Source organism: Raineya sp. (assembly GCF_053497555.1).
This window is the reverse complement of the sequence record NZ_JBRCWE010000066.1, coordinates 1-56,809: the sequence shown is the minus strand read 5'-3', so window position 1 is coordinate 56,809 and position 56,809 is coordinate 1. Positions and strand designations below refer to the sequence as shown.

At 38.1% G+C, this 56,809-nt stretch carries 57 protein-coding genes (1 of these 57 cut by a window edge); 19 read left to right on the top strand and 38 right to left on the bottom strand.

Annotated elements, in window-relative coordinates; genetic code table 11:
- From ACWITO_RS08895 to ACWITO_RS08840, 12 genes are all read right to left on the bottom strand, one after another.
- Positions 1-554 carry the 5' portion of a hypothetical protein gene (locus ACWITO_RS08895; RefSeq protein ID WP_448529644.1) on the bottom strand. 196 nt of this gene lie to the left of the window's left edge, so 554 of the gene's 750 nt are visible here — the first part of the coding sequence; its start codon is at positions 552-554; its stop codon lies off the left edge, out of view.
- A complete protein-coding gene (locus ACWITO_RS08890) occupies positions 554-1,192 on the bottom strand; it encodes a hypothetical protein (RefSeq protein ID WP_448529643.1) in 639 nt (212 codons plus the stop codon). Before ACWITO_RS08890 ends, ACWITO_RS08895 begins: the two co-directional genes overlap by 1 nt.
- A 4-nt stretch (positions 1,193-1,196) precedes the next feature.
- Positions 1,197-1,559 carry a hypothetical protein gene (locus ACWITO_RS08885; RefSeq protein ID WP_448529642.1) on the bottom strand — a complete coding sequence of 121 codons (363 nt, stop codon included), beginning with the start codon at positions 1,557-1,559 and terminating at the stop codon, positions 1,197-1,199.
- 1 nt (position 1,560) lies between these two features.
- On the bottom strand, positions 1,561-2,169 hold the full coding sequence (locus ACWITO_RS08880; protein ID WP_448529641.1) for a hypothetical protein: 609 nt from the start codon (positions 2,167-2,169) through the stop codon (positions 1,561-1,563).
- Positions 2,166-2,456, bottom strand: a complete 291-nt coding sequence (locus tag ACWITO_RS08875; RefSeq protein WP_448529640.1) for a hypothetical protein — start codon at positions 2,454-2,456, stop codon at positions 2,166-2,168. The genes ACWITO_RS08880 and ACWITO_RS08875 overlap by 4 nt, the downstream gene beginning before the upstream one ends.
- Before the next feature lies 1 nt (position 2,457).
- On the bottom strand, positions 2,458-2,868 hold the full coding sequence (locus tag ACWITO_RS08870) for a hypothetical protein (protein WP_448529639.1): 411 nt from the start codon (positions 2,866-2,868) through the stop codon (positions 2,458-2,460).
- A gap of 70 nt (positions 2,869-2,938) precedes the next feature.
- Positions 2,939-3,664 carry a hypothetical protein gene (locus tag ACWITO_RS08865; RefSeq protein ID WP_448529638.1) on the bottom strand — a complete coding sequence of 242 codons (726 nt, stop codon included), beginning with the start codon at positions 3,662-3,664 and terminating at the stop codon, positions 2,939-2,941.
- Between the two features lie 499 nt (positions 3,665-4,163).
- Entirely contained in the window at positions 4,164-4,961 is a 798-nt protein-coding gene (locus ACWITO_RS08860; RefSeq protein WP_448529637.1) for a hypothetical protein, read from the bottom strand.
- Complete coding sequence (locus ACWITO_RS08855; protein ID WP_448529636.1) at positions 4,940-5,341, bottom strand: hypothetical protein; 402 nt, start codon at positions 5,339-5,341, stop codon at positions 4,940-4,942. Before ACWITO_RS08855 ends, ACWITO_RS08860 begins: the two co-directional genes overlap by 22 nt.
- Positions 5,338-5,778 (bottom strand): hypothetical protein, encoded by a 441-nt coding sequence (locus ACWITO_RS08850; protein WP_448529635.1) that lies wholly within the window; start codon positions 5,776-5,778, stop codon positions 5,338-5,340. The genes ACWITO_RS08855 and ACWITO_RS08850 overlap by 4 nt, the downstream gene beginning before the upstream one ends.
- A 14-nt stretch (positions 5,779-5,792) precedes the next feature.
- Positions 5,793-6,779, bottom strand: coding sequence for a helix-turn-helix domain-containing protein (locus tag ACWITO_RS08845; protein ID WP_448529634.1), 987 nt, complete (start codon positions 6,777-6,779; stop codon positions 5,793-5,795).
- Positions 6,779-7,309 carry a hypothetical protein gene (locus tag ACWITO_RS08840; protein WP_448529633.1) on the bottom strand — a complete coding sequence of 177 codons (531 nt, stop codon included), beginning with the start codon at positions 7,307-7,309 and terminating at the stop codon, positions 6,779-6,781. The genes ACWITO_RS08845 and ACWITO_RS08840 overlap by 1 nt, the downstream gene beginning before the upstream one ends.
- 179 nt (positions 7,310-7,488) lie before the next feature.
- Here ACWITO_RS08840 and ACWITO_RS08835 point away from each other — a divergent pair, with 179 nt between their 5' ends.
- Positions 7,489-7,617 carry a hypothetical protein gene (locus ACWITO_RS08835; RefSeq protein WP_448529632.1) on the top strand — a complete coding sequence of 43 codons (129 nt, stop codon included), beginning with the start codon at positions 7,489-7,491 and terminating at the stop codon, positions 7,615-7,617.
- On the opposite strand, the gene ACWITO_RS08830 is transcribed toward ACWITO_RS08835, so the two are convergent.
- The 17 genes from ACWITO_RS08830 to ACWITO_RS08750 all read right to left on the bottom strand — a co-directional run bounded on the left by ACWITO_RS08830 (position 7,603) and on the right by ACWITO_RS08750 (position 25,390).
- A complete protein-coding gene (locus ACWITO_RS08830; RefSeq protein ID WP_448529631.1) occupies positions 7,603-7,827 on the bottom strand; it encodes a hypothetical protein in 225 nt (74 codons plus the stop codon). The two genes, ACWITO_RS08835 and ACWITO_RS08830, sit on opposite strands and share 15 nt — an antisense overlap.
- Before the next feature lies 1 nt (position 7,828).
- The gene (locus tag ACWITO_RS08825; protein WP_448529630.1) at positions 7,829-8,116 is read right to left on the bottom strand and encodes a type II toxin-antitoxin system RelE/ParE family toxin; all 288 of its coding nucleotides are present in this window, start codon (positions 8,114-8,116) and stop codon (positions 7,829-7,831) included.
- Between the two features lie 40 nt (positions 8,117-8,156).
- Complete coding sequence (locus ACWITO_RS08820; protein ID WP_448529629.1) at positions 8,157-8,420, bottom strand: hypothetical protein; 264 nt, start codon at positions 8,418-8,420, stop codon at positions 8,157-8,159.
- 35 nt (positions 8,421-8,455) lie between these two features.
- Entirely contained in the window at positions 8,456-8,617 is a 162-nt protein-coding gene (locus ACWITO_RS08815; RefSeq protein ID WP_448529628.1) for a hypothetical protein, read from the bottom strand.
- 39 nt (positions 8,618-8,656) lie between these two features.
- Positions 8,657-9,808, bottom strand: coding sequence for a protein kinase domain-containing protein (locus ACWITO_RS08810; protein ID WP_448529627.1), 1,152 nt, complete (start codon positions 9,806-9,808; stop codon positions 8,657-8,659).
- A gap of 4 nt (positions 9,809-9,812) precedes the next feature.
- Positions 9,813-10,226 (bottom strand): hypothetical protein, encoded by a 414-nt coding sequence (locus ACWITO_RS08805; RefSeq protein WP_448529626.1) that lies wholly within the window; start codon positions 10,224-10,226, stop codon positions 9,813-9,815.
- Positions 10,227-10,310: 84 nt separating this feature from the next.
- Positions 10,311-10,733 (bottom strand): hypothetical protein, encoded by a 423-nt coding sequence (locus tag ACWITO_RS08800; RefSeq protein WP_448529625.1) that lies wholly within the window; start codon positions 10,731-10,733, stop codon positions 10,311-10,313.
- 86 nt (positions 10,734-10,819) lie between these two features.
- Entirely contained in the window at positions 10,820-11,662 is an 843-nt protein-coding gene (locus ACWITO_RS08795; protein ID WP_448529624.1) for a hypothetical protein, read from the bottom strand.
- A 13-nt stretch (positions 11,663-11,675) separates the two neighbouring features.
- Positions 11,676-12,269, bottom strand: a complete 594-nt coding sequence (locus tag ACWITO_RS08790; protein ID WP_448529623.1) for a hypothetical protein — start codon at positions 12,267-12,269, stop codon at positions 11,676-11,678.
- A gap of 87 nt (positions 12,270-12,356) precedes the next feature.
- Positions 12,357-13,256, bottom strand: a complete 900-nt coding sequence (locus ACWITO_RS08785) for a hypothetical protein (protein WP_448529622.1) — start codon at positions 13,254-13,256, stop codon at positions 12,357-12,359.
- Between the two features lie 106 nt (positions 13,257-13,362).
- Positions 13,363-16,569, bottom strand: coding sequence for an ATP-binding cassette domain-containing protein (locus ACWITO_RS08780; RefSeq protein WP_448529621.1), 3,207 nt, complete (start codon positions 16,567-16,569; stop codon positions 13,363-13,365).
- 111 nt (positions 16,570-16,680) lie between these two features.
- Entirely contained in the window at positions 16,681-17,046 is a 366-nt protein-coding gene (locus tag ACWITO_RS08775) for a DUF1987 domain-containing protein (RefSeq protein WP_101357520.1), read from the bottom strand.
- A 47-nt stretch (positions 17,047-17,093) separates the two neighbouring features.
- Positions 17,094-17,645: a SiaB family protein kinase gene (locus ACWITO_RS08770; RefSeq protein WP_101357519.1), complete on the bottom strand. Its 552-nt coding sequence runs from the start codon at positions 17,643-17,645 to the stop codon at positions 17,094-17,096.
- Positions 17,646-17,870: 225 nt separating this feature from the next.
- The gene (locus tag ACWITO_RS08765) at positions 17,871-21,545 is read right to left on the bottom strand and encodes a PAS domain S-box protein (RefSeq protein ID WP_101357518.1); all 3,675 of its coding nucleotides are present in this window, start codon (positions 21,543-21,545) and stop codon (positions 17,871-17,873) included.
- A gap of 26 nt (positions 21,546-21,571) precedes the next feature.
- Positions 21,572-22,399 (bottom strand): GAF domain-containing protein, encoded by an 828-nt coding sequence (locus ACWITO_RS08760; RefSeq protein ID WP_448529620.1) that lies wholly within the window; start codon positions 22,397-22,399, stop codon positions 21,572-21,574.
- 249 nt (positions 22,400-22,648) lie between these two features.
- Positions 22,649-24,037, bottom strand: a complete 1,389-nt coding sequence (locus ACWITO_RS08755; protein ID WP_448529619.1) for an arginine decarboxylase — start codon at positions 24,035-24,037, stop codon at positions 22,649-22,651.
- Between the two features lie 84 nt (positions 24,038-24,121).
- Complete coding sequence (locus ACWITO_RS08750; RefSeq protein WP_448529618.1) at positions 24,122-25,390, bottom strand: dihydroorotase; 1,269 nt, start codon at positions 25,388-25,390, stop codon at positions 24,122-24,124.
- 151 nt (positions 25,391-25,541) lie between these two features.
- Here ACWITO_RS08750 and ACWITO_RS08745 point away from each other — a divergent pair, with 151 nt between their 5' ends.
- The 6 genes from ACWITO_RS08745 to ACWITO_RS08720 all read left to right on the top strand — a co-directional run bounded on the left by ACWITO_RS08745 (position 25,542) and on the right by ACWITO_RS08720 (position 36,430).
- On the top strand, positions 25,542-25,952 hold the full coding sequence (locus ACWITO_RS08745; RefSeq protein ID WP_448529617.1) for a hypothetical protein: 411 nt from the start codon (positions 25,542-25,544) through the stop codon (positions 25,950-25,952).
- A 129-nt stretch (positions 25,953-26,081) separates the two neighbouring features.
- Complete coding sequence (locus tag ACWITO_RS08740; protein ID WP_448529616.1) at positions 26,082-27,170, top strand: efflux RND transporter periplasmic adaptor subunit; 1,089 nt, start codon at positions 26,082-26,084, stop codon at positions 27,168-27,170.
- An 18-nt stretch (positions 27,171-27,188) separates the two neighbouring features.
- Entirely contained in the window at positions 27,189-30,434 is a 3,246-nt protein-coding gene (locus tag ACWITO_RS08735; protein WP_448529615.1) for an efflux RND transporter permease subunit, read from the top strand.
- Positions 30,418-31,839, top strand: a complete 1,422-nt coding sequence (locus ACWITO_RS08730) for a TolC family protein (protein WP_448529614.1) — start codon at positions 30,418-30,420, stop codon at positions 31,837-31,839. Before ACWITO_RS08735 ends, ACWITO_RS08730 begins: the two co-directional genes overlap by 17 nt.
- Before the next feature lie 190 nt (positions 31,840-32,029).
- On the top strand, positions 32,030-34,549 hold the full coding sequence (locus tag ACWITO_RS08725; protein WP_448529613.1) for a YbcC family protein: 2,520 nt from the start codon (positions 32,030-32,032) through the stop codon (positions 34,547-34,549).
- A gap of 9 nt (positions 34,550-34,558) precedes the next feature.
- On the top strand, positions 34,559-36,430 hold the full coding sequence (locus ACWITO_RS08720) for a proton-conducting transporter transmembrane domain-containing protein (RefSeq protein ID WP_448529612.1): 1,872 nt from the start codon (positions 34,559-34,561) through the stop codon (positions 36,428-36,430).
- Positions 36,431-36,592: 162 nt separating this feature from the next.
- Here the strand turns inward: ACWITO_RS08720 and ACWITO_RS08715 are convergent, their stop codons facing one another.
- Entirely contained in the window at positions 36,593-39,211 is a 2,619-nt protein-coding gene (locus ACWITO_RS08715; RefSeq protein ID WP_448529611.1) for a cation-translocating P-type ATPase, read from the bottom strand.
- Between the two features lie 150 nt (positions 39,212-39,361).
- Here ACWITO_RS08715 and ACWITO_RS08710 point away from each other — a divergent pair, with 150 nt between their 5' ends.
- From ACWITO_RS08710 to ACWITO_RS08690, 5 genes are all read left to right on the top strand, one after another.
- Positions 39,362-40,222 (top strand): sterol desaturase family protein, encoded by an 861-nt coding sequence (locus ACWITO_RS08710; RefSeq protein ID WP_448529610.1) that lies wholly within the window; start codon positions 39,362-39,364, stop codon positions 40,220-40,222.
- 152 nt (positions 40,223-40,374) lie between these two features.
- Complete coding sequence (locus ACWITO_RS08705) at positions 40,375-40,758, top strand: hypothetical protein (RefSeq protein WP_448529609.1); 384 nt, start codon at positions 40,375-40,377, stop codon at positions 40,756-40,758.
- The gene (locus tag ACWITO_RS08700; RefSeq protein WP_448529608.1) at positions 40,755-41,009 is read left to right on the top strand and encodes a Txe/YoeB family addiction module toxin; all 255 of its coding nucleotides are present in this window, start codon (positions 40,755-40,757) and stop codon (positions 41,007-41,009) included. Before ACWITO_RS08705 ends, ACWITO_RS08700 begins: the two co-directional genes overlap by 4 nt.
- 212 nt (positions 41,010-41,221) lie before the next feature.
- Positions 41,222-41,824 (top strand): 50S ribosomal protein L25/general stress protein Ctc, encoded by a 603-nt coding sequence (locus ACWITO_RS08695; protein ID WP_448529607.1) that lies wholly within the window; start codon positions 41,222-41,224, stop codon positions 41,822-41,824.
- 81 nt (positions 41,825-41,905) lie between these two features.
- Complete coding sequence (locus ACWITO_RS08690; RefSeq protein WP_448529606.1) at positions 41,906-43,084, top strand: glycosyltransferase family 4 protein; 1,179 nt, start codon at positions 41,906-41,908, stop codon at positions 43,082-43,084.
- On the opposite strand, the gene ACWITO_RS08685 is transcribed toward ACWITO_RS08690, so the two are convergent.
- The 3 genes from ACWITO_RS08685 to rplU form a co-directional block, all read right to left on the bottom strand.
- Complete coding sequence (locus tag ACWITO_RS08685) at positions 43,032-43,658, bottom strand: DUF1684 domain-containing protein (protein ID WP_448529605.1); 627 nt, start codon at positions 43,656-43,658, stop codon at positions 43,032-43,034. The genes ACWITO_RS08690 and ACWITO_RS08685 overlap by 53 nt on opposite strands.
- Positions 43,659-43,757: 99 nt before the next feature.
- Positions 43,758-44,021 (bottom strand): 50S ribosomal protein L27, encoded by a 264-nt coding sequence (rpmA, locus tag ACWITO_RS08680; protein WP_448529604.1) that lies wholly within the window; start codon positions 44,019-44,021, stop codon positions 43,758-43,760.
- Between the two features lie 63 nt (positions 44,022-44,084).
- Entirely contained in the window at positions 44,085-44,396 is a 312-nt protein-coding gene (gene rplU / locus ACWITO_RS08675) for a 50S ribosomal protein L21 (RefSeq protein WP_448529603.1), read from the bottom strand.
- Between the two features lie 164 nt (positions 44,397-44,560).
- Here rplU and ACWITO_RS08670 point away from each other — a divergent pair, with 164 nt between their 5' ends.
- The 4 genes from ACWITO_RS08670 to prmC are packed head-to-tail and all read left to right on the top strand — an operon-like array spanning position 44,561 to position 48,817.
- Positions 44,561-45,976, top strand: coding sequence for an MBOAT family O-acyltransferase (locus ACWITO_RS08670; RefSeq protein ID WP_448529602.1), 1,416 nt, complete (start codon positions 44,561-44,563; stop codon positions 45,974-45,976).
- A gap of 34 nt (positions 45,977-46,010) precedes the next feature.
- Positions 46,011-46,886, top strand: coding sequence for a YicC family protein (locus ACWITO_RS08665; protein ID WP_448529601.1), 876 nt, complete (start codon positions 46,011-46,013; stop codon positions 46,884-46,886).
- Positions 46,887-46,923: 37 nt separating this feature from the next.
- On the top strand, positions 46,924-48,000 hold the full coding sequence (locus ACWITO_RS08660) for an RluA family pseudouridine synthase (protein WP_448529600.1): 1,077 nt from the start codon (positions 46,924-46,926) through the stop codon (positions 47,998-48,000).
- Positions 47,975-48,817: a peptide chain release factor N(5)-glutamine methyltransferase gene (gene prmC, locus ACWITO_RS08655; RefSeq protein ID WP_448529599.1), complete on the top strand. Its 843-nt coding sequence runs from the start codon at positions 47,975-47,977 to the stop codon at positions 48,815-48,817. Before ACWITO_RS08660 ends, prmC begins: the two co-directional genes overlap by 26 nt.
- A 5-nt stretch (positions 48,818-48,822) precedes the next feature.
- Here the strand turns inward: prmC and ACWITO_RS08650 are convergent, their stop codons facing one another.
- Positions 48,823-49,224 (bottom strand): hypothetical protein, encoded by a 402-nt coding sequence (locus tag ACWITO_RS08650; RefSeq protein WP_448529598.1) that lies wholly within the window; start codon positions 49,222-49,224, stop codon positions 48,823-48,825.
- Between the two features lie 105 nt (positions 49,225-49,329).
- On the opposite strand from ACWITO_RS08650, the gene ggt reads away from it, so the two are divergent.
- Together ggt and ACWITO_RS08640 are read left to right on the top strand one after the other, a co-directional pair.
- Entirely contained in the window at positions 49,330-51,024 is a 1,695-nt protein-coding gene (ggt, locus tag ACWITO_RS08645; RefSeq protein WP_448529597.1) for a gamma-glutamyltransferase, read from the top strand.
- A gap of 249 nt (positions 51,025-51,273) precedes the next feature.
- On the top strand, positions 51,274-51,987 hold the full coding sequence (locus tag ACWITO_RS08640; protein WP_448529596.1) for a hypothetical protein: 714 nt from the start codon (positions 51,274-51,276) through the stop codon (positions 51,985-51,987).
- 64 nt (positions 51,988-52,051) lie between these two features.
- Here the strand turns inward: ACWITO_RS08640 and ACWITO_RS08635 are convergent, their stop codons facing one another.
- Positions 52,052-53,329, bottom strand: a complete 1,278-nt coding sequence (locus ACWITO_RS08635) for an NAD(P)-binding domain-containing protein (RefSeq protein WP_448529595.1) — start codon at positions 53,327-53,329, stop codon at positions 52,052-52,054.
- A gap of 146 nt (positions 53,330-53,475) precedes the next feature.
- Entirely contained in the window at positions 53,476-55,038 is a 1,563-nt protein-coding gene (locus tag ACWITO_RS08630; protein ID WP_448529594.1) for a GH3 family domain-containing protein, read from the bottom strand.
- Between the two features lie 111 nt (positions 55,039-55,149).
- Here ACWITO_RS08630 and ACWITO_RS08625 point away from each other — a divergent pair, with 111 nt between their 5' ends.
- Entirely contained in the window at positions 55,150-55,809 is a 660-nt protein-coding gene (locus ACWITO_RS08625; protein ID WP_448529593.1) for a YggS family pyridoxal phosphate-dependent enzyme, read from the top strand.
- A gap of 15 nt (positions 55,810-55,824) precedes the next feature.
- On the opposite strand, the gene ACWITO_RS08620 is transcribed toward ACWITO_RS08625, so the two are convergent.
- The gene (locus ACWITO_RS08620) at positions 55,825-56,349 is read right to left on the bottom strand and encodes a DUF7935 family protein (protein WP_448529592.1); all 525 of its coding nucleotides are present in this window, start codon (positions 56,347-56,349) and stop codon (positions 55,825-55,827) included.
- 18 nt (positions 56,350-56,367) lie between these two features.
- Positions 56,368-56,809, bottom strand: a 442-nt coding sequence (locus ACWITO_RS08615; RefSeq protein WP_448529591.1) for a DUF874 family protein, incomplete at its 5' end; no start/stop codon positions are given.

Genomic DNA, 56,809 nt, shown 5'->3' with positions numbered 1-56,809 from the left:
TCAAGCTCATTTGAGGTTTGTAACTCGTAATGGCTTCTTTCGTGCAAAAGCACAAATACACGCATTGGCACGGTGTATTTCTTGAATTTCTCTTGGCTTACTTCAATTTGCCCTGTTGCACGGCTTACACGTGCAGGGGTATTCATTACTTGTCCCGTGTCTCTATTGCGTATCTGCTTGGAAAGCACAATCGGGAAACGTCCCTTATCATCGGTATAAATACCTGTGCCAAGTGTATTGAAGTTTTTAGCAAACTCGCAAACGTGTTTGATAAAATCGTAAGTTTCTTTTTTGAGCGTAATTTTAGGCTCTGGCAAAGCGTTTTTTGTCAAATTCTTTACTTTACATTTGCCTTCAATGATAATTTCTAAAACTTTGGGAGCAATAGGCAATGGAAATTCCAAAGTTTCTACGCCGTTGATTTCTTTTTTTCGGGAAAAATAAGTCGTTTTCGTTTTAGGGCATCTGCCCACAAAACGAATATTGTCGTTACCTTGCAATGTAATAAGAATTTTACAAGGCTTATCTTCCGTTTTTACCAAAAACCTTTGCATTATTTAGCCAATTTGAAAACCAAAAGCCCAATAAATAGCAAACCTACCAAAACAATGGCAATCCAAGCCGCCGCTGGCAAACGTCTTTGCTGTTGTGGATTATTACCAAAATTGCCTTGACCAGCTTGCAAGCCACTTGCTCCAAAATCTTGTTGTCCTAAACGAAACTCTAAATCTTGATTGCGAACCACTTGGTTTTGGTTATTATTTCGCAAGTTTCCGATAGCAGAAGTCAGCTGACCAAAAAGCCCAAGTGCCTTATTAGGGTCTTTTAAGCTATCTTTCCAAGTATTTGCCGAAGCAGTAGGAGTATTTGTGCCTGATGTGTTTGTATTAGGTACTTTACCTTCTAAAATTTGTTGTAGAACCTGTGCGTTAGGTATTTCCAAAGGTAAGCCGTGATACCTCATTAAAGCCTCTGTCTTATCGCCCCAAAAATCTGTTGGCGTAATAATACGAAGTGCAGCAGGTGTATTAAATTTGGTATTTAATGCCACTTGCAAAGCTCTTACGTGTTCGCCCCGTACTCCCTTTTTCATTGGGAAAGTACCACCACCCGTATAGGCGAAAAATTGATTTTCGCCACACGTGCAACCGCTGTAATTTTGGCAGTTGCAAAAAATTTCTTCTACAAACATTGTTTTAATCTTTTTGGGTTACAAAAAATATAATTGCACCGATAACAAGCAAAAGGAGTACACCGCCTACAATCCACATAGTTTGATTTCTGTTTTGTGGATTATTTGGTAATTTGTTTTGCTCCAAACTTTGCCCTTGCCCTGAAATTTCAGCTTCGGCAAGCCGTGAAGTCATATTTACTTGGGCTTGCTTGGCTTGGTTGTCAAGTTGCTGGTTTTCTATTTGCGTTTCTAAGCGTTTCACCTTTGCTTCTTTCTTTCGCATACGTAATTCACGCCTACGCTCTCGCCGCTGGCGACGAGCCTCTCGTCTTTGCTCTCTACGCTCTTTGGCTCGTTTTCCGAAAAAACTTTCTTGAAAAACCATTTTACTCTTTGTTTTTTAGTACAAAAAATAAAACCAAAGCAATTACAAGCAAAGCAATTCCTCCACCAATCCAAAGCCATTTTTTGGATTTTTTCTTGGGTTTTTCGCCGTTATTTTCATCTGTTCCTTCATCATCTTGCGAGCTGTCTTGCCCTGTATCTTGCGAGCCTGTTTGATTGCCTGCTGATGTAGAGAAGCCCCCACCCGAATTTGCACTATTTGTTATAGCAACGCGAGGTTCGCTCAATTGGGTAGTATCTTGTCCGCTGTTGTTGCTTGCAACTGCCTCATCAATTTCTTGGGCATTTTCTTGTGCATTGGCAGACATTTGGCTATCGCTGTTTGCGGTTTGCTTTTTACGAGGCAAAATAGATTTTCCAAGTCCTAAAAGCCCCATACCTTTTTCACGGCGAAGACTTTTGGCTTTTTGTCTAAATGCCTTTCGCACTGCTTTGGCTTCTGCTCTTTTACCTTCTTTACGAAGTTGTTTAGCCTGCTTGCGAGCTTCACTTCTTTCCTTGCGTATCTGCTTACGAGTGGCTTTTCGTTCCTGTTTAGAGGCTCTTTTCTTGCCTCCAAATAATTCTACACTATCGCTATCCAAAATCATTGTTTTTTGTTTTTAAGTGCGAAAAATATAATCGTTGAAATCAAAAGCAATCCTAAAACTACCGAAATTACTATGATTGTAGTTCGGCGGGTTCTTTGCTGTTCTTGTATAAGTTGTTGCCTTTGTGCTTCACGTTGCTGGCGTAATTGCAAAAGCCTGCTTTGTGTATCTTGAAACCCTTGTTTATCTGCAAGAGTACCTTGCAGACGTGTATTTTTTGCTTCTGCAAATTTTCCCGCTACGCCTGCTATCTGTCCGATTGCTCCTGCTATTGCTTGTGCCGCCATACTAATCTCCTATTTTTGAAACTATTACAATCAATACAAAAATTACTATAACCACCACAAGTAAGCGAAACAAAGGCGTTTTGAAAAAATTAGTTTTTTCATTCTTCTCTTCTTTTACAGATACTTCTTTGCCCTCAAAGCTATTTTGCTTGCTAAAAAGCTCTAAAATAGCTTCCTTGTCTGGGTGCAAGTTGTACAGTTCCTTGATTGCTTTTCTAAAATTCCCTTTTCTTTGCTCCTTAGCTACGTAAAATGCCGTGGCGTCTATCACATCTTTGGTATCTACGCCAGTATTGACTTTCTTTTTTTCAAGAAAGTCAATCAATTCATTTTCGTTGCGTTTAGCTATGTAGCTAACCAAAGGCAATAGATGTTTGGGCTTGTGGTGATAGGATTGTGCAATGCGTTTCATACCTTGTTTTTTTAGAAAAAAAGCCAACAGCGTTTGCTGCTGCTGGCTTTAAGAGCTTTTCAAAAAGAAACTACTTTTTGCGGCGTGGTCTGCGACGACGAGCAGTGGAGGTTCGGATAACAGACTTGCCTTGTGCCACACGTGCCAAATCCACTTTGCTAACAACCGAGAAAATAAATTGTGTAGTTACGCCGTTGTGGAAAGTACTTTGCAATTCTACTTTCCCGTCAAGTGGAAACCTGATACCGGGCATTTCTACGATTGTACCTTGATTTTGCAAAGCAGAAAGGTAGCGTGCAGGTTGCAGAGGGTCTCTCTCTTCGCTTCCTGTTGCCTCTTTCTTCACAAATTGCAATGTGTAGTTGAACTGAATTGCGTTGGTAACAATCATCTTGATGCCTTTGATGTGCATAGGTGCAGACGCAATCTCATTTAGCACCTGTGCGTAAGAGCTATCAGGCACGGTAACATTGACACCCGCAGGAATACCAAAACCCGCAACAGAAAGGTTTTTGAACGCACCAAACAAATTAACGGCTGTGGGCGTTGCGTTTGTATTTTCCACGACAATAGCAAGGGTTCTATCCGATACGCCTAATTTGCCCATAGGCACACCAGCGTATTCCTCGTCATAGTCCTCGTCATAGTCATAGAGTTCATCGTCATAGTCCTCATCGTAGTCGTCAAACTCTTCGTCATAGCTATCATCATAGCCATCTCCGCCGTCATAGTTCAAAAACATTTGTTCGGCTTCTTTTTCAAGCTCTTCTAATGCTGTCTTTTTGTTAAGAAACATAGTTATAGTTGTTTATAGTTTTTTTGGAATGTTTTGAAAACGCCACTCTTATTTAGGACTTGGCTTCGTCCTTGTTTTGCTACACCCATTTTTTTTATGTGCTTGGGGATTGCACCGCAAAACTTGTCTATTCAGCTTTTTCAGATTCAGATTTTTTGGATAACAATGGTTTTATACCTTGTTCGTGAGCAACAATAGCTGCCAGTACCACCAAAAAAATCAAAAGTAAATCCTTCCAATTCATTGTTTTATTGTTTTAGCTAAAACTTTTTTGACGACTGCAAGATGTGAATAAAAAAATGTTCTTGCACAAAACAAAACAAGGGTTACAAAAAACACTTTAATTTCCAAAGTGTTTTTTTTGATAAAATAAACGCTTGTTTTTCAAACGTTTAAGTGTTCTGTATAAAATAAGCTAAAAACAAGAAAAAAGCCTTTGAAAAAACTCAAAGGCTCAAATTCTGCACGAGTTCTCAATATTGCTCATAAAATTAAAATCTTACTTCAAATACAAACTCTTCCTATCCTGAATAAAAAAATCAATAGCTTCTTGTTCGGTAGAGATGTTTTGCTCTTCTTTGATACGTTTGAGTAAAGTTCTATTTGCCCAAAGGTATTTCTGACAGGCTTGGGCAAATTGCTCTTCGCTTGCTCCAAGTATTTTGAAATCGTCTGTAAGTACGTACAAATAAAACCTTTTACCCTGTGGCGTACCTTTTCTGTACTCATTATCTACGATTAAATAAGCAAGTTTGAAAAGTTCGTATTTATCCGAAAGACGTTCTTTGAAAGTATCAGGGCTTTCCAAATCTTTATGCACACGAAAACAACGTGTATTCTGAAACATTCGGGTTGTAACGGCTCTCAAACTTTGATAATGAAAAATAATATCTAAGTTTCGGTGTCGGTTCGTAGTGATAACTCCGATAAGCTCTTGCAATTCGTTGGGATTGGTTACGTACTTGTTAAAGTCCTCTAAGACCAAAATGCCATTTCGGAAGTTTTCTAAAATGTATTTGAGTAGTTCTAATTTGCTGTCTGTGGGGAGTTCTCTGCCGTACTCATCAAGGGCAAGCACACGGCGAATTTCAGGTTTTCGGCTTTTGGCAAACTTGGAAATGTATTGCTTGGGAAGCGTTTTGTAGTTTTTAAGTTCTGGGTCCAAGGACGCATCGTAGATAAGCACTTTACGTTTGTTGTGAATAACTTGGTAGGCAATTTCTTTGCGGGTGGTGAAGGTCTTACCCACGCCTTTTGTGCCTACGGCTATCATTATCATTGGCTCTCGTTTTTGCATAAATCTGCTTCTTTTTCTATACCTTCATCATTCACGTAAAACATAAATCTGTGAAACAAATTTGTATCGGCTTCTAATTCTTTTTGGAGCTTTACAAAATTTTCAGGTTCGGTATCTTTGTTTGCCTCAACTACAAGCGTAATTACAGGCACGAGCAAGACTTTTTTCTGCTTTTTGAGATATTTGCAAAAAGTTTTGTACGCCATTGCGATAAAGGGATAGCTTAGGCTCTCCATAAAGGCTATTACACCTTTTCGGTGTGTGGCAAGTAGTAAATTGGTTTTATCTATGGGTTCTTGATTGAGTATCCTTTGAGCTTCTTCCCTGGCATCTCTGCTTTCATTCCAAAGCTCTATTTCAAGGGTGTAAAACTTTTTCATTCGTCTAACAATTCATTGCGTTTATACACATTAAAAAAATACATCATTACCTCAAAATCCGTATAAAGCAAATCTTCATTTTTGAGTTGAAGCTGTTTTATCTTTGATTTGTTTGTAATTACCCATTTTTTTACTTTTTTGTCATAGACAAAGTTTTTTCTCAAACAAACTACAACGTGTTCTACTAATTCCTCCAAAAAAAGTATATTTTCTAAAACTTTTTGGGCATATTCTACAATTACAGATTGATTTGGCACTTTTGCATTTTGTAAAAAATCAGCTAATTTATCTTGTAGTTCCATTACAATTTCCAACTCCTCGCCTTTGGCATCTGTTCTCACCAATGCCTGTAAAATGGCTCTTACTTCCTTGTAAGTCAATTCTATCCTGCAAGATAGGTTTGGCTGTTTTGGGGCGGTAATCTGCTCTATTGTCATTGCTTACTCTTTTTTCAGTTTTTCAGTTCAGTATTCATTTTTCTGAGTTTTTCCAAAAAATACTCGTTGTCTTTTCTTATGCTTCGGGCAGTCATAAACATTGAGAAAGCAAACATCAAAAAGGCAAGTACCAAAGCACTTTCAGGGCTTACCGAAACACTCCGTTTTTTGAGTACCTTTTTTAGTGGCTCTTGCAGTAGCTTTATTTTCTTGGAGGCTGTTTCCTCTAATTTGTTTCGGCTATTTTCGTTTGCTTCTTTGGTGATTTCGGTACTTTTGGGAGGTACTTCGCCGTCTCTCTCCATTTCCCTTACTTCACGCTCATTTATTTGAGCGTAATAACAAGCAAGTTCTACACTGCCAAATTCTACCAGATTCAGAATGCTATCGGTAGAAAAATTTGCCGTGTCCTCGTCCATTTGTACGGAAACCTCATCAGGATTATCGCTTCCTGTGGTCTTAAAATTTACTTCGGGAATGGTATCGGGATTTTCTCGGTCTTGCTCTAACTCAAATTGATGATAGTCGTCAAGTTCCTTGATGAAATCGGTTTCGCTCTGGGGCTGTGGTTGTGGGCGTAAAATCGTGTCTATGTTTCGTTCTATCACTGGCTCGGAGAGCGGACTTTGCTCTACGGAAATCGGTTCAGGCGTTTCATCTGCAACTGTAGTATCTACTTCATCAAGTTCTTTTGCTTTGAACTGATTTTCGTCCATTTCAAAAACATCGTTGTCTTGCATAATTTTATCTATTTTTTCCTTGAAATGATATGAATTGCTTTCATAAAAGAACTTGGCTTTGATAAATTCATTATACACATTGCCTCTGCTGTTCATTCCAACCATTTGTGCTATTTTACCATAGCTTAATTTTTGCTTTTCTCGCAGAAGGTAAATGTACGCACCACGAGCATTTAGGGCTTCAATGTTTTTGTGTGGTGCGTATATTTTCTCTTCACTTACTCCAAACTCATTACAAACACTTTCTAAAAGTTTCATCATTATTTGACAATTTGGCTTAAATCTATTTTATCGGCATTACGTACAAGTAGCTCAAAGTAATGTGCAAAAGGATTTTCTACTTCATTAGTCGGGTAAATTTCTTTGATGTAAGTAATTTTTTTGCCATTTACATCTTTGTTGTACAATACAAAACGCACCGCCCCCTTGTGCTTGTTTTCCATACCTTCAAAAATCTTGTTGAGTTCTTTTTGTATATTGATAGTGCTTAAAACGGTAGTGATGAGCAGTCGTATTTGTGCGGGAAAACTTTTTTTGTGTTCGTCTAAGATTTTTTTAATAAGCGTTTGAGCTAAAATGTTGTTGTAATCTGAAAGAGGGAAAACTTTTTCAGGTTGCTTGCAAAATATAGTTATCACTACGTTCTTTTCTGATTGGGCTTTGACTTTTATATTTTTGTAAGATACCTGCACAAACAACTGCCCTTGCGTTTCTTTTTCTTTTTGAGAAATGAAATTTTCAAGCATTGCAGGAACATCATCAGGCAAATAATTCAAAATGAGGTCTATCATAAAAGTACGCTTAAAATCTATTAAAGAGTGTTTTTTTACTTTACAAAACACTTCAAAAAACTCCTTAAAAACAAGATACCTGTCAAAAAAAACGCCCTATTTTAGGACGATTTTAGGGCGTTTTTTGTGTTTTTTTACTATATTTGAAAACCAAAGTAAAATAAAATTTCAAAATAGATATGGCAGAAGCAAAAACTTACCTTCCCCCCGAATTAAAGAAAAAAGCCAAACAGAAAGCCCAAAAAATGGGTATCTCTTTGGCGGCATACTTGCGAAAAATATTGATTAAAGATTTACAAGAGTCCTAAAATTCTTTGTAGCTTTATTTTTTCTTGTTTCTTGGCTTCTATTTTTTCTTGCAGCGGCAATAACTCTCGCAATAAAGCCTTTTCTTTGGCTACAAGCGTAGCTATTTCTTGCTCCAATTTCTTTACTTTGGAGTTTTGGTATTTCTTGTAAGTCTGTTCTATTTGTCGGTCTGTTTTTTCTGAAAAGTTTAGAGGCAATCTGGAAAGCATTTTACTTCTGTATTTCTTTTACAATACTTTGTATTTCTTCTTTTGGTACATTTTCAATTTCAGATTTATCATAAATTGAAATCAAATACACCTCTGTTTCATCTTTTTGGATATTTAGCAAATAAGTAATCACTCTAAAACCACCTCTTTTGCCTTTTCCTTTACTTTTACTTGCCAGACGTATCTTTCTGATATTATCACCTAAATCCACACCCATTGTAGGATTTTCCTCAATCTTTGAGGCAAGAGTGTTGATTTCATCTTGTAATGATTTGTATTTTTTTACCAAAGGTTTAGCCTTTTTATTAAATTAATCTGTTGGTATGACCTTAACTTTTGACATAATCATTAAAATCTTTCATTGTATTCTTTTTTCTCTTGCCTTTTTGTATTTCTTTTACTTCTTGCAAACCAGCTTTGAGGTCTTTCAAAAACTTTTCTTTTGAAACAATATCCTTTTGGGTAGCAGATTTAGTTGTTTTTTTAGTTTTTTCAACTTTACTAATCTGCATTTTTATAGGCTGTTTTTTTAGCAATTCCAAAATTTTCAAAGCATCAGAGCTATTTTTTACTTTTATCGTAATAGTTTCCATACTTTTTATGGTTTGTTTGCTCAAATATACAAAAATTAGAGCAATTTCAAAACCTTATACACCTTTTCGCTGGGGGCTTTTTCTAATTTGTAGCCTCCATACGTTGCTCCACGAACTCCAAGTCTTGAGAAAAAACCAATGTTAAAGCCCAATGCTTTGAGTTCAATCTTGGTAATGTACTCCACGCCAGGGTACATCAGACCAAAAAGCCTTCAAAACTTGAAGGCTTTTGTTTTTTATTTTTTTACGATTTTCAGACCTTTGCCTCGTAGTTTGCTTTCGCTACTATCATTGATAGGTTCATCTGTTTCAAATTTCAATTTTTTTGCTAACTCTTCAACTTTCTTCCAGGGATCTTCTTCGCTAGTTTTTTCTTTTTTCTTACTGAAAGTCATTTTGAGTTTGGAACTTTTGCTTTCGGCTTCTTTTTTCTCTTTTTCTTCCCAATAAGTTTCTACAAAAGATTTTCTTTCAGGAACTTTTATCAGTTCATCATCATCTTTCAAATCAAGATTTTTGAGAGTTTCAAAGATTTCTTCTGCGGTAGGGCGTTCGGCAGGAGAGGGGGCAAGCATTGCATTCACCATTTTTTTTAGCTTTTTGGGTAATTTGGCATCAATAAGTTTAAGCTCTTTGCCCTCATTTACGGCAAGGCAAGGGTAGGCATATTTTTTAGGGAAATCGGGCAGTTCGCCTTGCAAAAAAATGCAGTATAGCAAGCCCAAGGCAAAAATATCTGATTGTGTGCTTAAATTTTCAGGATTTTCTTTGCCCTGAATGTAGCGAGTCAGTTCGGGGGAATAGAAAACCATATCGCCAACTACCTCTTCGCTCAATTCGGGTGGCTTACCCGAAAAGTAGCTGTTATCAAAGTCAATGAGTTTGGTGGTATAATAATTCAGGCGGGTTTGCTTGATAAGTACATTTTCGGGTTTCAAATCGCCGTGTACGATACCTGCTTTGTGTAGAATATTGAGGCTGTGAGCTATAGTTTTAAGTATCAGAATTTTATTTGGTAAAGGAAGAGCGTAAATCTCTTTGGGAGAAAGGGAAGCTACATCAACTTTTTCAGTTACTTTGTAATAAGTGCTTCCTACACGAAAAAAATCAAGCGTAACTACCAAATTACCACCTATACCACAACGCTCATTGATTTGCTTCATTAGAGTTTTGTGGTGGTTTTCAAACTTTTCACATTCCAACTTTTTACGTTCTTTGGACTTGGGGCTACCCGGTGAGGTTTCAGTAGGGTACTTGGGTGAAAGAAATTCTTTGATGAAGTATTCTTTTTCTCCTTTGCGAGCAAAAGTCCATTTGCTTAGTCCGCCGCCTGCGGTTGTGAAATCTTGCAAAATTACATAGCCATTGATAACTTCTCCTTTGAGCATATTTTTACAATTTTCCCATAATCATCAAAAGTCCTATTGTACCAATAAGTAGGGCTTTGGTAGCTATATTGGATAAGTTTCTTTGAAGAATTAGAAGCAATACGCCTGCTATCAAACAAGCATAAGGGGCATATTGTAAGTTCCCAAAATTACGCCAATCCATAATTCGTGAAAGAATAAGCATTGCAGTAGCCGAAATGCTTAAGCCCGTAAAAAGCACAAAAACTTTGTTTTTTCCCTGAAAAAATAAGCCTTCAAATAGCGAAGCCAATGCCAAAGAACCCCAAGCAATTAGAGATAGTGTTTTGAAGGTTTCAGCAGATAAACTTTGAAAGTTTTTCAAAACAAAAGCTAATAGTAGCAACACAAAAGCAATGTTGGATATTGTGCCAAAGAAGTAGGATAGCTTATTACGCATACTGCAAAAATTTAGCTGTAAAAAAACAAAAGTTGTGTTTGCCGAAAGCAAAACACAACCTTTTATGTAAATTTTTTGAAAATTTTATCTTTTGAAGCCAATGACACTAGAGCCGCAGTAGTCTTTACCTTCTTTTACTTCGTAAGCCAAGTAGTATATGCCTGTACGTGAGCATTTTATATCAATAGCGGGCATATATTTTTTCTCCTTTTCTAAGTAGCTACTTGCTACGGGCTTTTTCTCTGAATCCATAAGCGTTACGAAAAGCCCTTTGTTATCGCTATTGGCAATAGTAATGCGATAGCTTGTATTGTTGCTGAATACATAAGAATAGATGATTTGTTTTTTGCTACCATTCATAAAATCCAGTTTGTAGCTTTTGAGATACTTGAAACCATCGGGTTTGAGGCGTTCAGCACATTTGTTGGTGTATTCAGTAACATCACATTGAGCATTTGCAAAATATGCAAAGCTAAAAGCGAGGAGCAAAAACAATACCTTTTTCATATATGTGTTGATTTTTTGAGAGTTCTGGTTTTGATTTCAAAAGTAATAAAAAATATGATTGCTGTCAATACATTAAGCAATAATTTTTAACTCACAATACGCCCTCTGGCTTCTTTGAGTGCTTGTGAGAGTTTTTGAAAGTCATCTTTACTCATATTTACCTTGGTAGGTTTGCCTTCTTGCGGTTCTACACTGATATTTTTATAGCTTTCACCAATTTTCTGTAAATCGTTGTAAAGACTTTCAATGTGTTTGGAAACTGATTTGTTGGGTTCTAATTCTTTCAAGATAGCTTCAACGACGAATTTTTGGTCGGCAATTTTTTCGTTTAGAGCAGGTTTATTCGCTTTTTCGGCGACTTGGGTAGCCAAGTACAGCGACTCTACCCAGCCTCCGATTACCATCAGAGTTAGCACTTCACCTCGTTTGTCTTCTTCCAATTTCTGACGCATAGCTGTAAGTCCTAAACCTGTGGTAAGAATAAGCTCGTTCATATCTTTGCTTTCTTGGGTAATTTTTTTGATTTTTTCAAAATCAAAAAATTGAGCGACCTTCAAGCCTTCTGCCATTTTACGAGTAGCATCTAAAAATCTGATAGCATCTTGGGTCTTGTTGTGTAAATTGGCATAACCCAAATCTACGCTATACACGCCCAAATTGAGGGCTATTTGGTGTTCGGCGTTGTATTTTTCAATGTTTTCAGGCTTATTTAGTAGGCTGTTGTCGTATTCTACTCCCGAACTTTTGATAAGGTCGGTCATTTCAATAGGATTTGGCATTGCATTCAGCAATTCGTAATCGGTTTTGAACTCCGTTTTGGTGTTAGTTTGCTTTTGAGTAGTGTCTTGCGTAGGCTTTTGTTCGTTGTCGCTTTTGGGGCAAGCCATCAAGATAATAGCAGACAGAGGAAGCCAAAAGATTTTTTTCATAAAATTTTTTTTTTTAACGTTTGAAACCTAAAACAGCTCCACCACAGAAATCTCTTTTATTGAAATGATGTTCAAAAGAAATTTTATACACACCTGTTTTACTGCATTGTATTTCTATGGAAGGATAAAATTTTTGCGTATTGGAGTTGAACGTAGAGGCTACTGCTCTGCCTTCGGGGTCGTAGAGTACCACTTTCAATCGGCTATCTACATAAGATTCTATTCTGATAAAATAGGTTGTTCCTTTGCTCAATGTATATTGTTGCTCTATGGGCTTATTGGAAGGACCTTCCAATTTGTAACTTCTCAAAAACTTGTACCCCGAGCTTTTCATTGCATCAGTAATATCTCTGATATAACCAATAGGATTGCAGTTTTCAATACGTGGATTTACTTCTTTTTTTTCTTCTTTCTTTACTTCTTTCTTCTCTTCTTTTTTAGTTTCCTGTTTTTTGGGGTCAGTTTGCGTTTTAGTATCTTTCTGCGTTTGCGTAGTAGTTTTTTGCTCGGTTTTGGTGTTTTGCTGAGTAGTAGTTGTTTTCTGTTGAGCTAAACTTTTTCCCAACATTCCCCCTATAAAAACAAAGGCTATCAATAGTTTTTTCATAAATTTTCAAAATTGATTGTTAAGCGTATCAAAAGGGTAAAAGGTTCAAAAGAACTGATGTTTTTGAACCTTTTGAAGTAAAAAATTTTAGCTAACGATTTTATTGCGAATGGCGGCGATTTTGGTTGTAATTTCATTAAGCGTTTCTTTGCTCATTTCGGCTTGCTCGCTACCACCTTGCTGAACGGATACAGTACCTTCTTTTTCTTCTTGTTTGGTTTCACCTTCGCTTTTGGTGAATTTGATTTTTTCAAAAGATTTTTGCAAATCTACGAGTTCATCGTGCAAATCTCTCATTTTAGATTGGCTGGCGTAATAATCCAGCAATTGAACGATTTGGTCAAGAACAATTTTTTGGTCGGCAATCATTTGCTCTAAATCCTTAACAGGTTTTTTCTGTACTACTTGGGTAGCCAAGTACATTACTTCTACCCAACCGCCAGTAATGATAAGCACGGTCAAATCGCTTCTATCTTGCTCGTACAATTTGTTATTGATGTTGATAAGGTTCTCTTCGGTGAGTTGCAGGAGTTCATCAAGTTTGTCTTTACTTTTAGAAAGTTGTTTGATTTTTTCAAATTCAAAATATTGACCGATTTTAAGATTATCAGCCATATCTTTTACCCCCACAAGCAAATTGATAGCATCTTGCGATTTTTCGTAAATATTGGCATAGCCCAAATCTGTACTGAAAACACCAAGATTGAGAGCCTGCTTAAACTCAATCACATATTTAGATTCATTATCTACCGAATTGAGTAGCGTTTGGTCGTAATCAATGCCACTATCTTTGATGATAGAAGAAATAATCATAGGGCTGGGGATTCTATCTACAAACTCCTTGATAGTCTTCTTATCAATGGCTTCTTTACCTGATTTTACTTTTTTAGTTGTATCGCTTGCTACTTTGCTGATGTCGTCGTTATTATCACAAGCAGTAATAGCTATGAAAGTAAAAGTCAGAAGGCTATAAATTACTTTTTTCATAAAATTTACACGTTTTAATTTGAGGGTATGAACTTTGCCAGAATAAGAATTTCAGTTCAAAATAAAATAGTTTTTTCTAAAATTTCAAACATTCCCTGAAAAATTTTCATTTTTTTGTTTTGTTTTTTTCTTTTTTCTTGAAAAACCCAAAAATAGATAAAGAAAGGGCTTTTTTGAAAGTTTCGTAGTATAAGGTGATATACAATACCAACGAAAACAGCCAAATTACTATAATATCAAAATAGTAGGTATTGATAAGCATACCTGCAAAATGCTTGGAAGGAGCAAGAAATTGCGTTCTGTAATCTAAGAAATGAGCAGGGAGCAGAGGCTCTTGGAAAATGGGGTCGGCTTGTTGCAAGAGTTTTTCTTTGTAAAGTAAAATTTTATCTCTTACATTGGCATTGCGAGCCAAATCGGATAGACTTTCGTTGAAATAGGTATTCTTATATTTTTCCAAAGAGTAGCCTTTCACTTTTTCCTCTAATCTATCTTCTAAATCATTTTTTTCACGGCTGAAGTAGTTTCTACGAGCCTTGTAGTATTCTGCAAGCTCTTCCAGATAGTTTTTGAGCTCCTCTTCAACTTTTTCGTTGTAAGTATTGATATTGAGTTTGGTGAGCAGATTATCAAAATCTTTGAAAGCAGGGCGATTTTGTTTGCCGTATGGGGTTTTTAGGTCAAAGGCTTTTTCTCTTTGCAACTCATAGGCAATGAGTTTGAGTTCGGCAGTTTTTACTTTGCTTAAAGAATCAGAGTTTTTATCCAAAATTTTAGAAAGTCTTACACGAGCATTGCCGAGTTCATCAAGCCACAATTGCCTAAAATCTGCCACACTTATTTCTTTTTCATACTCAAAAAATGGCTTTTGAAACTGATTATTTTTGAATTGCTCAACGGCAATGGCTTCAAAGCCCCAACGCGAAACCATAAGGTCGGCAAGGAGAGGCACTTGCCCTCTATCACTTACAAACTGATTGAGCTTATCAAAATTGAAAATCACACCGCTCAAAATCATTTGTGGAATAAGTAGCAAAGGGATAGTGATGTAAATGGTAACTACGGAATTGAAAGTAGCAGAGATGTTCAATCCGAGCATATTGGCAAAGCAAGAAACCGTGAAAAGCACTGCCCAATACATCATATTCATACCTTTCACTTCCAAAATAGCATTGCCAATGAGTACAAAAGTAAGCGTTTGAACGGCAGAAAGTCCGAAAAGGATAATGAGTTTGGAAAGTAGATAGCTGTGCCTGCTCAAATTGAGGAACGATTCTCGGCGTTGAATTTTGCGGTCTTTGATGATTTCTTCGGCACTTACGGTGAGTCCCATAAAAAGAGCTACCAACACACAAATTAGGATATAAGCGGGGATATTGTCGTTGTAACGATAGCTATACCCCAAAGTAAGTGGGTCGTTATTGAAGCGTATAATAAAAGCAAGCAAAAAGGCAAGTAGGGGAGCTTCTAAAAGGTTGATAGCCATATATTGCGTATTGCCTGCTTTTGCCAGAAAATCGCGTATCGTGAAGAGAATGGTTTGCTTTGTCCAATGGGGTAAATCTAAGGCTTTGGGCGGAACTTCCCTTTGCTCTTCTACGGGGCGAATTTTATCGCTAAAATTTTTCAAAAATAGCTCATTCCACTGAATAGGCGTTTTTTTGCGTTGGTTGGTATATTGTCCGCTTTCATCAATGGTACGGGCTTCAATAATATCAAAAATTTGTTCAGGATTTACATTACCGCAGTTGGGGCATTGCCCTTCTTCGGCTTTGAGTTGGTTATCTTGTTTTTTGAAGTAAATAACAGCATCAACAGGATTGCCGTAAAAAGCCTGATAGCCTCCTGTATCCAAAATGATAAGTTTATTGAACATTTTGAAAATATCGGAGGAAGGCTGGTGAATAACAACAAAAATGAGTTTTCCTTTGGCAGAAAGCTCTTTGAGTAAGTCAAGAACATTCTCGGAGTCTTTGGAAGATAGCCCCGAAGTGGGTTCGTCAAGGAAAAGCACCGCAGGTTCACGGATAAGTTCCAAAGCAATATTGAGGCGTTTGCGTTGCCCACCACTGATAGTTTTATTGAGAACATTCCCTACTTTCAAATCTTTGATATGAGCAAGCCCCAAGTCTTCAAGGGTTTTCATTACTCGCTCGTGCAGTTCTTTTTCGGTAAAACTTTTGAAACAAAGTTTGGTATTGTAATAAAGATTTTGATAAACAGTTAGCTCTTCAATGAGCAAATCATCTTGGGCTACATAGCCGATAACTCCTTGCACCTTATCTTTTTCTCGGTGAATATCAATGCCATTGAGTAAGACTTGCCCTCTGGAAGGAGTTTCCAGACCTGCCAGTACATTGAGTAGGGTAGTTTTCCCTGCTCCACTTGCCCCCATAATGCCAATGAGGTTACCTGCACTTTCGGCTACGCTCACGCCACGCAAACCCAAATTACCATTTTTGAACTTATATTCAATATCTATGGCATTGAAGGAAAGTTTTTGTTTTTTCTGAACATCAGTAAAATTAGCAACAATATCGCTGAAATAGAAAGAGTTACCTGCTTGTGTTCTGATGATACTGCCCGAAGTAAATTGGTAAATTTTGTTGGGCTTCATCAAGAAATCATTGAGCTTAATATTTTCACTGCCCGTATATTTCACAAAATACATATTGGCTTCGGGCATACGCAAAAATATCAGCTCGCCGTCCAATCTTTCTATTTGAATGTGCTTGATAGTATTGGTACGAGGAATATACAGCGAACTAACTGTGAGTATGTTTTCGTTACCTACCAGTTCATCAGCTTTCTTGAAAACGAAGTCGTAAATAATTTTGAAAAGCGTTTCATTTTTGAGCAGATAATCGGCAGAGGTTTGCACTACCTCCAAGCGTCTTTTGGTTACACGATTATCCGAAGCCAAAAGTTCCAACATTCGTACTACGATGAGGATTTTTTGGCTCAAAACCAAACGACTTTCTTTTTCAGGGGCGATTTCTTTGCGGAAAAGCCCGCCAAGTTTCACAGAAAATTTCTGAAAGGCTCTTTCTTCGTCAGTTACTTTTTTACTACTTGTTTCTTCTTCGCCGGGCAGAGTTTCTTTTTCATTTTCGCTTACTCTAGCTCCAAAATCATTCCACAATTTTTCGTAGTATTCTTTATATTTTTGCATATAAGCGGGAATGGAATCTTGGGCTAAAACCTCTTGGAAATATTCAGCCACAAAATTTTCTTCTTTGGGAGAAACCCCGCCGTCTTGTAAAATAGTAATAGCAAAAACTTTGGTGAGGGCATCGAGTACGGCTTCGCTCATATATGCAAAAAATTATAGCAAGATAATAATAGAATTAGGGATTTAGAAAAAGGTACAACAGATTTAATCAGAAAACCTTATAGGCTTTCAAAAGCCTATAAGGTAAGAATTTTAGTAAGTTTTGAACTCAAAAGGCAATCCATCTACAATATCCTGAAACTCTTTGCCCGCTTCTTCCATATCCTCGTCGTCATCGTGATGATACCAAATCACTTTCGCACCGCTGATGCCTTCCAGTTTGGTAAGTACATCAAGAATAACTTTGGAGGAAGCTGTATTGAAGTATTCAAGTTTGAAAGTAAATTTAGTTTCGGGATTGGGTGCGGCGGCATATTTATCAAGCCAATCTAAAACTTGCTGATAGAAAGTTCTTACGTCTTCGGGTAGAGAGCGTCCCGAAATTTCAAATATGCCGTTATCTTTATCCAAAATCACTTTGGGTGTTTCTTCGGTCCCTTCTAAATTGATGATTTCCATAACTATATCACAAATTTTTGTATGTTTAACTTTGAGAGAAAAATAATTTATTCGCTACGAGGAACAATGATTTTCAAGGCAAAAAATGAATACTCATCGTTGATAGGCTCAAAACTATACCCTAATTTTTCCCCTGATTTTCTTGCCATATCTACAAAGCCCAAACCAGCTCCGCCTTTATCAGAAATTTCAGTGTTTTTGATAATTTCTTTGTAGAGGTCTTTCAAGCCGTCTTTATCCAAAGAATTTACTCTTTCAATTTTAGCTTGTACCGAAGGAATAGCGGCATTACGAATAGGGTTACCTGACGTAACAATATATTCGTTGATTTGCTTTCCAAGCATAAAAATAGCATTGTTTTTCAAGCCATCTTCATCTTTTTCGTTGAGTTCTTCGGAGTGTTTTACAATATTTTGTAAACATTCCACCATTACACTAAAAACCTTTCTTTTTACCCCCCCAAGTTCGCCAATAGCGTCCATATTTCTTTCTGCCATTGCCAAAATGGATTTGGTAATATCTTGGGTAAATTCACCTTCATATACCAAAATCAGATTGTTGGCAATCATCGTCTTGTGCAGTTCATAAACATATTTCATATAGCTTAACTATTTTTGATGGTTACTATGCTTTGTTTTGAAAATTTTGCTGTAAGTTAAATATTTTTCTGAAAACAAAAAACTTTCCTGAAAATTGTTTGAAAAAATCAAAAATTTGAGGGTTTGGAGTTTGGAATTTGAAGTTTGGAGTTTGGAGTTTGAAGTTTAAACTCTTGAACCCTTAAACCTCAAACTTTAATCTTTTGAACTCCCCCCGCTCTTTATCTAAAAGCGTATGCCAATCACCAAAATATCATCAGTTTGTTTGGTTGCATTTTTTTCATCATCTAAACGCATCCATATTTTAAGTTCATTTTCAAGGGCATCATTGAGAGCCATCATAGGCACATTCAAATTTGCTTTGATAATATCTCTGATACGTTTGGGTGAAAACTTGCGGTTATCGGGTCCGCCGAATTGGTCGGGCAAGCCGTCCGAGAAAATGACAATCATATCACCTTCTTGGTAGGGTCTTTCGTGATTGGCGAAAGCACCTCTGTTTTTATATTGCCCACCACCCACAGGCATTTTGTCGCCTTTGATTTCTTCTAATGGGTCTTCTATTTCGGGCTTGTGGGTATCTACATAGTAAAGCGGTCTGTGAGCCCCTGCGTATTCCAAAATTTTTGTATCAAAATTGATTTTGCAAAGCGAAACGTCCATACCGTCTTTACTGATAGCATCTTCTTCGGTCTGCCTGAGCGTACGTACAACAGACTCGTCAAGAATATCCAAAATTTCACTGGGTTTGAGCTTTTTATTTTCTTCCACGCTGAAAATATTGTTCAAAAGGAAATAGCCAATCAGTGAAATCAAGGCACCGGGAACACCGTGACCTGTACAATCCACTACTGCCACAAATACACCATTATCCGTTTTGAGCATCCAGGGGAAATCACCACTTACAATATCTTTGGGCTTGAACATCACGAAAGAATCGGGGAATACACTTTGTAACCAAGTGCTATCGGGCAAAATAGAACTTTGGATACGTTTAGCGTAATTGATAGAGTCGGTAATTTTCTTATTAGCAGCGGCGATAATTTCTTTGTCTTCTTCACTTTTGGTAATATCGTGTGAAACGAGAAGGAAAGTTTCAATTTCACCCATATCATTCCTTTCAGGAATGGCATTTACGCTCATAATTTTACGTCCTTCTATGGTTTCAAAATCTACCACACCACTGGCTTTAGCTTCGCCACGAGTGATGTTTCTTACCGAGGTTTCTACAAGTTTGAACCAAGCGTTCAAAACTTTTTGAGGGATATAATCGGAAGTAATTTTTTTCTGCAAGAACTCTTCTTTGGGGTGTCCTGTAAGGCTTTCAATTACGGGGTTTACGTAATAAACCGTTCCTTCTTTGTCCATACGTAAGATAAGGTCGGCAGAGTTTTCGGAGAGAGCTTGCATCTGACCGCGAAGGCGTTGCTCACGTTCAGCTTCTTTACGAACTGTAATATCACGAGCATTGATAACAATGCCTTGAATGGCGGGTTCGTGAATTAGATTGCTACCTGTGGCTTCCATCCAAATGGTATGCCCGCTTTCAGTTTTGTACAAGTACTCAATGGCAGCGTGCCTTTCATCAGGGTATTCTAATAACTCTCGGAAAAGTCTTTCAAAAGCATCTTTTCCTTGTTCAATATTATCCCAATCATTTTTTCCTAAAAGATCGTCTGCTTCAAAGCCCAAGATTCTTCTTACGGAAGGCGAAGCGTAGCGAATGGTTTTATCGGGGTCGTAAATAATAATAACCTCCGATGAGTTTTCAAGGAGTGCTTGGGTTTTGCGTTGCTCTTGATTTACCTTTTCAATTTGTTCTTGGAGTTCTTGGTTGGCTTTTTCTACTTCTTTGTTTTTATCGGCAAGTTCTTTGGCATTTTTTTCCAATTCTTTCTGATTGGCTTGTAGCTCTTCGGTAAGTTTAGTTTGTTCTTTCAAAAGCAAATCGGTACTTTCCCTTACTTTGATGTTGAAGATAGTACGAGCAATACTATCGCTGATACGCGTAAGCAATTCATCTTCGCGTGAACCTTTGGGAATTTCTTCCAAAGCGGCAATTTCTAAAACTCCATACACTTCTCGTGTATCGGCGGTAATGAGAGGAGAAATATGTAAGAATTTAGGTTTCTTTTCACCTAAAAGCCCTGATGTAATAGTTACATAATCATCAGGAATTTCAGTACGGCGGATAGCTTCTTTTTCAATAGCGGCTTGCCCTACGAGCCCTTCGGCGTAGCGATTTTTGAAAACTTTGAAGGAAGCACTTAAATATTTTTTCTTGTTGTAGGCGTGGCTGGCAATCATTACAAGTTCTTCTGTTCCTGCTTTTTCATCTCGTTTCATTTCATAAAAAGCTCCTTGAATAGCTCCTACTTCGCGTACCACATAAGCCAAGATTTTTTCAGCCATTACTTCCAGTTTGTCGGTAGTACGCAAAATGTCGTTGATTACGTTGAGACGTTCGTTCACCCAAGCATTGATATTGGCTTCTTCGGCGGAGCGAATCAAACTATCACGGGCGTTTATCAAAGCGTTTCCGAGTACGTCTTTTTCGCTCAAAGGTTTGAAATCTACGTCAAATTTCTGCGAACCGATGTCTTGGGCAAAGTTAGCAGTTTTTTCAAGGTTTTGCACCAAAGCATTGATTTGTTCGGTCATTTCACCGATTTCATCTTGGCTATTGGTGGTAACCACAGGAGGAAGTTCTCCTTTTCCAAGCAAGGTGATAGTTCTACGCAAAACAGCCAGCGGGCGGGTGAGGAGTTGGGAGAAAAGTATCCCAATAACAACGGCAATCACGATTACCACAGCACCAGCAATGAGAAACCTTTGGAGCAAAGCCACCGCAGGAGCGTAAATTTCTGCTTTATCGTTTTTTACAACCATTCCCCACTCTACTCCCGGAATATAGCGAGAAACGGCTAAAAAGTCTGCTTCTTCAATGGCTTCGCTGTGTTTAGCATTTTTATCCAAAGCTCTACGGATAATGAAAGGCGTACCTGCATCTTCTTTTTCACCTGCTTTGTCTAATGATTTGATTTCTTTATTTTTTGCTTTGAAACTATTAAGATACACAAAACGTCCTTCTTGTTCTTGTAAGAGCCACACTTGCCCCGTTTCACCTAAACCAACTTTATCGGAAACGAGTTTTTGTACTTTATCCATATCTACTTCGTAGATAAGCTGACCAACGAGTGGATTCCCCGTCACGTTTTTATCACGGATAGGAGCAGATACCCAAAATACCGTTCTTTTTTCTTTGCCCAGTTGTTGTAAAGAAACTTTACTGAAATAAGTAGTATCTCTGCCTTTTACCACAATAGCAGGGTCTATGGGAGGTGTTTTGAATGTTTCGTTCAAGGTTTGTTCGGGGGTAGAACGGCTGATATACCTTACTTTACCTTCCTTATCCAGCAAATAAACGTTATTGAGTTCGTAAGCAAACTGAATAGCAATGACGGCATTTTCCAGTTCTACATTGATAGCAAAATCTGTAGAAGGTGTAGGATTAGCCTGAGTATCTTGTCCTGTTTGTGTGGTATCTGATTGTTGTACATCTTGCTCAAATATATTTCCAAGCTCATCATCATTAGCCTTTTTTTCTTCTTTGTTTTCTTCTGGCTTGGAGGGGGCATCTATTTTTTTGAGAAAATCCACGATAGGCTTCAAATCGCTACCTACTTTTACAGCGGCATTGATTTCGTTGATGAAAGTTTGGATTTTTTCCACTTTCAAATCAGCAACCCCATTCAAAGATTGCAAATAACGCTCTTCTATGGAGTTTTTACTTTGGTTATAGGCAAAAAAACTTACCGAAGCTACCGCTAAAAGAACTACCAGCAGTAAGATAAGTGAAATCTTTGCACCAATTTTGAACTTTTTGAATAAGTTGAGCATACGCACAAAATTTTGGAAAAACTACTTTAAGCCGTAATAATAAGACTTTCTTCCATTTGCTCGATAAGCAAGGAAGCCACTTGTTGCACATAACTTTTCTGTAATTCGGTAAAAGTTGAAAAAGAAGCAAGTTCAAAAATGCCAATTACTTCCCTGCCATTTCTTGCGAAAATAGGCACAATCAGCAAACTGCGAGGAGAGGCTTCGCCCAAACCCGAAATAACTTTCATATAGCCTTCGGGAACATTTTTGAGCAAAATCGGTACGCCATCTTTGCCTACTTGCCCCACCAAACCTTCTCCTTCTTCATATTCTAATTTCTGGCTTTCTGCTAAATAATAAGCATAGCCAACCTGAAAGTTAAAAAATTTCTTTCTACCTTCTTTGCGAAGCAAAAATACTGCTCCTTGGGCGGCTTCCAAATTTTTGCAGATAAGGCTCAGGATACGCTCCAAACGTTCTTCGCCGCTGTATTCGCTCAAAACTTTATTTACTTCGCCCAAAGCTGAAAGGCTCATACCTTTGCTTGTACTTTGAGCCTCTGTTTGCCCTCTTTTTTCGGTGTTTTGGTCATTTTTTACTTCTCCTATCACCATACCTTCAGCATAGCGAGTTGAACCTGCAATATTGGTAAGTAGAATAGCTAAAACTGCCATAAAAAAGGCTATCCCGAAAGCTACAAAGGGAATGAGAATGGTATTTGCCAAAACCCTTTTTTTAGCAATTTCTATAATTCCCAACTCTTCTACTATGCGTGCATCAAGGGTGTAAAAATCATAAAACAATTTGCCTGAAAGCAATACAAACAGAGCCGTTGCCACCCAAGCAAAAATTTTGTAGCTTTTAGATTTCATTGTGTTGTTTTTGGTTCAAAAAGTAAATAAATGCAAACGAAAAAAGCAAATTTTTCTCGCAAAATAAACAAAAAAAATCAAATTTTTGAAAATAATGAAAATTTATGTGCTTGTTTTTCAGATTACTGAGAAAAACAAAACAGGAGGTAAGAAATTAAGAAACAGCGTTTGAGCCACAAACCTGAAATCTTAAACTCTTGAACCTCAATCTACAAATCTACAATTTTTCCAAACTCAAAACTTGAACATCTATTTATAACCTAAAATTTTTAGCATAGAATCGCTATCTTGTTCGGGGGCAAATAGTTGTGTACTGATATTTCCTTTTTTATCCCGATTGATGATGACGTGCTTGGGAGCAGGCACCAAGCAATGCTGAATGCCACCGTATCCACCCACTGATTCCTGATAAGCCCCTGTATGGAAAAAGCCAACGTATTGGGTATCCCCGTTTTCAACAATGGGCAAAAATACTTCCGAAAGATTAGCTTCGGTGCTGTAATAATCCAAGCTATCGCAAGTCAGACCGCCCAAATGAACTTTCTGATAAGGTTTATCCCAGTTGTTGATAGGGAGCAGAATAAATTTCTGATTGATACCCCAAGCATCGGGGAGTTGGGTGATAAAAGAGCCGTCAATCATATACCAAAGCTCTTTATCATTTTGAAGTTTTTGCCCAATTACCGAATAAATAACGGCACCACTTTCGCCTACCGTGAAAGAGCCAAATTCGGTAAAGATATGAGGCACAGGGACATTGTTTTTTTGGCAAATCCACTGAATATTTTCAATGATTTGCTCTACCATATATTTATAGTCATACTGAAAGCTCAAAGAAAGTTGGATAGGAAACCCGCCGCCAATATCAACGGTATCCAAATCGGGACACATCTTTTTAAGTTCGCAATATTTGTACATAAAGCGGCTTAGTTCGCTCCAATAATAAGCTGTATCTTTAATACCTGTATTGATAAAAAAATGAAGCATTTTTAGCTTAAACTTGGGGTTATCGCGTATTTTTTCTTTGTAGAGTGGAACAATATCGCTATAACGAACCCCAAGCCGAGAAGTATAAAATTCAAAATTGGGTTCTTCGTCGGCGGCAATACGGATACCTACTTCTACGACTTCGGCTTTGTTGTGCTGATAGGCGTCAATTTCTTCCAAATTATCCAGTACAGGTATTATCCGAAAGCCATCGGAAAGCATTTCATTGATATACTGCAAATAGAGAGGTCTTTTGTAGCCATTGCAAATAACATATTGCTTTTTGGTAAATTTTTTCTTTTTGTAAAGAGCTTTCACAATGGGCAAATCAAAAGCCGAAGACGTTTCAATGTGAATATCATTTTTGAGAGCCTCTTCTAATACAAAACTAAAATGCGAAGATTTGGTACAATAACAATAGACGTATTCACCTTCGTATTTAAATTTTTTCATTGCATTGCTAAAAAGCTCTTTGGAATACTGGATATGCTCTGTAATTTTGGGGAGATAGGTGATTTTCATAGGTGTTCCATACTCGCGAATAATCTCCATTAGTGGCACACCATTGAACAGCAGTTCGTTGTTTTTTACCTTAAATTCGGGTGTAGGGAATTCAAAGGTTTGTTCTATGAGGTCTATGTAGCTTTTCATTGTGCTTTGGGTGGAAGGGTTAAATTTTGCAAGCGAAATTAGAAATTTTTTTTAGTTTTTTTCAAGAATTTTTTGTTAAAAAAATCAAAACACTTCATAAAACTGATTTCGGCAGATAGCTAAAATTTTACCTTTCAGCTTTTCGCCAATAAAAGGCGAATTTTGAGAAAGTGAAACAATTTGCTCGGTAGTAAAAATTTGCTCTTGCTGGCTATCAAATATGCACAAATCGGCATAATGGTTTTCTTGAATAATAGGCATAGGCAAGCCTAAAATTTCACGAGGTTTTTGGGCAAATTTTTCTACAATTTTTTCCAAAGCAATTTGCTTGTTTGCAGTATGAGTAGCTAAAAAAGCCGTTTGCAGGTTGATAGCTCCAAACTGAGCCAAATCAAATTCCAGCATTTTGCTTTCGGTATCTTGGGGCTGGTGGTCGGAAACAATGGCGTCAATGGTATCATCTGCAATGCCTTTCCATAAGGCTTCTTTATCTTTTGAGGTGCGTAGCGGTGGGTTGAGCTTGAAGTTGGTATCAAAATCTTGCAAATTTTCTTCTGTGAAATAAAGATTTAGGGCAGAAACATCGCAAGTTACTTGCATACCTTCTTGTTTGGCTTTTCGGATAAGTTCTACCGATTTTTCGCAAGAAATGCAAGAAAAATGAATTTTGCCTCCTGTATAGCGTAATATTTCCAAATCTCGCTGAATAACCAATATTTCTGCAAGGGCGGGCATACCTTTGAGCCCCAAATAGGTAGCCGTAATGCCTTCGTTCATCTGCCCAAATCGTGTCAGAAGCGTGTCTTCGGGGCGTTGTATCAGCAAGGCGTTCAAAGGTTGCAGATATAAAAGCGTTTTGAGCAAAATATCGGCATTATGGATAGCCTGCAAGCCATCGGAAAAAGCCACAGCTCCTGCGTGGTGCAAATCAATCATTTCAGCAAGGTCTTCGCCTTTGTTTTTCAGCGTAACAGCCCCAATGGGTAGGGTTTGCACTAAATTGGCTTCATTTTTTTGCAAAATGTATTGCAAGCTATCTTTGCTATCCAGAGCAGGCGACATATTCGGAAGCAGACAAGTATGTGTAAAGCCACCTCTTTCTGCCGCTTTACGAGCCGTAGAGAGCGTTTCTTTGTACTCTGAACCAAGGTCTGGTACCCAACAACGCAAATCTACAAAACCAATGCTTACAGATAGGTTAGAGCTTTCTACTATGCGAGTATTTTCAGCAACAGAGAGGCTATCGGCAATTTGTAAAATTTTGCCATCTTTGATGAAAATATCTTTTTTTTGCAAATGAAAAGGGCTATTTTTGTCAAAAATAGTAGCTTGGCGAAGCAAAAGCGAATACATTGCGAAAAAATTTTCGCCAAAAATAAGAAAAATAGCTTATTGCGAAAAGTTTGGCAAAAAATTTGTTGTATATTTTATTGGTTTTATCAAAAGCGAGAATTACAGAATTTTCTTGCTTACAATATAAAATTTTGCTACCTTTGTAGCAACTATGAGAAAAGTACAAAAACATATTGAGCAAATTTTTGGAAAACGCTTTGTCTGCTTTTCTTTCCTGCTTGTTTTTACTTATCTTTTATGCTTTACCCCCGATACTTCTTTTGACCTTTTTGCCGAAAAAACTGCTGAAACCGAAAAAGAAGGAAATAAATCCGAAAAAGAAGGAGTAGGCGAAGAGAGTGAGGAAATAGCACAACTTGGCAAGTGCAAAAAAATCAAAAAAAATCCTTCGTATTTTTCTCTGGAAGTTTTTGATATACAAGAAATTTTCTCTCCGAAATTATTTTTCCTTCGTTTTCAAAAGCTTTCCAAACATTCCTTTGTTTCAGAAAGGAACGCCTTTTTTACTCCTACCTGTCCTCTTTACATTGCTTATCATAAACTTATTTTCTACGAAATTTAGGGATACTACTTCATACCCAAGCCTCATTATTGGGTTTGGATATGCTTGCCGTATGCCATAAGGCTTGCTGTCTTATGCTTTCTCTTATTTCTTTTCACAACTCTAAATTCGTATAAAATATTTAATTTTATGAAAAATCTTGCAATTCTTTGCACTTTGCTTGCTTTGGCAATGGTGCAGACCGCCTGTCATCACGAGGCTCATCACAAAAAAGAAGAACCTACCTTTTTAGTAAGTAAGGTAGTAAAGAAAGATACCACCATCTTCAAAGAATATGTTTGCCAAATTCGCTCAATTCAGCATATAGAATTGCGTGCTTTGGAAAAAGGTTATTTGCAAAATATTTTTGTAGATGAAGGTAAGCTAGTACGCAAAGGGCAACTGCTTTTCCAAATAATGCCAATGGTCTATCAGGCTGAAACCAAAAAAGCCTTGGCAGAAGCCAATTTTGCCGAAATAGAACTCAAAAATACGCAAAATCTTGCTGATAAAAACATTGTTTCTGCCAACGAGCTTGCTCTTGCCAAAGCCAAATACGATAAAGCCAAAGCCGAACTTGCCTTAGCTCGCACCCATTTAGGTTTTACCGAAATACGGGCTCCCTTTGATGGCTATGTAGGGCGTTTTATGGTACGATTGGGCAGTTTGCTTGATGAAGGCGAATTACTCACTACACTTTCCGATAATAGCCGTATGTGGGTGTATTTCAATGTACCCGAAGCAGAATATTTAGATTTTGTAAGCCAAAGCAAAAATCAAAAATTAGACTCTGTGCAACTGATTTTGGCAAATAATCACCTTTACCCATACAAAGGTTTTGTAGAAACCATAGAAGCCGATTTCAACAACGAAACAGGTAATATTGCATTTCGGGCAACTTTTCTGAACCCTAATAGCATTCTCCGACACGGCGAAACAGGCAATATCCTGATGCCCGTAAAGCTCCAAAATGCCTTGCTCATTCCCCAAAAAGCCACTTTTGAGGTTTTGGAGAAGAAATTTGTGTATGTAGTGGATAAAAGCAATATCGTAAGAGCCAGAGAAATAAAAGTAGCCGAAGAAATGCCCCACGCTTTTGCCATAGCCGGCGGCTTGCAAGAAGGCGACAAAGTGCTGATTGAAGGTTTGCGAAAAGTAAAAGACGGTCAGCATATCAAAATCAAAGTAGTAAGCTTTGATGAGGTAATGAATGAAATGAAACATATCTACGCTGAATAAGCCTAAACCTGAAAAGCTATGTTTGCAAAGTTCATTCAAAGACCTGTATTAGCGATTGCTATTTCGCTAATCATCATATTTTTGGGGCTTATTTCTATGAAAAGCATTCCTGTTTCGCAATTTCCCGAAATAGCTCCGCCTCGTGTAATGGTATTTATGGCGTACCCCGGTGCCAGTGCCGATGTGCTCGTCAATACCACGCTTGTACCCCTCGAAAGAGCCATCAATGGCGTACAAGGTATGCAGTACATCATTTCTGATGCCACCAGTGCAGGCGAAGCCACTATCCAAGTGGTATTTGAACCCGGTACCGACCCCAACGCCGCCGTAGTGAATGTAAAAACACGCGTAGACCAAGTAATGAACAACTTACCACCGCTTGTACAACGCGAAGGGATTATTATTACGCCCATTCAGCCCAGTATGCTGATGTACGTGAATTTGTACAGCACCGACAAAAACGCCGACGAGAAGTTTCTTTACAACTACGCCAACGTGCATATCATTCCCGAACTCCAGCGTATCAAGGGTATGGGAAGGGCTCAAATCTTGGGGTCTCGCAATTATGCGATGCGTATTTGGCTCAAACCCGACCGTATGCGAGCCTACAAAGTTTCTACCGAAGAAGTAATGCACGCCATTGATGAGCAAAGTGTAATCGGCAGACCCGGACGCTTGGGACTAAGTTCGGGCAAAGAGGTGCAATCATTAGAGTATGTATTGGTGTACAAGGGGCGTTTCAATAAACCCGAAGAATACGGCAATATCATTGTGCGTGCCAATGCCGAAGGCGAAGTGCTACGCCTGAAAGATGTGGCAAAAGTAGAGCTGGGCAGTGAGTTTTTTGATATTTACTCCAATAAAGATGGCTACCCATCAGCTTCTATTGTGCTCAAGCAGAACTTTGGCACCAATGCCAGCGAGCTGATAGAACACGTAAAAGTGAAATTAGAGGAATTGAAAAAAGACTTCCCTCCGGGAATGAGTTACGAAATCAATTATGATGTTTCTAAATTTTTAGATGCTTCCATAGAGCAAGTAGTACATACTTTGGTAGAAGCCTTTATTTTGGTAGCGATTGTAGTATTCTTGTTTTTGGGCGATTTCCGCTCTACGCTCATTCCAATTATTGCTGTGCCTATTTCTTTGGTGGGGGCGTTTATTTTTATGAAGTTTTTGGGGCTTACTATCAACCTCATTACGCTTTTTGCTTTGGTACTTGCCATCGGGATTGTGGTTGATGATGCGATTGTGGTGGTAGAAGCTGTACACGCTAAAATGGCAGAGGAGCATCTCAATCCTTATCAGGCAGTAAAAAAAGTTTTGGGTGAAATCGGTGGGGCTATTATTGCCATTACTTTGGTAATGACGGCTGTATTTGTACCCATTACGTTTATGACGGGTCCTGTCGGAATGTTTTACAGGCAGTTTTCTATTACAATGGCAAGTTCTATCATTCTATCAGGGCTGATAGCTCTTACGCTTACGCCTGTGCTTTCGGCAATGATTTTGAAGCCACACAACCCGCATCATTCGCATCGCCGAAGCCCTGTACAAATCTTTTTGGATTGGTTTAATCGGAATTTTGAACGTCTTACAGGGAAATATACGAAAGTGCTATCGCTCATTGTCAATAGGCGTTTGCTTACATTTGGCATTTTGGCAGCTTTTGGATTTGGTATTTTTGCTGTCAATCAGACCTTGCCCGCAGGTTTTATACCCAACGAAGACCAAGGAATGATTTATGCCATTATCCAAACGCCGCCCGGCTCTACTTTGGAGCGTACCAATGAGGTTTCTCGCCAACTCCAAAAAATTGCCGAAGAGATTGATGGCATACAATCGGTAACTTCGCTGGCGGGCTACGAAATCCTTACCGAAGGTCGCGGCTCTAATGCAGGTACTTGCCTTATCAACCTGAAAGATTGGGCAAAACGCAAAAACTCCGTGAAAGAAATTATAGAAGAGTTGGAAGAGAAAGCCAAAGATTTGGGAGCGGTGATAGAATTTTTTGAGCCACCCGCTGTACCCGGTTACGGTTCTTCTGATGGTTTTTCTTTGCGTTTGTTGGATAAAAGTACCGAAATTGACTATCAGGAGTTTGATAAGGTGAATAAGGAATTTATGGAGGCTTTGAGCAAAAGAAAAGAACTAACAGGGCTTTTCACTTTCTACGCCGCCAATTATCCACAATACGAACTTGTGATAGACAATGCCCAAGCAATGCAGAAAGGCATTTCTATTGGCAAAGCAATGGAAAACCTCAATATCCTGATTGGTAGTACTTACGAACAGGGTTTTACACGTTTCCAAAACTTTTTCAAGGTTTATACACAAGCCTCCCCCGAGTATCGCAAAATCCCTTCGGATTTGACCAACCTTTTCATCAAAAACGAAAAAGGAGATATGGTGCCTTATTCTTCTTTTATGAAACTCGTAAAAACCCAAGGACCCAACGAAATCACACGTTTCAATCTTTATACCTCATCGGCTATCAGGGGCGTGCCTGCCGAAGGTTATACCACCGGCGATGCGATTAAGGCTATTCAGGAGGTAGCCCAAGAAACACTGCCACAAGGCTACGATATTGCTTGGGAAGGACTTTCTTACGACGAAGCAGGGCGAGGCAACGAGGCTATTTATGTGTTTGTAATTGTGCTGGTCTTTGTATATTTAGTGCTGGCTTCGCAATACGAGAGTTTCATTATTCCTTTGGCAGTGGTATTTTCCTTGCCTGTGGGGGTGTTTGGCTCTTTTGCAATGCTGAAAATGATGGGTTTGGCAAATGATATTTATGCCCAAATCGGTTTGATTATGCTGGTGGGTTTGCTGGGTAAAAATGCCGTGCTGATAGTGGAATTTGCCGTGCAAAAACGCCAAGAAGGAGCAAGCATTTTAGAGGCGGCTATTGAAGGGGCTAAAGTGCGTTTCCGTCCTATCCTGATGACTTCCTTTGCTTTTATTGCAGGGCTGATACCCTTGGTACGAGCCACAGGAGCAGGGGCTATCGGCAACCGCACCATCGGCTCTTCGGCTATGGGAGGTATGCTCTTGGGTACTATTATCGGCGTGCTGATTATCCCCGGTTTGTACTATATTTTTGGCAAAATGGCTGATGGCAAAAAACTCATCAAAGATGAAGACGAAAACCCGCTCACCGAAGATTTTATGGATAATAAGGTGCAGAAAAAATCAGTCTTGCTCAAATTCAAAAAATTATTCAGCAAAAAAGTCAAAGTACAAGAAAATGGAAGCATTGAATAAAATTTTCATCATATTTTTACTGGTGGCTCTGGGGACGGCTTGCAAAGCTCCCCAATATGCCGTAAAAACTCGCTCGCAAAATTTGCCCCAAGAGTTTGCTCAAAATGCAGATACCAATTCTTTGGCAAAAATTTCTTGGAAAGACTATTTCCAAGACCCCAACCTCACGGCTCTGATAGATACAGCCTTGCAAAACAACCAAGAAATGAGCATTTTGGAGCAAGAAATTGCCATTAGCCAAAATGAAATCAGGGCGAGGCGAGGCGAATATCTGCCCTCCGTAACGCTCAATGCAGGTGCAGGAGCCGATAGGGTAGGCAGATTTACACGATTTGGAGCTTTGGAAGAAAGCACCGAAATAGAGCCGGGCAAAGCCTTTCCCAAGGTTTTCAGCGATTTTGTGGTAGGCTTCAATGCCTCTTGGGAATTGGACGTTTGGAAAAGGCTTCGCAATGCCAAAAAAGCCGCAGTAGCTCGTTATATGGCAAGCAAGGAGGGTAAAAATTTCTTTACCACCCAGCTTGTCGCCGAAATTGCCAGTTCTTATTACGAGCTTTTGGCTTTGGATAATCTATTAGAAATTGTAAAGCAAAACATTGATATTCAGAAAAATGCTTTGGAGGTAGTAAAACAAGAGAAAAACTCGGCGAAAGTATCACAACTGGCTGTCAATCGTTTTGAAGCTCAATTGCTCAATACTACCAATTTGCAATACGAAATCAAGCAAAAAATCACCGAAACCGAAAATCGCTTGCATTTGCTTACAGGGGGCTTCCCGAAGGGCATTCCTCGCAGTATAGCCAGTTTTCATAGCATCGGGGTAGATTCTTTGCGAGTGGGTGTACCGAGCCAACTGCTACGCCATCGTCCTGATATACGCCAAGCCGAATGGGACTTGCAAGCGGCAAAATTGGATATTGCTTCTGCCCGAGCCGCTTTCAATCCTGCTTTTCGCCTGAATGGCTTTGCAGGTGTGCAGGCATTTCAGCCTCATTTGCTTTTCAATCCCGAATCGCTTATTTTTTCGCTAATGGGCGATATGATTGCCCCGCTTGTCAATAGAAATGCCCTGCAAGCCAATTATTATTCGGCTCATCATAGGCAAGCTCAAATCATATACAGGTATCAGCAAAGGGTGCTTGCGGCGTATTTGGAAGTGCAAACGCAATGGGCGGCAGTGAAAAACTATTCGCAAAGCTACCAAACTAAAAGCAAAGAAGCTGAAATTTTGAGCCAATCGGTAGATATTTCGGGTGAGCTATTCAAATATGCTCGTGCCGACTATATGGAGGTACTGCTCACCCAACGCGAAGCCCTCAATGTAAAAATGGAACTTACCGAAATTAAATTACGCCAGCTACTTGCCAAAGTGAATATCTACCGAGCTTTGGGCGGCGGGTGGTAAAAGCACTTTTGGCAAAACTATTTGTGGAATTAACATAGTAATTTAGGTTGTGCAGTTTGGTGCTTTCCATAGAAACCACTAAACTTTTTTATGAAAGCACAATAAAAAGAAGTATAATTCATTCATCTATAAAAACTTTTTGGGTAGATTTGTAGCCCTTTACGATACATAAGCCAAAAGTTGAAATACTATGGAGGAAAAAAAAGAAAGTTCTCTTTTTGAGGAAAAATCTGTATTAGAGCATATAAGACATTACTTGCCACATCAAAATCCGTTAAAAGATTTTATTCATCAAAACTCTCTTTCATCGTTTCAAGATAAGCCTTTTCATTATGCTTTGCGTCTGGCATCACAAAACTTTGGCTATAAGGTATATCTTTCTCTGAATGAATATCGAGATTTATACGAAAAGGGAAAAATCAGCCCTGATATTTTACGAACAATCATTGTAGAGAAGAAAGGTAGCCAATACTGGAAAGAATGGCAGGAAAAGTTGCTCAAAGAGCCTATTCGTGAAAACTGGAAAGGTAAAATAGGAAAGATGTATAGTTTATGGTATGAATGTTATCATATAGATATGCAAGATGAAGTGCATAGCTTTCTTTTGCGTTTGGTGAGTGCCTATACTGATCAGGGGGTTGCCTTTCAAAAATTTCCAATTGTTGAAAAAACATTTTTAGATGCAATCAAAGAGATAGAAAAAGAGGCTATTTTCAAAACTTTTTATAGCTCAAGAGTTAGAAATATTCTTTTGAATTCACACTTTACTATCAAAAAACTTCTTGATATTTTAGTTGGTGATGAAAAATACTATGAGCAATATCTCTTTGAGCAACAATTTGCTCACCCTGGTTGGTCTGGAATGATAGCTTTATTGGAAAAACACCCAGAAAGTCTTTTTGATAAAAGAAAAATCTCTTTGCACGATTTTATCTTTATAGAACTACTTTTGGAAATAGATGCTCTGGATAAAAAGTTTGGTGAAGGCAAATGGCAGTCTATGGCTCATAAATGTTCTGAAAAACTTAGTGAAGTTTCCCCTTTACTGCCATTTAGAGTAGAATTTGATGAAATGTTTGAAGTACTTGAGCTATGGCAAGAAGCCTACGAGTGGTCTTTCTACGATCAAGTGCTTAAAGGTTTGCAAATCGCCCCCCAAAAAGAAGAAAAAAAAGATAAATATAGTTTTCAAGGTATTTTTTGTATTGATGACAGGTGTTGTTCTATTCGTAGATATGTTGAAAAATTTTGCAATGCTCAAACTTTCGGCACAGCAGGATTTTTTAATTTTGAGTTTTACTTTCAGCCTGAGCATAGTCGTTTTTATACTAAATCTTGTCCTGCTCCTGTAGAGCCTAAATACCTAATCAAAGAAACAGAAACCCGCAAGCGTCATCACGATAAGGATATTCACTTTCATCGTAATACTAAAAATTTATTTGGAGGTTGGATTATTTCCCAAACACTTGGTTTTTGGTCGGCTTTGCAAATGGCTTGGAACATTCTAAAGCCATCTCAAACGCCTGCAATGGTTTCCTCTTTTAGACACTTAGACCCTAATAGCAAGCTTTCATTGCAATTTAATCCTGAACGCTCTAAAAGGATACATCATCTGCAAGTGGGGTTCAACTTAGATGAGTTAGCAGAACGCTTAGAAAGTCTCTTTATGGGTATGGGTCTGACGAAAGATTTTTGCAATTTAGTGTATATTATTGGGCACGGGTCTAGCAGTGTTAATAACACACATTACGCAGGGTACGATTGCGGAGCTTGTAGTGGTAAAGTTGGTTCGGTAAATGCCCGTGTAGCCGCTCTTGCGGCAAATAAGCCCGAAGTAAGAGCTATTCTTAAAAAGAGGGGTATAATTATTCCTGAAACAACCCAGTTTTTAGGGGCTTTACACGATACTACTCGCGACGAAATATGGTTTTATGATGAGCATATTCTTAAAGGAAAAAACAAAATTTTACACGAAGAAAATAAGAAAAACTTTCAGGTGGCTCTTGCTTACAACGCAAAAGAAAGGGCAAGAAGATTTCTAAATATTCATATCAATGAAAAAGCTGAAAAAGTACATCAAAAAGTTAAGTTACGTTCGCTTTCACTCTTTGAACCTCGTCCTGAATGGAATCACGCAACCAATGCTTTGTGTATTGTAGGTAAGAGAGAAGATAATAAGCATCTTTTTCTTGATAGACGTTCGTTCCTCAACTCTTATGATTATTCCCAAGACCTTGATGGTAAGCATTTGCTTGTTATTTTGAAAGCAGTAGCACCTGTTTGTGGAGGTATCAATTTGGAATATTATTTTTCTAAAGTAGATAGGTATCGATTGGGGGCGGGTTCTAAATTGCCGCATAACGTTATTGGACTAATTGGTGTTGGTAATGGTATAGAAGGCGATTTACGTACGGGTTTACCTGAACAGATGCTTAATATTCACGAACCGCTACGTTTGCTTGTAGTAGTAGAACACTTTCCTGATGTTGTAGATAGAGTGATTCGTCAAGATGAAAAAACCTTTGAGTGGTTTGCAAACGAATGGATACACCTTGTAGTGCTTCAGCCTGAAAATAAAAGGCTGTATCGCTTTTGTAAAAATGCTTGGCAGGAGTATGTACCTCTGACATCTTTTTTGCCTACAATAGATAACTTGGATAAACTTTTTGAAAATCAAAGAGAAACTATACCTGTTTCTTTGATAAAATAAAAAGATGCTATGAATTACGAATATTTTTTACTGGTATTTTGCTTGATACCGCTCACAGCTTTTGGTATTACTTTTTTATGGAAAGAGTCTGATGAATATAACATTTCTCGTACTACTCTCTATACAGTCACACTCAATTTGATTTTGGTATTAGTTTTCATTATTTTCTGGATTTTTCAAGGATTTACCACTTACAACATTAAAGAATTCGTTCTTTATGAAAGCGACATATATGTATTTTTAATTGATTTTTACTTTGACAAGATTACAGCAGTTTACTTGTTTGTAGGTGCAATAATTTCTTTCCTGATTGTTCGGTATAGTGGTTATTATATGCACTTGGAAAGAGGTTTTCGTAGATTTTTTTCAACAATTTCATTTTTTGTTTTTGCTTATAATTTTACAGTGTTATCGGGCAACTTAGAAACACTTTATGTAGGCTGGGAGATGTTAGGGATAGCTTCTTTTTTGCTGATAGCTTTTTATCGTGATAGATATTTACCTGTCAAGAATGCAGTTAAGGTGTTTTCTATTTATAGAATAGGAGATGTTTTTTTCTTACTTGCAATGTGGGCAAGTCATCATTTAGGCTTCAAAAATATTGATTTTGCAATACTTGCTAACAATGACAAATTGCAAGAGCATTTACTTAGTAATTATGGTGTAACGTTATTCATTGGTATTTGCTTTGGAATAGTAGCGAGTGTAAAATCAGCTCAATTTCCTTTCGTTTCTTGGGTAGCCCGTGCTATGGAAGGACCTACACCTTCAAGTGCTATTTTTTATGGTTCGCTTTCACTTCATTTAGGAGTATTTCTTCTTATGCGTACAATGCCTTTTTGGCAAGAAGCTACTTTTTTACAGGTAATTCTTATTTTGATAGGGGCAATTACAGCCTTAATTAGCTACTTTACAGCCAGTGTTCAGCCTACTATAAAAACCCAGATTGCTTATGCTTCTACGGCACAAATCGGATTGATTTTTATTGAAATTGCTTTGGGTTTTGAAAATATAGCTCTTCTTCATTTTGTTGGAAATGCTTTCTTGCGAACTTATCAACTTTTGGTTTCCCCTTCGGTAGTAGCTTATTTGATGCGTGAGCAGTTGTATCATTTCAAACCTCATCGTGTTCTTAAAGGAAAATGGAGTAAAAAAATGAAATATTCTTTATACGTGCTTTCTCTTCAAGAGTTTCGTTTGGATAAATTAATTTCTTACTTATTTGTACCTTTTAGACAAGTAGGGGCAAAACTCCATTTTCTGACTTACTACAATATTTTTTATTATTTTATTCCTTTTTATGTGGTAGGTTGGGGCATATACATATTTGAGCGTTTCTTTCCTGAGTGGATAAGGAATCTATTACCTATTTTATTTGCAGTTATTGCCTTGCTTATGGTAATGAAGGCTTTTAGTGAAAAGATATATCCAAGATTATCTTGGCTTTTGGTATTCTTAGGGCATTTATGGATTGCTTTGGCAGTGAGCTTGAATGAGAAGTTTAGCTTGAATGAAGTTTTTTTGTATTTGAGTGGTGTGTTTATTACTGGCTTAGCAGGTTGGATAGCTCTGGAATGGTTAAAAAAACAAGAGCCTCAAAATTTCTCTTTAGCCAAAAATTATGGACATTCACACGAGTATCCGCGATTGGGTCAGTTCTTTTTCATTATGGCTTTGGGGTTGATGGGTTTACCCCTTACCCCTACATTTATTGGAGAAAAACTTATCATAGGGCACGTTCACCGAAATCAATATTTACTAGCTTTTTTGATTTCATCATTTTTTGTGATAGAAGGGATTGCTTTGATACGTTTATATGCCAAACTTTTTTTAGGAGTGCATTGTAAAAGCTATCACGAAACTCCCGTACTTACAAGTTAAAAAAAGGTTGTAGTGTGAATTGATAGTAAAATAAATTACAACTCTTGCCGGCTAAAAATTATTCAAAAAACTGATATAGACGTAGCAAGCGATGATGTTGCTCATAGCGACATCATCGCTCTCAGTCTAAAAAACACCTTCAATTTCATTGTTTGCAAGTATCTAACTTTTACCTTTCAAGCGGCTAACTTTTTTGTAAATTTCAATTACTAATACAATCAGCGAAGCCAAAGCAAGCAGTTTGAGCCAATCGTTTAGGCTTACAGGTTGAATTTTGAGCATATTTGCCATAAAGGGGATTTGCATCGCCAAGATATGCACACTCTGAGCAACCAAAACACCCACTACCAAAAGCCAATTGTTGCTCAAAGGAATCTTGAAAATAGATTTTCGCTCTGAGCGGCAATTGAATGCGTGAAAATTTTGTAAAAGTACCATTAGCAAAAGGACATAATTTCGGGCTTCTGTTTCGGGATAGTGCCACACTTTTATCATCAAAAACCACAATGTAAAAGTAAGCGTTGCGATTAGTAATCCTGAAATACCAAGTTGTTCAAGCATTTTTCGGTTGAAAATACTTTCTTGGGGCTTACGAGGGGGTAAAGACATTACTTCCTTTTCGCCTTTTTCAAACGCCAGAGCTACATCTTGAATACCATTGGTAACTAAATTGAGCCATAGCAATTGCACAGCAAGTAGCGGAATGGGCAAACCTACTATGAGCGAAGCAATAATCATTAGCACTTCTGCAAAACCCGTAGAAATAAGCAAATAAATGATTTTTCGTAAGTTATCGTAAGCGTATCTGCCTTCTTCTACGCCTGCCGCTATGGAAGCGAAGTTGTTGTCGGTAACAATAATGGAAGCGGCTTCTTTGGCAACATCTGTTCCATAGCCCATTGCTACGCCAATATGAGCGGCTTTGAGAGCAGGGGCATCATTAACGCCATCGCCTGTAACAGCTACAAAATTACCTTTTTCCTGCAATGCCTTTACGATTTGCAATTTTTGTTCAGGTGAAACACGAGCAAAAACGCTTTTGGTTTGAAGTAAATCCGCAATCTGATTTTCAGGCATTGCCAGAAGTTCTTTTCCTGTAACCACCTGATTTTTGTGGCTTGCAATGTGCAATTCTTTGGCAATAGCCAGTGCCGTAGCGGGGTGGTCGCCTGTTATCATTGCTACTTTGATGCCCGCTTGGTGGCAGAGGTCTATGGCTGTTTTAGCCTCAGGCTTGATAGGGTCAATGAGGGCAATTAAGCCCAATAGTTGCATATTTTCGGGTAATTGCTTGCTTACACTTTCTACCTTGGCTCTTGCAACAGCAATTACACGATAGCCATTTTCTGCTAACTTTTCGGCTTGTTCTAAAAAATATTCTTTTTGCTCGAAAGGCACTTTTTCTGCTAGCACTTCCACTGCTCCCTTGGCTACCACATATAGCTCTCCATTTTTACGAAAGAAGGTAGCTGAAAATTTGTTAGCAGATTCAAAGGGAATTTCACCAACCACCTCTACGGCACTGCGGATTTCTTCGGGGGAAAAGCCCGCTTTGTAGCTCAAAGCCAGCAGTGCAACATCAATGGCATCGCCCTGATGTTGCCATTCGGTAGCGGTTTTGCGTAAAACGGCTTCGTTGCATAGCGTAACAGCCTCAATGATTTCTGTAATAAGAGGCAAGTTTTCTGTATTTGCCTGAATGCGTCCCTCGCCGTTGTAGCCTTCGCCTGTGATATGGGCTTTTTGTCCGTTGGGCAAAATGATTTCACGAGCCGTCTGCTGATCCACGGTAAGCGTGCCTGTTTTATCCGATGCAATGTAAGTACAACTCCCCAAACCTTCCACTGCCGCAAGTTTTCTTACAATAACATTCCTTTTTGCCATACGAGAGGTAGCAATGGAAAGAGCTACTGTCATTGCTACGGGCAATCCTTCGGGAATGGCTGAAACTGCCATAGCTACGGCTGTAAAGAAAATTTCATAAGGCGAGGAGGCAGTTTTCCAACCGATAATTACAACAAGTACCGCCGCTACCAGCACAGCAATACTGATTTTTTTGGCAAAACGCTCCATACGCTCTACCAAAGGCACTTTCTGCGTGCCTACTTCACTGATAGAATCTGCAATTTTGCCAATTTCTGTGCCAAGTCCTGTACCAACTACCACACCTACACCTCTGCCACTCATTACGGTTGTACCTGCATACGCCATATTGAGCCTATCGCCTATGTTGATATTTTCTTGGGGGATAGGCTCGTTTTTTTTCAAGATAGGTAGCGATTCGCCTGTGAGTAGGGCTTCTTCAATGCTCAAATTATGCACTTGCAATAATCTTAAATCCGCAGGAACTTTTACACCCGATTCCAAAAATACAATATCACCTCTTACAAGCAACTCGGCATCAAGGAGTTGTTTCTTTCCATCTCTTAATATGCTGGCTTGGGTTTTCATTAGGTTTTTTAGGGCGGCAGCACTGCTTTCGGCTTTCCACTCTTGGTAAGTGCCAATAGCTCCGTTGAGAAGGATAATCGCAAAAATGAAAATAGCATCTTCGTACTCTTGAATAGCTACGGAAAGCCCACCTGCTACCAATAAAACGTATATCAAAGGACTTTTGAACTGATGCAAAATAACCTGCCAAAGCGTAATTTGCTTGCCTTGGGGCAAGGCATTTTTACCGAATTGCTCTAATCGTTTTTGAGCTTCTGTACTGCTTAATCCTTCGGGAGATGTTTGCAGGGTTTCTAAAACTTCGGAAATAGTTTGGGTGTGCCAAGTCATACGCTTATGAGTTTTGTAGTTTTGCAAAAAAAAGAAACCTTTGCAGAAAGGTAAATAATCTTGGTCAGTTTATGGGTTAAAAAAAATCAGCCTATCCTATTGTTTTCTTTTTGGTGCAAAAATTTTACTTTTGCAAAAAAATCGCTCGCTATGAACCTTCAAGATTTACTTCACAAAATTTTTGCCTCGCCACAATCTACGGCTCAGGCTATTGCTACGGTAGCTTTTGTTTCTTTGCTTGTTGTTGAACTTATTATCAGTTTACGAAAAAATCTGAAACTCTTTGAAACCAAAGATACAGTAGTAAATTTAGCTTTGGGCGGGCTGACCTCTTTTGTGAAAGTGTTTATCAAGGGGACAACCCTTGTGTTTTTTTATTGGGTGCAATCCTTTTGGAAAGTAACGGATATACCGAATACTTGGTGGAGCATTTTGATTTTGTTTTTACTGAACGATTTGATTTTCTATTGGTATCATAGAATTTCCCACGAAAGTCGTTTTTTTTGGGCTATGCACGTAGCTCATCATTCTTCCGAGATTTTGAATACTTCCACAGCTATTCGGGGAAATTTTTTACACTTTTTTTATCGTTTTGTGTTTTGGTCGCCGCTTGCCTTGCTCGGCTTTGACCCCATTATGATTGTACTGGTTGATGAAATCAGTTTCTATTACCAAATGTATATCCATACCGAAATTATACACAAAATGCCTCGTTGGTTTGAATTTATTTTCAATACACCTGCTCATCATAGGGTACATCACGCCTCTAATGCTCAATACATTGACAAAAACTATGGGGCAATTTTTATTATCTGGGACAGGCTATTTGGTACTTTTGAAGAAGAAAAAGAAAAGCCTATTTACGGCTTAACCAAAAATCCCCCCAAAAGAGATAATCTTTTTAGTATCATTACACACGAACTTGTGGCTATTGCCAAAGATGTTCGTAAAGCAAAAAGCCTCAAAGAAGTGTGGATTTATATTTTTGGCAGACCTAATGCAAAAATGTAGATTTCTCCTAATTGTTTAGGTCTAATTTGCAATACGGAAACAGGATTTTAGACAATTGATGTCAGAGCAAAAAAGAAGTAAGCAGTCTTGAACTTCAAAGTGTGAACTTTTTGAATGAAAAATAGATTAGAATTGAGAAAAAATGCGTATTTTTGCAGTATGTAGGAACAATTATGTTAAATTTTAGCAAACATATCGGTCAGATTTATTCATTCTATTCACTGCTTCGTTTTTTAGAGAGCGAAGAAGCACAAGAAGCTTTGCTTGCAATGGAGCAAGCAACTTTTGATGACCTTGATGTTCTGAATTTAACAGAAGATGAAGAAAATGAACTAAAATTGCTATATGAATTGAGTGTTTTGATAACCCGAATAGGGCTTTTGGCTGAAAAATTTATTAAACCTTTTGAAAATATCCGTAAGCGTTTAGAACCGCTTTTCATAGACCAAAACACCTATCTTTTACAAGAACCAAATGCTCAAAAACTTGCAAAAAGTTTGCAAGAAGTGCAAGAAGGCAAAGTTATTCGCTTATGACCGTTGAGTTTTCTGAAAGTGCTTATGAAGATTTGATGTATTTCAAAGAGTTTGAGCCTGCCATTTATGAAAAAATACAAAGTTTGTTGGAAAATATAAAATCAACTCCTTTTCAAGGTATAGGCAAACCTGAACCCTTGAAATATGACTTGCAGGGATATTGGAGCAGACGAATCACCATTCTGCATAGATTGGTATACAAAGTTGAAAGCGAAAGAATTGTGGTTATACAATGCAGAGGGCATTACTAAGAAAATTTGGTATTTATTTACGTTCAGAAACTTCAATGTTTGATAGTTCAAGAATTTAAGGACTTTATATTTCATTTGTCTAAAATTCTGCTTCCTGTTTCCTTACGGCAAACTATACCTGAATAATTGTAACTATTTTTTAGAATTTATTTGCTTTTGTAATTCTTTTTTGCGTACTTTGCAACCCAATTTTCACTTAAACCAAAAATTTTATGAAAGTAGTCGAGATTATAGGGTATAAAAGAGCAAATCTCGGAAAAACCGCATCAAAGGCACTCAGAGCCGAAGGAAATGCTCCTTGCGTATTGTATGGAGGCAAAGAACAAATTCATTTTTACGCACCTATGAGTTTGTTCAGAGAGCTTATCTATAAGCCCGATGCCGCCTTCGTAAAGCTCAATATTGAAGGTGATGAGTATGATGCTATTTTGCAAGAGGCTCAATTTCACCCTACCAATGAAATGCTTTTACACGCCGATTTTCTTTTGTTGCGTGATGACCGCCCTATTACTATGCAAATTCCTGTAAAACTTGTAGGAAATTCTGTTGGGGTGCAAAAAGGGGGTAGGTTGGTGCAAAAGTTACGCAAACTCACTATTAAGGCTCTTCCCAAAGATATGCCTGAGTTTGTAGAAGTAGATATTACTCCTTTGGAAGTGGGCAAATCGTTCAAAGTGCAAGATTTGGGCGAAAAACCTTACAAAATCTTAAATAGCCCTACCAATCCTATTGTATCGGTGGAAGTTACACGTGCTTTGCGTCAGGCAGAACAAGAAGCCGCCAAAGAGGCAAAAGCCGCCGCCAAGAAAAAATAATGCAATTTTCTCTGCATCATCAATGGCTAACGGAAATTACGTTAGCCATTTTTGTTATATTTGAGCTTGCTTTTGTGCTTTATGAAAATTTTGCTTTTACACAATTATTACACCCAAAGGGGCGGAGAAGACGGCGTATTTGAAGCCGAAAGAAACTTGCTTTTGCAAAAAGGACACGAAGTAGAAAGCCTCACTTTTCAAAATCAGAAGCTACAAGGGTTTGCTGAAAAAATCAGAACGAGCTTTTCAAGTATCTACAATAGCCATTCGGCTAAGCTACTTGCCCAAAAAATAGATGAATTTCAACCTCAAATTTTACACGTACATAATTTTTGGAAAGAGGCTTCGCCTGCGGTGTATTATATCGCTAAACGCAAAAATATACCATTGGTGCAAACCTTGCACAATTTTCGTTTGCTTTGTGCCAATGCTTTGCTATTACGTCAAAATCAGCCTTGTGAGCTTTGTATAAAAAAAACTTTTCCAATGGCGGGTATTCGCTATGCCTGCTACGAAAATCGCCTCATAACCGCCCAAATTACATTTTTAAGCACTATTCATAAAATTTTGGGTACTTGGAAAAATCTTGTTTCGCAATATATCACGATTACCGAATTTGCCAGACGTAAGTTTTTAGCTTCTGCATTGCATTTGCAAGAAAATCAAATCAGTGTCAAGCCTAATTTTGTAGAAGATAGAGGAGGAGCAAGTATGGAGAGTAGAGAAAACTATTTTTTATTTGTAGGCAGACTTTCGGCAGAAAAGGGTGTTCAAACACTTTTAGAAGCCACTCGCCATCATAATTTTAGATTAGAAATCATTGGAGGCGGCGAAATGGAAAACCTCGTGAGAGAGCAAGCTCAAAATAATTCTAATATTATTTTTCACGGAAAGCAAAATCAAGAATTTGTCCTTGCTAAAATGAAAAAGTCAAAAGCTCTGATTTTACCTTCCATTTGCTACGAAAATCTGCCTCTTACGCTTATTGAAGCCTTTTCTACGGCTACGCCTGTAATTATTTCGGATATTGATAATTTGAATGAACTGGTAACTCATCAGCAAAACGGCATACATTTCCAAACAGGTAGCAGTCAGGATTTAGCAGAAAAGATAGCTTTTTTTGAAAAAAATGCAAGTCCGCTTTGGTACGAAAATGCCCGCAATACCTATCTGCAAAATTATACCCCCGAAATTTCGTATCAGAAACTTATGGAGATTTATCAGAAGGCTTTTGATACATTTTCTCGCCAGCCAAAATAGGAAAGTCTAATTTATTTTCTTTGGGGGGAATAGGGCAGGTGTAATCATCGTTATACACGCAATAGGGGTTAGTAGCGTAGTTGAAATCCAAAACAATCTGCTCACCTTTTGGGAAAGCCACGTTATTGATGTATCTTCCGCCTTTGTAGGTTTCTTTGCCATTAGAGGCATCATAAAAGGGCAAAAATAGAAACTTATCGCCTGTTTTGTGTAAAAGCATTAGCTTGTATTCCTTGCCCTGATAATTAAAATAGGCGTAGGCATAAGGCAGATAAGGTTGAGGCTCGCTTTTGGTCATAGCAATAGCAATGGGTTTGCCATTTTTAATGTATTCTACACGTGCCTTGATACGCCAATCAGGATTGGGAGGGAAGTACTGCAAACCCTGAAAGCTGTCTCTTTTGGCAATAGGCGATTCGGCAGAGATTTTGAAAGTCTGATTGCGTTGCTCTCTTTCTGTTTCAATTTTTTGAATATAGGCTTGTGTGTCGTTTTGGTCTGAAACAACCACAAACACAATCAGAGCCAAAGCTATGATAGCCACGAGAAAAAGCAAGAATTTGGGTTTTATCATAAAGATTTGGTATGATTATTGCTTTACAAAAGGAAAAAACTCCACCAGAGGTGAAGTCTTTTAAACCACTATAACTATGAAAACTTTTCTTTGAATATTTTAGGCTTCGCCCACAGGTACTACGTGTACGAAAGAGCGGTCGTTTTTGCCCTTCTGAAAAAGTACCACACCATCAATGAGTGCATATAAAGTATGGTCTTTGCCAATGCCTACATTTTTGCCAGGGTGATGCTTTGTTCCACGCTGTCTTACAATAATATTTCCTGCTATGCACTTTTCGCCACCGAAAATTTTAACGCCCAAGCGTTTGCTTTCGGATTCTCTTCCGTTTTTCGAGCTACCTACTCCTTTTTTGTGTGCCATATTAGTAAATGTTTTGGATTTTTCAAAAAAAAATTAGACTTTTTTTAAGCGAATGTTAAATTTTTACACAGCGATTTTCTCAATCATTATTTTGGTGAGATATTGTCTGTGTCCATTTTTTCTGCGATAGCCTTTTCTGCGTTTTTTCTTGAAAACTATCACTTTATCGCCTTTTAAGTGTTCAAGGATTTTTCCTTGCACGGTTGCTCCTGCTATCGTGGGAGCTCCTACGGTTACGTTGCCTTCGTTTTCTACGAGCAACACTTTGTCAAAGGTCACGGCAGCGTCAGGTTCGCCTTCTAAACGATGCGTATAGATGTAGCGATTTTCCTGAACTTTGAATTGCTGACCAGCGATTTCTACAATAGCGTACATACTTAAATGATTTTTTTAAGGGTTCAAAATTCAGCCTGCAAATTTAGCTTTTTCGTTTCAAAGAAACAAATAAAATTCAATGTTTTTTGTAAAACACCAAAATAAACCTACTTTTGCAAATCCAATTTGAGGCTCTTTCGTCTATTTGTAAATACTGATGTAGAATGGTCTTTGCGAGTTTGATTTTTTTAAGCTATTTCTTGCCGATAAGTTTGCTTTTGTATTATGCTTGGAACAATAAAACTTATCAGAATATTGTTCTAACACTCTCTTCATTTATTTTTTATGCTTGGGGCGAGCCTGTATGGGTGATTTTACTATTTTTTTCGGCTCTGGTAGATTACCTGAACGGCTTGTGGGTAGAAAAATACCTTGCAAATTCCCAAAAAAAGGCTCGTTGGGGGGTAATATCCTCATTGGTTATCAACTTGGGCTTACTGATAGCCTTTAAGTATAGCGGATTTTTATCAGAAAATATCAATGCCCTTTTGGGCTTGCATTTGCCTGTTCCTAAAATAGACTTGCCTATTGGTATTTCGTTTTATACCTTTCAGACTATCTCTTACACAATAGATGTGTATAGGGGCGAGGTGAAGGCTCAAAAGTCTTTTCTGAAATTTTTGATGTTTGTGAGTATGTATCATCAGCTGGTAGCAGGTCCCATTGTACGATATGCTCATATTGCTCACGAAATAGAAAATCGTAAATTTAATTGGGTGGATATGGGGGCAGGCATACACAGGTTTTGTATCGGGCTTTTCAAAAAAGTAGTCATTGCCAACATAGCCGCAGAAATAGCTAAAAACTATTTAGACGGCAATCTTTCGGAAATTTCGGTAGCTGAGGCTTGGTTTGGCATTATTTTGTATTCTTTGCAAATTTATTTTGATTTTTCGGGCTATTCGGATATGGCAATTGGCTTGGGACGAATGTATGGCTTCCATTATTACGAAAACTTCAAATATCCTTATATTTCCAAATCTGCTACTGAGTTTTGGCGAAGATGGCATATTTCTTTGGGGAGCTTTTTCCGAGATTATGTCTATATTCCACTTGGGGGCAATAAAAGGTTCTTTTATCGCAATCTCTTTATTGTATGGGGGCTTACGGGGCTTTGGCACGGAGCCAGTTGGAACTTTGTGCTTTGGGGCTTGTATTTTGGTGTTCTTATTGCTTTGGAAAGGCTTTTTTTAGGAAAAATTTTAGAAAAAATTCCTGCGATATTTGCTCATTTGTACTTGATTTTTGTGGCTATTTTGGGCTGGGCTTTGTTTTATTTTACAGATTTTCATAAACTTACACATTTTCTCAAAATTTTATTTGGCTTTATGCCCAACCCTTTTTGGAACTACGAACTTACATTTAAGCTACAAGAAAATGCCTTTTGGTTTGCTTTGGCATTGCTTTTATGCACGCCCATATACACGTGGGTAGCAAGGTGGTTTGCTCTAAAAATGAAATACCAACCGCAACTTTATACTTGGGTGATTGTTCATTCTTTCCAATTTATTCTGCTTATTCTTTCTATTACGATGCTTGTGGGTAGAAGCTACAATCCGTTTATTTATTTTAGGTTTTAGCTTGAAAAGTTTTTCATAAAAATCTTTATCAGTTATGCTCCAATCAATGACGGGCTACGGGAAAGCCCAAACCGAAAAAAATGGCTATCAAATGGAAGTTGAAATCAAGACGCTGAATAGCAAATTTTTAGATGCTTCTTTGCGTATGCCCAAAGAACTCAACGAAAAAGAGCTGGAAATAAGAATTTTACTGCAAGAGCATTTGGAGCGTGGTAAGGTAAATCTGACTATCAATTTCCAAAGACCTCCACAATTGCAAAGCACTACTCTTGATGAAAATACCATTACTTTGTACTACGAGAAACTTTTGAGCATTGCCGAAAAATTGGAGGCTTCTACACAAAACCTTTTTCAAATGGCTCTTGAACTTGCCGAAAAAAATCAGCAAAGTAGTTTGCAAAACCTTGCAGAAGAGGAGTGGAATGGGCTGAAAGAAACACTCTTACAGGCTTTGGAACGCTGTAAAGAGTTCAGATTGCACGAGGGGGCAATTATTCGGGACAAACTTTTGGAATATGCTCGCAACATTGAAAACTATTTGCAGGAAATTGAAAAACAAGACCGAAATCGCTTAGATTACATCAAAACTAAGTTGCAGAGCCGATTGCAAGAAATTTTGGGAGATGAAAATTTTGACCGCAACCGATTGGAGCAAGAAATGATTTTTTATGCCGAAAAGCTGGATATTACCGAAGAAAAAGTCCGTTTGCAAAAACATATTGATTACTTGCGAGAAATGCTTTCCGATAAAAATTCTAATGGAAAAAAAATCAATTTCATTTCCCAAGAAATAGGCAGAGAAATCAATACGATTGGCTCAAAAGCCAATGATGCCACTATTCAGCGTTGGGTGGTTTTGATGAAAGAGGAACTGGAAAAAATTAAAGAGCAATCTATGAATGTATTGTAGTAGAGATAGGAAACAAAGGACAAAATAAGCTAAAAAAATGAGTAAGTTAGAAAAAAGATTGGAGCAAGGTTCAGCCAATGAAGAGTTTTTGGAAGAAGAGGATAGCACTGAACTTTATGAGCATTTTCGTATTACAGCGGATAAGGGGCAGAGTTTGCTCAGAATTGATAAATTTTTGGTAGGTAGGCTGGAAGGTATTACTCGCAGTAGGGTGCAAAATGCCATAGAAGCGGGATTGGTACAAGTAAATGGCAAAACTACCAAAGCTAATTACAAAGTAAAGCCACAAGATACGATTGTTGTTCATTTGCCCAAACCGCCCCGCAACGAAGAAGTTTTACCCGAAAATATCCCACTGCAAATTGAATACGAAGATGAAGACTTGCTGATTATCAACAAGCCCGCAGGAATGGTTGTGCATCCTGCTTTTGGCAACTGGAACGGAACGCTTGTCAATGCTCTTTTGTATCATTTTCAGCATTTGCCTCATACCGAAGGTAATGAGATTCGTCCGGGTTTGGTGCATAGAATAGATAAAGATACTTCGGGGCTTTTGGTGGTTGCTAAAAATGAAAAATCTTTGAGCCATCTTGCCAAACAATTCTTTGACCATACCATTCAGCGTACTTATTTGGCTTTGGTTTGGGGCGAGCCCAAGCAAACCAAAGGTACGATAGATAGCTACATTGGCAGAAGCAAGCGAGATAGAAAAATTATGGACGTTTTTGAAGCTGATGAACCTACTGCCAAAAGAGCTATTACGCATTACGAGGTAGTACAATCGTTTGGTTATGTGAGTTTGCTCAAATGTAATTTGGAAACGGGCAGAACGCACCAAATACGTGTGCATCTCAAATCCATTGGGCATCCGCTTTTTGCTGATAGTGCTTATGGGGGCGATAAAATCTTGAAAGGTTTGCTTACACAAAAATATAAGCAGTTTGTAGAAAATTGCTTTGAACTGATGCCTCGTCAGGCTTTGCACGCACAAAGTTTGGGTTTTCTGCACCCTACTACACGCAAAGAAATGTTTTTTGAAAGTCCTTTACCTGCCGATTTTCAGGCAGTTTTAGAAAAATGGCAAAATTATGTCAGTCAAAAAAATCTTGTTTGAAGTCAAAGAAAGATTGAACGCTTATTTTTCCCCTTCCGAAGCGGATTTTTTGGCTTTTATACTTTTAGAAAAAGTTACGCAACTCAGCAAAACACAAATTTTACTCAATACAGCATTTACTTTCACCCAAGCACAGCAAGAGCTTTTAGAAAACAATTTACAAAGAATTATTGCCCAAGAACCTTGGCAGTATGTTGTAGGGGAGATAGATTTTTTAGGCTCAAAGCTAAAAGTCAATTCTGCGGTGTTAGTGCCGCGTCCTGAAACCGAAGAATGGGTACAAAAACTTATTCAAAAGCATAAAAATCAAAATTTTAGGCATATTTTAGAAATTGGAACGGGAAGCGGTTGTATTGCTATAACTTTGGCAAAGGCTTTTCCCGATGCAGAACTTACTGCTTTGGATATTTCACAAGAGGCGATAAATTTGGCTTTTCAAAATTCTTTGAATAACAAAGTTGGTATTAACTTTCTACACCTTGACTTTCTGACTTGGCAAACATCAGATTCTTGGGATTTGGTAGTGAGCAATCCGCCGTATATCTGCGAAAGCGAAAAAAAACAAATGCAGACCAACGTATTAGCTTACGAGCCGTCGCAAGCTCTTTTTGTGCCTGATGAAAATCCTCTGCTTTTTTATGAAAAAATCGCTAAATTAGCCCAAAATCATCTTTCAGAAAGGGGTTGGCTCTATGTGGAAATCAATGAGCGTTTTGGAACAGAAGTGAAGGCATTATTTGAGCAATACGGCTTGCAAAATGTGATAATTCAGCAGGACTTTGCGGGCAAAGATAGGGTAGCTATTGCAAGAAAGTAAAGTTTCTACTGCAAAATTCCTTCCAAATCAATTTGTTTGATGTATTTGTAGTTGGCTTCGGTAATATGCTCAGGTGCGAAAATAAATTGTTTGTCAAAAATCTGATTATCAATGTAGTAGCTAATCCAATACTCACTATTTAGGGCGAATACTTCGGGAGAGATAGGCTCAATAATGCAATGACTGATAGCAGGAACTACTTCAAAATAATAGCGAATGGTGGAAGTATTACGTTTTTCGCCATTTATTTCGCCATACCCTCGACAGGTGATAATTACATTTTTCAAGTCAATCTCGTTGGTATTGATAAGATACGCAAACCATTCGTATTCTTGGTAATCATTTTTTTTGCGGGCAATAGCAATCTGTACGCCCTCTACACTGGGAAATTCTATATCTTTTCGCATTGTTTTATCTTTTTTACGGAAATGTATTCTACAAACTTACAAAAAATCCGTATATTTTCAAGCAATTTTTTCCGAAAACCTTTTGAGCCTCAAAATTAAATCAAAATGAGAAAATTTTTGCTTTTAGCCCTTCTTTTTTTGTCAAATGAATTGCTTTTAGCCCAAAAAAAGGCAGTAATTGCTGAAAATGGTATAGTAACCAGTGCCTATCCCGATGCTTCCCGAATAGGCGTAGAGATACTGAAAAAAGGTGGCAATGCCTTTGATGCAATGGTAGCCACAGAATTTGCTTTGGCAGTTTGCTTTCCAATAGCAGGAAATATCGGGGGCGGTGGTTTTATGGTGGCTCGTACTGCCAAAGGAGAATACGATGTGCTGGATTATCGTGAAAAAGCCCCGCTCAAAGCTCACGAAAAAATGTATTTAGATGAAAAAGGCAATGTTATTGGGCGTTTGAGCCAAGATGGGCATTTAGCCGTAGGAGTGCCTGGTACCGTTGATGGAATGATAAAAGTGCATCAGAAATATGGCAGTTTACCTTTCAAAGACCTTATTCAGCCCGCTATTGATTTAGCTTACAAAGGTTTTGTACTGACGCAAAACGAAGCCGAAAACCTAAATTCCTATCGAGAAGATTTTTTGCGTATCAATACACACACGCCTACACATATTGTAAAACCCGAAGGCAAGGTATGGAAAGCTGGCGATACCCTTCGCCAAACAGAACTTGCCAAAACTTTGGAACGAATCAGAGATTACGGCAGAGCGGGTTTTTACGAAGGACTTACCGCCGACTTGATAGTGGCAGAAATGCAAAGTCCCCAAGAGCCGTCCCGAAGAGGTATCATTACTCACGAAGATTTGAAAAACTATCAAGCAGTTTGGCGAAAGCCACTGATTGGCTATTACAAAGGGCATAAAATTATCACAATGCCACCGCCTTCTTCTGGGGGCATAGGGCTTTTGCAAATTTTGGGAATGATAGATAGATATCCACTTTCACGTTGGGGCTTGCGAGATAAACGCACTATGCAGGTGATTATTGAAGCAGAAAGGCGTTTTTATGCAGATAGAGCTATGCACATTGCTGACCCCGATTTTTACAAAGTTCCTTTGCAAAAACTTTTGGATAAAAATTACCTTCAAAACCGAATGAAAGATTTTAGTTTTGAAAAGGCAGGAAAATCTGAAAGCATTACCGCAGGCAATATTCCTGAAAGTGAGGAAACTACACACTACACTATTGCCGATAAATGGGGAAATGTAGTTTGTGTAACTACTACGCTCAATGGGGCTTATGGCTCAAAAGTTATGGTAAAAGGGGCGGGCTTCTTTTTGAATAATGAAATGGACGATTTTAGCATTAAAGCAGGTTTTCCGAATTTGTATGGGGCGATTGGAGGAAAAGCCAATGCCATTGCACCCCAAAAAAGAATGTTGAGTTCAATGACTCCTACGATTGTTGAAAAAAATGGTAAATTTTTATTTGCTCTTGGCACGCCCGGAGGTACTACCATTCCTACCTCGGTATTACAAGTTTTTTTGAATGTAGTAGAGTTTGAAATGTCCCTGCAAGAGGCGATGGATATGCCTCGTTTTCATCATCAGTGGCAACCTGATGTAGTTTATGTAGAAAAAAATGGCTTTGAAGCAAAACTTATCCAAGAACTTGAGCAGTTAGGCTATCGCTTTCAAACTCGCAATACCATAGGGCGAGTGAATGGTATAAGAAAATTGAAAAATGGCAAGTGGGAGGGAGGAGCAGATTCGCGTAAAGACGATACAGCAGTAGGGTATTAGGAGGTACTTCATAATGAAAAAGTCCTGTTTCTTGTCTTTGATTTTCAGGTTTTTTGGTAATTATTTTCGTTCAAAGGTTCAAAATTTGACTTGAAAGTTTTACTCTATCCAAATATCCAATGTCCTAAATCCTGCTTCTTGTTTCCTGTTTCTATGCTACAAATTAGACTTAAACAATTATTTTTTCTATATTTTTTGATTTTTGCACAGAAATTGCTTACATTTGTTTGTATCTTAAAATCGCTTTTTATGAAAAACGTTCGTTTGTTGGTTGCCTTTTTGGTAGCAATGGGAGGTTTGGTGCTTATTGCAAGCCAAAAGAGAGTTCAGGAAAGCACTGAAATAAGTGCTCCTAATGTGATAAAAGTTGCCGCTTCGGAAGTTCGCATTGATAATATTGATAAAGCAGATAACTACTCTGAAAGTTTGAAGGAGTTTTTGAAAGGCTTTGCCCCTGCAAGGTTTCCTTTTGTCGTAGATGAAAAAACAATGAATTTCTTGAAAATTACCAACCAGCCAGAGTGGAAAGAAACCAAACAAATTGATGAAAGATATGTTAGATTTGCTCCTCGTATCCATGAGGGCGAATTTAGTCGTGTTCCTCGCGAAATAAAAGGTTATTACGTGGCTAAAATTGCAGAAAACAAAGATTTTGCGGCGGTCATATACGCTGCGGTTGATTTGGGTTATAGAGGAGAATTTGAAGAAAATTACTCTGGCTACCTACCTACTAATTTTTTGCTCACAACGTATGCTCCTAATGGAGATATTATTGATGAGTTAGAAGTTGCGAGTTTATTTATGGGAGATTACAGAAAGCAGGCTTCAATCAACAAAGATTTGCAAATAAGTACCGTAACAAGCGATGAGCAAAAAGAGATTTACCAAATAGATAGAAAAGGGGCTATCAAGAAAGTGGAGAAAGATAAAAAAGAAAACAAACGAACAGATTTTTATTTCTAAAAAACATAAGTCTTAAAAAGGCGACAACATCAAAATTTATGTTGTCGCCTTTTGCTTTTTATCCTTACAAACGCTTAATCATATTTTTGTAAGGGTAGAAATCAACTTGTATCGTATGGCGGGGAGAGGCTTTATAGCGTTTGCGTAGTTTTTCTTTGTATCCTTCAATATCGGCAAGCATTGCCTCTTTGGAAGGCAGTTTGCTTTTACCTTTCAGAATACGTGCTACCCACTCCGATTGTACTTCAGCAAGGGGCATAATTGCTCCAAGAGGTTGTACCAAACCAATAAAAAACAGATTGTTATGTTCGGGGTGAATAACGTGCTTGTATAAAGAAACTTCGTTGGTTTCTTCGGCATTGAGGAAATTCTTATCAAAGAAAGGAAAAGCAATTTTATAGCCTGTGGCATAGATAAGTACATCTGCTTTTTCTTGCGAGCCGTCTTCAAAAATAATATTATCGCCTGCTAATTTTTGAATGTTGGGTTTGATATGGACTTTGCCGTGCCCTGCAAGCGAAAATAAATCTTGCGAAATAGTTGGGTGTTCGGAAAGTAGAGGGCGTTTGGGCTTGGGAATGCCATAATTTTCTTGTTTGCCACGAGCTACCCACAAACAAAATGAAAGCAAACCTCTCTTGAACCACATTGGTAGCCATTCTACGCTGTATTTGTTGAGCGTATCAAAAGGTTTGCCAAGAATATATTTGGGCAAAACGTATGCACCACTTCGGGTAGAAATCATCACTTTGCCTGTGCTGGTACGAGCCGCCTCGCAAGCAATATCTACTGCCGAATTGCCAAAACCTACTACTACCACATTTTTATTCCCTAAAAAAATATCGGGTGTTTTGTAATCGTGAGAATGGAGAACTAATCCATTAAACTCTCCCTCAAAATTAGGATAGCGAGGTTTCCAATGATGCCCGCTGGCAACCATTACGGCTGTATAGGTTTTCTTTTCGCCATTATCCAAAGTTACTTCATACAAGCCGTTGGGTAGCTTTTCTACTCGTTCCACCCCCGTTTTGAAACGAATTTTATCCCTAAACCCAAAATGATTGACATAGCTTTCAAAATACTCCATAATTTGGTAATGGCTTGGGTAATCGGGATAATTTTCGGGCATAGGAAAATCGGAGTATGCCATTACTTTTTTAGAAGTATTGATATGCAAAGAACGATACGAGGAGGACATTCCGTTATCGTTCATATAACGCCAATTTCCTCCAATACCCGAACCTTTTTCGTAGCAATCGAAGGGGATATTATTTTCTTGTAATACTTTGCAGGCTACAATACCACTGGAGCCTGCACCAATTACACAAACTTTATGTTCCATAATAAGCACACAGATAGTTTAATTGAGAAGTTTGAGGGTAGAGCGTTTGAAGTTTGAAAGTTTTTTGTATCATTAAACCTCTGAACTTCAAACATTTAGAATAATTCTTTTGAACTCCCTATCCTCAACTTTTTACTTCTTTATTTTCAAACATTTACAAAGCCTTTTTGTTTGATGAAATTTTCCCAATCTTCTAAAATTTTTCCTTTCATTACGCGTGGAAATTTAGTTTGACCGCCTTCTTTGCCTTTGGAACGCATCCAATCATAGAATAGGTGTGTGGGTAGGGTATGTACGAATATTTCTTTGAGGGCGGCACTGCGTTCTACTTTGTAGTCGTCGTTTAACTCACAGAGTTTATTATCCAAGCGTATTTTAAGCTCCTCGCTGTTGATAGGCTCATCAATGCCAATATACCAACGATGAGCAAAAAGAGTATCGTACTTGACGCCTGCTACGGTAAATTCTTTCACCGTGAAACCCATTTCATCAGCAACACTTTCAATAGCTTTGTTCATATTATCCACAGAAAGATGCTCGCCACAAAGGCTTAAAAAATGCTTGGTTCTGCCTGTAATTACAATTTCAGAGAGTTTTTTATCTACAAGTTTCACAGTATCGCCAATAAGATAACGCCAAGCCCCAGCACAAGTAGAAAGTAGGATTGCGTATTCCTTTCCCTCCTCAATTTCATCAATGAGCAAGGTTTCAGGTTTTTCAATCATTTCGCCATTATCATCAAAATTTTTATCGTTGAAGGGTACAAACTCTAAAAAGATACCATTGTTGAGCACTAATTGCAACTCACCTTGTGGGCGAGCCTGATAAGCGATAAACCCTTCGGAAGCAAGATAAGTTTCCATATACACCAGAGGCTTGGCGAGCAGTTTGTTGAAACTATTTTTGTAAGGCTCAAAAGCTACGCCTCCGTGTACGTAAATGGTGAGGTTAGGCCAAATATCGTGAATGGTTTTTACGCCATAATGAGCAATGATTTTTTCAAAAAGAATTTGTATCCAAGCAGGAACCCCCGCTACTATGGTAATATCCCATTTGGGGGCTTTGAGAACAATCTCGTCTAATTTTTCTCCCCAATTGCTTTTTTTAGCAATTTTTCTGCCCGGTTTGTAAAAGTGCTGAAACCAAAAAGGAATTTTAGAAGCAGTAATACCACTCAAATCGCCCGAAAAATAAGTGCCGTTGTAATTGAGGTGGGTACTACCGCCAAGCATCAAAATACCTCCTTCATACAATTTGGGTGGAAGTTCGGGATAGTGAGCAAGTGAAAGTATCTGGCGAATACTTGTTTTGCGAATAGCTTTTATCATTTCTTTGGTGATAGGAATATATTTGCTGGAGGCTTCGGAAGTTCCCGAACTTAAAGCAAAATACTTGATTTGTCCTCGCCAACAAACATCTTTTTCTCCATCGCGGGCTTTGTGCCACCATTCGTTATAGATTTTGTTGTAATTGAAAGTAGGAACTTGCTCTTTGAATAGTTCGTAAAACTTTCTATCGTTTTTGGCGTTTTTCTGAATAGCATCAATGATTTTATTGAAGTTGTAAGTTTTGCCAAAAGCAGTGCTTTCGGCATTGGTAAGCAACTTGAGCAGTTCTTTTTTCTGCAAAATGAAAGGAGATTTGTTTTCCTGCTCTATGCTTTTGCGTAGTTTGATGCCTTTTTTGAGGAGAGTACCAAGAATTGCCATAAGCGTAAAAATATTTTGTTTGTTTTGCCCTCAAATATGTAGATTTGCTTTGAATTTTCCAAGAAAAATTGCAAAAATTTGAAAAGTGCAAAATAAAATTTGAAAAGTACAATGTTTGAGCTTGAAAATTATCAAAAAATATTGCAAGAACTCGGAAACGTGCATTTGATAGCAGTTAGCAAAACAAAGCCTATTAGTGATTTGCAAGAGGCTTACAATGCAGGAGTAAGAGATTTTGGCGAGAATAAAGTGCAAGAAATGTGCGAAAAGCAACCGCACTTGCCCCAAGATGTCCGTTGGCATTTGATAGGGCATTTACAAAGCAACAAAGTTAAGTACATTGCTCCTTTTGTTTATCTGATACACTCTGTGGATAGCCTGAAATTATTGCAGGAAATCAATAAGCACGCCCAAAAACACAACAGAACAATCAACTGCCTCCTACAAATTCATATTGCCCAAGAGGAAACCAAATTTGGTTTAAGTTACGAAGAAGCTGAAAGTCTTTTGCAAAATACAGCTCTAAAAGCACTAAAAAATATTTGCATAAAAGGTTTAATGGGAATGGCAACTTTTACAGAGAATACCGAGCAAGTACGCAGAGAGTTCAGAGGCTTGGCGGAGTTTTTTCGGTATTGCAAGCAAAAGTACCAAGATTTTAATCTTGACTTCCAAGAGCTATCAATGGGTATGAGCGGCGACTATCCGATTGCCATTGCCGAAGGCTCTACAATGGTGCGAATTGGAAGTGCATTGTTTGGTAGTAGATAAATTTTGCCTTCCCAATCAACTAAAAAATTGTTTCAGTTCATTTTTTAGAAAGCCAATAGCCGCAATTGTAGGGCGAATGTCGTAGTTATTGGCGTTTTCTAAAATTTTTTTAGCCAGTTCCAAAGCATTGCTTTCGGGGGCTACTTGTGCGGCAGAATTGTTGATGAGCGAAACAATCTCTTCTCTGGCAGTCTGTACCATATTCCAAGCTTCATTGCTCATATACATCTGTTGTGAGAAATTGTGAGCAAATTCGTTGCGTATTTCGTGTAAAAGAATTTGTTGGAGTTCCTCGGAAGTGAATTGTGAAACTTGCAGGCGAGTAAGCATATTTTCGGGGCTAATTCTTTCTAAAAAAAGGCACATACGTTCATAAGCCTGCAAGCGGATAGTTGTGATAGTTTCAGTATTTTTGAGCTTGATTTCAGCCAAACGGCGTTCAAATTCTTTTTCTAAAAAATTGCGAGCCGTTAGATACATTCCTAAAAGAACAAGGCTTGCGGGGAGCGTAATTTTTAATAAATCAGCAACAACTTCCATAGTTTGTGTGTATTGAGTTTAGTTTATCAGATTATTTTTTCGTAAAAATTCCTCGTTGATATTGAGTTTTTCTTGAATAGTTTTCAAAGGGATACCCATTTCTATCATTAGGCGAATGGTTTGCACTTTTTCTTGTTCCAGTTTTTCAGCCTTTTGACGTTCCTGCTCGGCTTTCTGACGTTCTTGTTCAGCCTTTTGACGTTCTTGCTCTGCAAGAAGCTTTTGAGCTTCTTTTTCAAGTTGTAATTTCTGCTTTTCCTCCTCAATGCTTGCTACTTTTTTCTCTAACTCGTTGATTTCCTCTTCGTATTCGTTCATTTCAGTCAGATAATCATCTTCGGCAATCATTTTGTTGCGTAATGTTTTTTCTTGTGCCGCCGCTTGCAATCTTCGTATAATCGGACGATATTTTTCAGGAAAATCCTCTTCTTTTACATTCAAGATATGAAAATCCTCGCTT

Excerpts from the sequence above, each read along its gene's own strand:
- ACWITO_RS08870 (WP_448529639.1), bottom strand. The coding sequence starts at position 2,868 with ATGAAACGCATTGCACAATCCTATCACCACAAGCCCAAACATCTATTG.
- ACWITO_RS08635 (WP_448529595.1), bottom strand. The coding sequence starts at position 53,329 with ATGGAACATAAAGTTTGTGTAATTGGTGCAGGCTCCAGTGGTATTGTA.
- ACWITO_RS08700 (WP_448529608.1), top strand. The coding sequence starts at position 40,755 with ATGACCGTTGAGTTTTCTGAAAGTGCTTATGAAGATTTGATGTATTTC.
- ACWITO_RS08730 (WP_448529614.1), top strand. The coding sequence starts at position 30,418 with ATGGAAGCATTGAATAAAATTTTCATCATATTTTTACTGGTGGCTCTG.
- ACWITO_RS08855 (WP_448529636.1), bottom strand. The coding sequence starts at position 5,341 with ATGAAAAAGTTTTACACCCTTGAAATAGAGCTTTGGAATGAAAGCAGA.
- ACWITO_RS08890 (WP_448529643.1), bottom strand. The coding sequence starts at position 1,192 with ATGTTTGTAGAAGAAATTTTTTGCAACTGCCAAAATTACAGCGGTTGC.
- ACWITO_RS08880 (WP_448529641.1), bottom strand. The coding sequence starts at position 2,169 with ATGATTTTGGATAGCGATAGTGTAGAATTATTTGGAGGCAAGAAAAGA.
- ACWITO_RS08840 (WP_448529633.1), bottom strand. The coding sequence starts at position 7,309 with ATGATAGACCTCATTTTGAATTATTTGCCTGATGATGTTCCTGCAATG.
- ACWITO_RS08650 (WP_448529598.1), bottom strand. The coding sequence starts at position 49,224 with ATGCGAAAAGATATAGAATTTCCCAGTGTAGAGGGCGTACAGATTGCT.
- rpmA (WP_448529604.1), bottom strand. The coding sequence starts at position 44,021 with ATGGCACACAAAAAAGGAGTAGGTAGCTCGAAAAACGGAAGAGAATCC.
- ACWITO_RS08865 (WP_448529638.1), bottom strand. The coding sequence starts at position 3,664 with ATGTTTCTTAACAAAAAGACAGCATTAGAAGAGCTTGAAAAAGAAGCC.
- prmC (WP_448529599.1), top strand. The coding sequence starts at position 47,975 with ATGTCAGTCAAAAAAATCTTGTTTGAAGTCAAAGAAAGATTGAACGCT.
- ACWITO_RS08795 (WP_448529624.1), bottom strand. The coding sequence starts at position 11,662 with ATGAAAAAAATCTTTTGGCTTCCTCTGTCTGCTATTATCTTGATGGCT.
- ACWITO_RS08660 (WP_448529600.1), top strand. The coding sequence starts at position 46,924 with ATGAGTAAGTTAGAAAAAAGATTGGAGCAAGGTTCAGCCAATGAAGAG.
- ACWITO_RS08770 (WP_101357519.1), bottom strand. The coding sequence starts at position 17,645 with ATGAAATATGTTTATGAACTGCACAAGACGATGATTGCCAACAATCTG.
- ACWITO_RS08715 (WP_448529611.1), bottom strand. The coding sequence starts at position 39,211 with ATGACTTGGCACACCCAAACTATTTCCGAAGTTTTAGAAACCCTGCAA.
- ACWITO_RS08630 (WP_448529594.1), bottom strand. The coding sequence starts at position 55,038 with ATGGCAATTCTTGGTACTCTCCTCAAAAAAGGCATCAAACTACGCAAA.
- ACWITO_RS08760 (WP_448529620.1), bottom strand. The coding sequence starts at position 22,399 with ATGAAATCTAAAAGCTACAAAATTTTTGCTTGGGTGGCAACGGCTCTG.
- rplU (WP_448529603.1), bottom strand. The coding sequence starts at position 44,396 with ATGTACGCTATTGTAGAAATCGCTGGTCAGCAATTCAAAGTTCAGGAA.
- ACWITO_RS08725 (WP_448529613.1), top strand. The coding sequence starts at position 32,030 with ATGGAGGAAAAAAAAGAAAGTTCTCTTTTTGAGGAAAAATCTGTATTA.
- ACWITO_RS08620 (WP_448529592.1), bottom strand. The coding sequence starts at position 56,349 with ATGGAAGTTGTTGCTGATTTATTAAAAATTACGCTCCCCGCAAGCCTT.
- ACWITO_RS08800 (WP_448529625.1), bottom strand. The coding sequence starts at position 10,733 with ATGAAAAAGGTATTGTTTTTGCTCCTCGCTTTTAGCTTTGCATATTTT.
- ACWITO_RS08765 (WP_101357518.1), bottom strand. The coding sequence starts at position 21,545 with ATGCTCAACTTATTCAAAAAGTTCAAAATTGGTGCAAAGATTTCACTT.
- ACWITO_RS08805 (WP_448529626.1), bottom strand. The coding sequence starts at position 10,226 with ATGCGTAATAAGCTATCCTACTTCTTTGGCACAATATCCAACATTGCT.
- ACWITO_RS08685 (WP_448529605.1), bottom strand. The coding sequence starts at position 43,658 with ATGATAAAACCCAAATTCTTGCTTTTTCTCGTGGCTATCATAGCTTTG.
- ACWITO_RS08775 (WP_101357520.1), bottom strand. The coding sequence starts at position 17,046 with ATGGAAATCATCAATTTAGAAGGGACCGAAGAAACACCCAAAGTGATT.
- ACWITO_RS08885 (WP_448529642.1), bottom strand. The coding sequence starts at position 1,559 with ATGGTTTTTCAAGAAAGTTTTTTCGGAAAACGAGCCAAAGAGCGTAGA.
- ACWITO_RS08670 (WP_448529602.1), top strand. The coding sequence starts at position 44,561 with ATGGTCTTTGCGAGTTTGATTTTTTTAAGCTATTTCTTGCCGATAAGT.
- ACWITO_RS08625 (WP_448529593.1), top strand. The coding sequence starts at position 55,150 with ATGTTTGAGCTTGAAAATTATCAAAAAATATTGCAAGAACTCGGAAAC.
- ACWITO_RS08755 (WP_448529619.1), bottom strand. The coding sequence starts at position 24,037 with ATGAAAAGCTACATAGACCTCATAGAACAAACCTTTGAATTCCCTACA.
- ACWITO_RS08735 (WP_448529615.1), top strand. The coding sequence starts at position 27,189 with ATGTTTGCAAAGTTCATTCAAAGACCTGTATTAGCGATTGCTATTTCG.
- ACWITO_RS08785 (WP_448529622.1), bottom strand. The coding sequence starts at position 13,256 with ATGAAAAAAGTAATTTATAGCCTTCTGACTTTTACTTTCATAGCTATT.
- ACWITO_RS08850 (WP_448529635.1), bottom strand. The coding sequence starts at position 5,778 with ATGACAATAGAGCAGATTACCGCCCCAAAACAGCCAAACCTATCTTGC.
- ACWITO_RS08720 (WP_448529612.1), top strand. The coding sequence starts at position 34,559 with ATGAATTACGAATATTTTTTACTGGTATTTTGCTTGATACCGCTCACA.
- ACWITO_RS08860 (WP_448529637.1), bottom strand. The coding sequence starts at position 4,961 with ATGCAAAAACGAGAGCCAATGATAATGATAGCCGTAGGCACAAAAGGC.
- ACWITO_RS08790 (WP_448529623.1), bottom strand. The coding sequence starts at position 12,269 with ATGAAAAAACTATTGATAGCCTTTGTTTTTATAGGGGGAATGTTGGGA.
- ACWITO_RS08750 (WP_448529618.1), bottom strand. The coding sequence starts at position 25,390 with ATGTATTCGCTTTTGCTTCGCCAAGCTACTATTTTTGACAAAAATAGC.
- ggt (WP_448529597.1), top strand. The coding sequence starts at position 49,330 with ATGAGAAAATTTTTGCTTTTAGCCCTTCTTTTTTTGTCAAATGAATTG.
- ACWITO_RS08745 (WP_448529617.1), top strand. The coding sequence starts at position 25,542 with ATGAGAAAAGTACAAAAACATATTGAGCAAATTTTTGGAAAACGCTTT.
- ACWITO_RS08710 (WP_448529610.1), top strand. The coding sequence starts at position 39,362 with ATGAACCTTCAAGATTTACTTCACAAAATTTTTGCCTCGCCACAATCT.
- ACWITO_RS08640 (WP_448529596.1), top strand. The coding sequence starts at position 51,274 with ATGAAAAACGTTCGTTTGTTGGTTGCCTTTTTGGTAGCAATGGGAGGT.
- ACWITO_RS08695 (WP_448529607.1), top strand. The coding sequence starts at position 41,222 with ATGAAAGTAGTCGAGATTATAGGGTATAAAAGAGCAAATCTCGGAAAA.
- ACWITO_RS08820 (WP_448529629.1), bottom strand. The coding sequence starts at position 8,420 with ATGGAAACTATTACGATAAAAGTAAAAAATAGCTCTGATGCTTTGAAA.
- ACWITO_RS08830 (WP_448529631.1), bottom strand. The coding sequence starts at position 7,827 with ATGCTTTCCAGATTGCCTCTAAACTTTTCAGAAAAAACAGACCGACAA.
- ACWITO_RS08845 (WP_448529634.1), bottom strand. The coding sequence starts at position 6,779 with ATGATGAAACTTTTAGAAAGTGTTTGTAATGAGTTTGGAGTAAGTGAA.
- ACWITO_RS08780 (WP_448529621.1), bottom strand. The coding sequence starts at position 16,569 with ATGAGCGAAGCCGTACTCGATGCCCTCACCAAAGTTTTTGCTATTACT.
- ACWITO_RS08740 (WP_448529616.1), top strand. The coding sequence starts at position 26,082 with ATGAAAAATCTTGCAATTCTTTGCACTTTGCTTGCTTTGGCAATGGTG.
- ACWITO_RS08810 (WP_448529627.1), bottom strand. The coding sequence starts at position 9,808 with ATGCTCAAAGGAGAAGTTATCAATGGCTATGTAATTTTGCAAGATTTC.
- ACWITO_RS08815 (WP_448529628.1), bottom strand. The coding sequence starts at position 8,617 with ATGTACCCTGGCGTGGAGTACATTACCAAGATTGAACTCAAAGCATTG.
- ACWITO_RS08665 (WP_448529601.1), top strand. The coding sequence starts at position 46,011 with ATGCTCCAATCAATGACGGGCTACGGGAAAGCCCAAACCGAAAAAAAT.
- ACWITO_RS08690 (WP_448529606.1), top strand. The coding sequence starts at position 41,906 with ATGAAAATTTTGCTTTTACACAATTATTACACCCAAAGGGGCGGAGAA.
- ACWITO_RS08875 (WP_448529640.1), bottom strand. The coding sequence starts at position 2,456 with ATGGCGGCACAAGCAATAGCAGGAGCAATCGGACAGATAGCAGGCGTA.
- ACWITO_RS08835 (WP_448529632.1), top strand. The coding sequence starts at position 7,489 with ATGGCAGAAGCAAAAACTTACCTTCCCCCCGAATTAAAGAAAAAAGCC.